This is a genomic window from Saccharopolyspora galaxeae (genome assembly GCF_016526145.1).
Classification (GTDB): Bacteria; Actinomycetota; Actinomycetes; order Mycobacteriales; family Pseudonocardiaceae; genus Saccharopolyspora_C; species Saccharopolyspora_C galaxeae.
Genome location: NZ_JADDUE010000004.1, coordinates 114,967 through 172,637, shown reverse-complemented (window position 1 = coordinate 172,637; position 57,671 = coordinate 114,967). Strand labels below are relative to the sequence as shown.

At 71.2% G+C, this 57,671-nt stretch carries 51 protein-coding genes (2 of these 51 only partly in view); 37 read left to right on the top strand and 14 right to left on the bottom strand.

Annotated elements, in window-relative coordinates:
• The 11 genes from INP57_RS11165 to INP57_RS11115 form a co-directional block, all read left to right on the top strand.
• On the top strand, window positions 1–454 hold the 3' portion of the coding sequence (locus INP57_RS11165) for a 2'-5' RNA ligase family protein (protein ID WP_200070076.1). 215 nt of this gene lie to the left of the window's left edge; only the last 454 of its 669 coding nucleotides appear in the window; its start codon lies beyond the left edge, outside the window; the stop codon is at window positions 452–454.
• Between the two features lie 384 nt (window positions 455–838).
• The gene (gene rpsO / locus INP57_RS11160; protein WP_200070075.1) at window positions 839–1,108 is read left to right on the top strand and encodes a 30S ribosomal protein S15; all 270 of its coding nucleotides are present in this window, start codon (window positions 839–841) and stop codon (window positions 1,106–1,108) included.
• A 173-nt stretch (window positions 1,109–1,281) separates the two neighbouring features.
• A complete protein-coding gene (locus tag INP57_RS11155) occupies window positions 1,282–3,645 on the top strand; it encodes a polyribonucleotide nucleotidyltransferase (protein WP_200070074.1) in 2,364 nt (787 codons plus the stop codon).
• A gap of 118 nt (window positions 3,646–3,763) precedes the next feature.
• On the top strand, window positions 3,764–5,110 hold the full coding sequence (locus tag INP57_RS11150; protein ID WP_200070073.1) for a M16 family metallopeptidase: 1,347 nt from the start codon (window positions 3,764–3,766) through the stop codon (window positions 5,108–5,110).
• A 254-nt stretch (window positions 5,111–5,364) separates the two neighbouring features.
• Window positions 5,365–6,129 (top strand): 4-hydroxy-tetrahydrodipicolinate reductase, encoded by a 765-nt coding sequence (gene dapB / locus INP57_RS11145; protein ID WP_200070072.1) that lies wholly within the window; start codon window positions 5,365–5,367, stop codon window positions 6,127–6,129.
• On the top strand, window positions 6,130–6,615 hold the full coding sequence (locus tag INP57_RS11140; protein ID WP_200070071.1) for a hypothetical protein: 486 nt from the start codon (window positions 6,130–6,132) through the stop codon (window positions 6,613–6,615).
• A gap of 612 nt (window positions 6,616–7,227) precedes the next feature.
• Window positions 7,228–9,054 carry a selenium-binding family protein gene (locus INP57_RS11135; protein ID WP_233627341.1) on the top strand — a complete coding sequence of 609 codons (1,827 nt, stop codon included), beginning with the start codon at window positions 7,228–7,230 and terminating at the stop codon, window positions 9,052–9,054.
• 71 nt (window positions 9,055–9,125) lie between these two features.
• Window positions 9,126–10,880: a hypothetical protein gene (locus INP57_RS11130; protein ID WP_200070070.1), complete on the top strand. Its 1,755-nt coding sequence runs from the start codon at window positions 9,126–9,128 to the stop codon at window positions 10,878–10,880.
• A gap of 184 nt (window positions 10,881–11,064) precedes the next feature.
• A complete protein-coding gene (locus tag INP57_RS11125) occupies window positions 11,065–12,312 on the top strand; it encodes a YeeE/YedE family protein (protein WP_200070069.1) in 1,248 nt (415 codons plus the stop codon).
• A gap of 131 nt (window positions 12,313–12,443) precedes the next feature.
• Window positions 12,444–12,647, top strand: coding sequence for a hypothetical protein (locus INP57_RS11120; protein WP_200070068.1), 204 nt, complete (start codon window positions 12,444–12,446; stop codon window positions 12,645–12,647).
• Between the two features lie 16 nt (window positions 12,648–12,663).
• Window positions 12,664–12,909: a hypothetical protein gene (locus INP57_RS11115; protein WP_200070067.1), complete on the top strand. Its 246-nt coding sequence runs from the start codon at window positions 12,664–12,666 to the stop codon at window positions 12,907–12,909.
• A 57-nt stretch (window positions 12,910–12,966) separates the two neighbouring features.
• Here the strand turns inward: INP57_RS11115 and INP57_RS11110 are convergent, their stop codons facing one another.
• Entirely contained in the window at window positions 12,967–13,458 is a 492-nt protein-coding gene (locus INP57_RS11110) for a YqaA family protein (RefSeq protein WP_295142058.1), read from the bottom strand.
• A 122-nt stretch (window positions 13,459–13,580) separates the two neighbouring features.
• Entirely contained in the window at window positions 13,581–14,147 is a 567-nt protein-coding gene (locus tag INP57_RS11105) for a GNAT family N-acetyltransferase (RefSeq protein ID WP_200070066.1), read from the bottom strand.
• Window positions 14,148–14,331: 184 nt separating this feature from the next.
• Here INP57_RS11105 and INP57_RS11100 point away from each other — a divergent pair, with 184 nt between their 5' ends.
• The gene (locus INP57_RS11100) at window positions 14,332–15,570 is read left to right on the top strand and encodes a winged helix-turn-helix domain-containing protein (RefSeq protein WP_200070065.1); all 1,239 of its coding nucleotides are present in this window, start codon (window positions 14,332–14,334) and stop codon (window positions 15,568–15,570) included.
• Window positions 15,571–15,579: 9 nt separating this feature from the next.
• On the opposite strand, the gene INP57_RS11095 is transcribed toward INP57_RS11100, so the two are convergent.
• Both INP57_RS11095 and INP57_RS11090 read right to left on the bottom strand, forming a co-directional pair.
• Window positions 15,580–16,623 (bottom strand): DUF4097 family beta strand repeat-containing protein, encoded by a 1,044-nt coding sequence (locus INP57_RS11095; RefSeq protein ID WP_445326511.1) that lies wholly within the window; start codon window positions 16,621–16,623, stop codon window positions 15,580–15,582.
• A 6-nt stretch (window positions 16,624–16,629) separates the two neighbouring features.
• On the bottom strand, window positions 16,630–17,187 hold the full coding sequence (locus INP57_RS11090; protein ID WP_200070063.1) for a toxin-antitoxin system HicB family antitoxin: 558 nt from the start codon (window positions 17,185–17,187) through the stop codon (window positions 16,630–16,632).
• A 194-nt stretch (window positions 17,188–17,381) separates the two neighbouring features.
• On the opposite strand from INP57_RS11090, the gene thyX reads away from it, so the two are divergent.
• The 6 genes from thyX to INP57_RS11060 all read left to right on the top strand — a co-directional run bounded on the left by thyX (window position 17,382) and on the right by INP57_RS11060 (window position 24,174).
• Window positions 17,382–18,134: an FAD-dependent thymidylate synthase gene (thyX, locus tag INP57_RS11085; RefSeq protein ID WP_200070062.1), complete on the top strand. Its 753-nt coding sequence runs from the start codon at window positions 17,382–17,384 to the stop codon at window positions 18,132–18,134.
• Between the two features lie 58 nt (window positions 18,135–18,192).
• A complete protein-coding gene (locus tag INP57_RS11080; RefSeq protein WP_200070061.1) occupies window positions 18,193–18,819 on the top strand; it encodes a TIGR03085 family metal-binding protein in 627 nt (208 codons plus the stop codon).
• A 234-nt stretch (window positions 18,820–19,053) separates the two neighbouring features.
• On the top strand, window positions 19,054–19,998 hold the full coding sequence (gene dapA / locus INP57_RS11075) for a 4-hydroxy-tetrahydrodipicolinate synthase (RefSeq protein ID WP_200070060.1): 945 nt from the start codon (window positions 19,054–19,056) through the stop codon (window positions 19,996–19,998).
• 26 nt (window positions 19,999–20,024) lie between these two features.
• On the top strand, window positions 20,025–21,713 hold the full coding sequence (locus INP57_RS11070) for a ribonuclease J (RefSeq protein WP_200070375.1): 1,689 nt from the start codon (window positions 20,025–20,027) through the stop codon (window positions 21,711–21,713).
• A 103-nt stretch (window positions 21,714–21,816) separates the two neighbouring features.
• A complete protein-coding gene (locus INP57_RS11065; RefSeq protein WP_295145377.1) occupies window positions 21,817–22,170 on the top strand; it encodes a nucleotide pyrophosphohydrolase in 354 nt (117 codons plus the stop codon).
• A gap of 111 nt (window positions 22,171–22,281) precedes the next feature.
• Window positions 22,282–24,174, top strand: coding sequence for a DUF2075 domain-containing protein (locus tag INP57_RS11060; RefSeq protein ID WP_200070058.1), 1,893 nt, complete (start codon window positions 22,282–22,284; stop codon window positions 24,172–24,174).
• Window positions 24,175–24,239: 65 nt separating this feature from the next.
• Here the strand turns inward: INP57_RS11060 and INP57_RS11055 are convergent, their stop codons facing one another.
• Together INP57_RS11055 and INP57_RS11050 are read right to left on the bottom strand one after the other, a co-directional pair.
• Window positions 24,240–25,865, bottom strand: coding sequence for an alpha/beta hydrolase (locus INP57_RS11055; protein ID WP_307850016.1), 1,626 nt, complete (start codon window positions 25,863–25,865; stop codon window positions 24,240–24,242).
• Window positions 25,866–26,136: 271 nt separating this feature from the next.
• The gene (locus INP57_RS11050; RefSeq protein ID WP_233627400.1) at window positions 26,137–26,880 is read right to left on the bottom strand and encodes a lysophospholipid acyltransferase family protein; all 744 of its coding nucleotides are present in this window, start codon (window positions 26,878–26,880) and stop codon (window positions 26,137–26,139) included.
• 206 nt (window positions 26,881–27,086) lie between these two features.
• Here INP57_RS11050 and INP57_RS11045 point away from each other — a divergent pair, with 206 nt between their 5' ends.
• Together INP57_RS11045 and INP57_RS11040 are read left to right on the top strand one after the other, a co-directional pair.
• A complete protein-coding gene (locus tag INP57_RS11045) occupies window positions 27,087–29,651 on the top strand; it encodes a DNA translocase FtsK (protein WP_200070055.1) in 2,565 nt (854 codons plus the stop codon).
• Between the two features lie 403 nt (window positions 29,652–30,054).
• Window positions 30,055–31,143 carry a sialidase family protein gene (locus tag INP57_RS11040; RefSeq protein ID WP_233627340.1) on the top strand — a complete coding sequence of 363 codons (1,089 nt, stop codon included), beginning with the start codon at window positions 30,055–30,057 and terminating at the stop codon, window positions 31,141–31,143.
• 57 nt (window positions 31,144–31,200) lie between these two features.
• Here INP57_RS11040 and INP57_RS11035 read toward each other — a convergent pair whose 3' ends face one another.
• The 3 genes from INP57_RS11035 to INP57_RS11025 form a co-directional block, all read right to left on the bottom strand.
• Window positions 31,201–32,415, bottom strand: a complete 1,215-nt coding sequence (locus INP57_RS11035; RefSeq protein ID WP_200070053.1) for an alpha-hydroxy acid oxidase — start codon at window positions 32,413–32,415, stop codon at window positions 31,201–31,203.
• A gap of 117 nt (window positions 32,416–32,532) precedes the next feature.
• Window positions 32,533–33,093: a phospholipase gene (locus tag INP57_RS11030; protein ID WP_200070052.1), complete on the bottom strand. Its 561-nt coding sequence runs from the start codon at window positions 33,091–33,093 to the stop codon at window positions 32,533–32,535.
• A gap of 368 nt (window positions 33,094–33,461) precedes the next feature.
• Window positions 33,462–34,028 carry an amino-acid N-acetyltransferase gene (locus INP57_RS11025; RefSeq protein ID WP_200070051.1) on the bottom strand — a complete coding sequence of 189 codons (567 nt, stop codon included), beginning with the start codon at window positions 34,026–34,028 and terminating at the stop codon, window positions 33,462–33,464.
• A gap of 136 nt (window positions 34,029–34,164) precedes the next feature.
• Here INP57_RS11025 and INP57_RS11020 point away from each other — a divergent pair, with 136 nt between their 5' ends.
• From INP57_RS11020 to INP57_RS10985, 8 genes are all read left to right on the top strand, one after another.
• On the top strand, window positions 34,165–34,806 hold the full coding sequence (locus INP57_RS11020) for a Uma2 family endonuclease (protein ID WP_200070050.1): 642 nt from the start codon (window positions 34,165–34,167) through the stop codon (window positions 34,804–34,806).
• Window positions 34,807–35,183: 377 nt separating this feature from the next.
• Window positions 35,184–35,813: a CDP-diacylglycerol--glycerol-3-phosphate 3-phosphatidyltransferase gene (gene pgsA, locus INP57_RS11015; RefSeq protein WP_200070049.1), complete on the top strand. Its 630-nt coding sequence runs from the start codon at window positions 35,184–35,186 to the stop codon at window positions 35,811–35,813.
• The gene (locus tag INP57_RS11010; protein ID WP_307850014.1) at window positions 35,810–36,289 is read left to right on the top strand and encodes a CinA family protein; all 480 of its coding nucleotides are present in this window, start codon (window positions 35,810–35,812) and stop codon (window positions 36,287–36,289) included. Before pgsA ends, INP57_RS11010 begins: the two co-directional genes overlap by 4 nt.
• Window positions 36,290–36,512: 223 nt before the next feature.
• Window positions 36,513–37,001 (top strand): helix-turn-helix domain-containing protein, encoded by a 489-nt coding sequence (locus INP57_RS11005; protein WP_200070048.1) that lies wholly within the window; start codon window positions 36,513–36,515, stop codon window positions 36,999–37,001.
• A gap of 52 nt (window positions 37,002–37,053) precedes the next feature.
• Window positions 37,054–37,245 carry a hypothetical protein gene (locus tag INP57_RS11000; RefSeq protein WP_200070047.1) on the top strand — a complete coding sequence of 64 codons (192 nt, stop codon included), beginning with the start codon at window positions 37,054–37,056 and terminating at the stop codon, window positions 37,243–37,245.
• Between the two features lie 97 nt (window positions 37,246–37,342).
• Window positions 37,343–38,179, top strand: a complete 837-nt coding sequence (locus INP57_RS10995; protein ID WP_200070046.1) for a PspA/IM30 family protein — start codon at window positions 37,343–37,345, stop codon at window positions 38,177–38,179.
• A 12-nt stretch (window positions 38,180–38,191) separates the two neighbouring features.
• Window positions 38,192–39,022: a phage shock envelope stress response protein PspM gene (gene pspM, locus INP57_RS10990; RefSeq protein WP_200070045.1), complete on the top strand. Its 831-nt coding sequence runs from the start codon at window positions 38,192–38,194 to the stop codon at window positions 39,020–39,022.
• A 190-nt stretch (window positions 39,023–39,212) separates the two neighbouring features.
• Window positions 39,213–40,502 (top strand): uracil-xanthine permease family protein, encoded by a 1,290-nt coding sequence (locus INP57_RS10985; RefSeq protein WP_200070044.1) that lies wholly within the window; start codon window positions 39,213–39,215, stop codon window positions 40,500–40,502.
• 1 nt (window position 40,503) lies between these two features.
• Here INP57_RS10985 and INP57_RS10980 read toward each other — a convergent pair whose 3' ends face one another.
• Both INP57_RS10980 and INP57_RS10975 read right to left on the bottom strand, forming a co-directional pair.
• The gene (locus INP57_RS10980; protein WP_200070373.1) at window positions 40,504–41,283 is read right to left on the bottom strand and encodes a DNA-formamidopyrimidine glycosylase family protein; all 780 of its coding nucleotides are present in this window, start codon (window positions 41,281–41,283) and stop codon (window positions 40,504–40,506) included.
• Window position 41,284: 1 nt separating this feature from the next.
• Complete coding sequence (locus INP57_RS10975; protein ID WP_200070043.1) at window positions 41,285–42,166, bottom strand: ParA family protein; 882 nt, start codon at window positions 42,164–42,166, stop codon at window positions 41,285–41,287.
• A 104-nt stretch (window positions 42,167–42,270) separates the two neighbouring features.
• Here INP57_RS10975 and INP57_RS10970 point away from each other — a divergent pair, with 104 nt between their 5' ends.
• A complete protein-coding gene (locus INP57_RS10970; RefSeq protein ID WP_200070042.1) occupies window positions 42,271–43,044 on the top strand; it encodes a class I SAM-dependent methyltransferase in 774 nt (257 codons plus the stop codon).
• 183 nt (window positions 43,045–43,227) lie between these two features.
• Window positions 43,228–43,650, top strand: a complete 423-nt coding sequence (locus tag INP57_RS10965; protein ID WP_200070041.1) for an SCO2097 family morphological protein — start codon at window positions 43,228–43,230, stop codon at window positions 43,648–43,650.
• Between the two features lie 168 nt (window positions 43,651–43,818).
• Here the strand turns inward: INP57_RS10965 and INP57_RS10960 are convergent, their stop codons facing one another.
• The 3 genes from INP57_RS10960 to INP57_RS10950 are packed head-to-tail and all read right to left on the bottom strand — an operon-like array spanning window position 43,819 to window position 48,299.
• The gene (locus INP57_RS10960) at window positions 43,819–46,014 is read right to left on the bottom strand and encodes a transglutaminase TgpA family protein (protein WP_200070040.1); all 2,196 of its coding nucleotides are present in this window, start codon (window positions 46,012–46,014) and stop codon (window positions 43,819–43,821) included.
• A complete protein-coding gene (locus tag INP57_RS10955; protein ID WP_200070039.1) occupies window positions 46,011–47,252 on the bottom strand; it encodes a DUF58 domain-containing protein in 1,242 nt (413 codons plus the stop codon). Before INP57_RS10955 ends, INP57_RS10960 begins: the two co-directional genes overlap by 4 nt.
• Before the next feature lie 3 nt (window positions 47,253–47,255).
• Complete coding sequence (locus INP57_RS10950) at window positions 47,256–48,299, bottom strand: AAA family ATPase (RefSeq protein WP_200070372.1); 1,044 nt, start codon at window positions 48,297–48,299, stop codon at window positions 47,256–47,258.
• Between the two features lie 587 nt (window positions 48,300–48,886).
• Between INP57_RS10950 and mraZ the strand changes: the two genes are divergently transcribed.
• The 7 genes from mraZ to mraY all read left to right on the top strand — a co-directional run.
• Window positions 48,887–49,318, top strand: coding sequence for a division/cell wall cluster transcriptional repressor MraZ (gene mraZ, locus INP57_RS10945; RefSeq protein ID WP_200070038.1), 432 nt, complete (start codon window positions 48,887–48,889; stop codon window positions 49,316–49,318).
• Between the two features lie 206 nt (window positions 49,319–49,524).
• Window positions 49,525–50,526, top strand: a complete 1,002-nt coding sequence (rsmH, locus tag INP57_RS10940; protein WP_200070037.1) for a 16S rRNA (cytosine(1402)-N(4))-methyltransferase RsmH — start codon at window positions 49,525–49,527, stop codon at window positions 50,524–50,526.
• Window positions 50,523–51,380, top strand: coding sequence for a cell division protein FtsL (gene ftsL, locus INP57_RS10935; protein WP_200070036.1), 858 nt, complete (start codon window positions 50,523–50,525; stop codon window positions 51,378–51,380). The genes rsmH and ftsL overlap by 4 nt, the downstream gene beginning before the upstream one ends.
• Complete coding sequence (locus INP57_RS10930; RefSeq protein WP_200070035.1) at window positions 51,380–53,236, top strand: peptidoglycan D,D-transpeptidase FtsI family protein; 1,857 nt, start codon at window positions 51,380–51,382, stop codon at window positions 53,234–53,236. The genes ftsL and INP57_RS10930 overlap by 1 nt, the downstream gene beginning before the upstream one ends.
• 843 nt (window positions 53,237–54,079) lie before the next feature.
• On the top strand, window positions 54,080–55,666 hold the full coding sequence (locus INP57_RS10925; RefSeq protein ID WP_307850011.1) for a UDP-N-acetylmuramoyl-L-alanyl-D-glutamate--2,6-diaminopimelate ligase: 1,587 nt from the start codon (window positions 54,080–54,082) through the stop codon (window positions 55,664–55,666).
• On the top strand, window positions 55,663–57,141 hold the full coding sequence (locus INP57_RS10920) for a UDP-N-acetylmuramoyl-tripeptide--D-alanyl-D-alanine ligase (protein ID WP_200070033.1): 1,479 nt from the start codon (window positions 55,663–55,665) through the stop codon (window positions 57,139–57,141). The genes INP57_RS10925 and INP57_RS10920 overlap by 4 nt, the downstream gene beginning before the upstream one ends.
• Window positions 57,138–57,671: the 5' portion of a phospho-N-acetylmuramoyl-pentapeptide-transferase gene (gene mraY / locus INP57_RS10915; protein ID WP_200070032.1), read on the top strand. The gene runs 549 nt beyond the window's last position; only the first 534 of its 1,083 coding nucleotides appear in the window; its start codon is at window positions 57,138–57,140; its stop codon lies off the right edge, out of view. The genes INP57_RS10920 and mraY overlap by 4 nt, the downstream gene beginning before the upstream one ends.

The window sequence follows — 57,671 nt, the reverse complement described above, 5'->3', positions numbered from 1 at the left end:
GAGCGAACGGCTGGACCGGCGCGTCGCCGGACTCACCGGGCGACCGCACCTGCGGCTGACCGGAGCGGGCGCGTTCCGCAGCGTGCTGTGGGTCGGCGCGGAACCCGCCTCGGGCCGGGACGCGGAGCTGCTGCGGGAGTTGGTGCGGGCAGCAGGCGGCGATCCGGAGGAGTTCCGCGCGCACCTCACCGTGGCCCGCTGGAACGCGGGGCGGCCGAGCGGAGGCCGGCTCACCGGTCTGCTGCGGGCCTACTCCGGCCCGTGGTGGGAGGTCGGCGAGGTCGCGCTGGTGCGCTCCGACCAGGAAGCCGAGGGGTCCGCTTACCGGACGGTGCACCGGGTGCGGCTCGGTGGTCCGGATGCGGAGGGCCGGGATGCCGCAAGTTCGGATGCAGGGCCCTCGGATGCAGGGACCCCGCATGCACCGCGTTCGGATGCCGGGGACCAGGGCTGATGCGCAGGCCCTGATATCCTGCTCGGCGGATTCGGCTGTAGTCCGTGGCGGCCGTATCCGTGGGGACTCTGGGCGCTCGAGAAGTCGGGCAGCCGAGAAGCTGGGCAGCCGAGCTGTTTGGCAGTCGGGAGATGGGCAGCCGGAAGATCACCGAATCGGCGCGGTCCGACATCGTCGGCCGCAATCCGCCGGACGGGATCGGCGGTGCGAAGGCAGTCGCGGAGCAGGCACCGATGCGGGGCACCTGCGACGCCGCGCTCCTTCCGGCCGCTGCCGCCGGGCTCGACCCGGGGATTCCCACCGGTGCCCGCCGCGGTGCCGCACTCCGGTGCCGCCCGGCGACGCACTCCCTGACACGGCACGCGAAACAAGGAGAGTCAACTCGTGGCGCTGTCCACTACCGAGAAGAAGCAGATCCTGAGCGACTACGGCCTGCACGAATCCGACACGGGTTCGGCCGAGGCCCAGGTGGCCCTGCTGACCAACCGGATCTCGGGCCTGACCGAGCACCTCAAGCAGCACAAGCACGACCACCACTCGCGTCGCGGCCTGCTGCTGATGGTCGGTCGTCGCCGCCGGCTGCTGAACTACCTGACCAAGGTGGACATCGGACGGTACCGTTCGTTGATCCAGCGGCTCGGCCTGCGTCGTTGACCCGCCCCGGGGGAGCGTTCCATTGTGGATGCTCCCCCGGTCGCACAACCCAATGAGAGAACGCGGGCACGCGGTTGCCCGCAAATACCCGGGTCCACGCCCACGGCGGGTCAGCTCCGCCGGTCCTCGGTAGTGGCTTCCGCGGGCGGTTTCCGCCCCGGGCGCTTCGATCGATGACCGGCCTCGCCGGAAGACTCACCCGCGCAGTCGTGGACACTTGCGGAAACGAGGAGTTCCACTTGACACAAGCGTCCAACGTCGACGAAGGCGTCTACGAGACGACGGCCGTACTGGACAACGGCGCCTTCGGCACCCGCGAGGTCCGGTTCGAGACGGGCAGGCTGGCCAAGCAGGCCGCGGGCAGCGTCGTGGCCTACCTGGACGACGAGACCATGCTGCTGTCGGCCACCACGGCCTCCAAGCAGCCCAAGGAGAATCTCGACTTCTTCCCGCTGACGGTGGATGTCGAGGAGCGGATGTACGCGGCGGGCCGCATTCCCGGCTCGTTCTTCCGCCGGGAGGGCCGCCCGTCCACCGACGCGATCCTGACCTGCCGGCTGATCGACCGGCCGCTGCGCCCGACCTTCGTGGACAACCTGCGCAACGAGGTGCAGGTCGTGGTCACGGTGATGAGCCTGGACCCGAAGGACCCCTACGACGTGCTCGCGATCAACGGCGCGTCGGCCTCCACCCAGCTTTCCGGCCTGCCGTTCTCCGGCCCGGTCGGCGGCACCCGGATGGCGCTGGTCGACGGGCAGTGGGTCGCGTTCCCGACCTACGAGCAGCTGCAGCGGGCCGTGTTCAACATGGTCGTCGCCGGGCGCATCGTGGGTGACGACGTCGCGATCATGATGGTCGAGGCCGAGTCCACCGAGCACACCGTCGAGCTGGTCGGCAACGGCGCGCAGGCGCCCACCGAGGAGGTCGTGGCCGAGGGGCTGGAGGCGGCGAAGCCGTTCATCCGCACCCTGTGCCAGGCCCAGCAGCAGCTCGCGCAGGCCGCGGGCAAGAGCACCGGGGACTACCCGGTGTTCCCGGCCTACGAGGACGACGTCTACAGCGCCGTCGAGGACGCGATCTCCGGCGACCTGTCGCAGGCGCTGGCCATCGCGGGCAAGCAGGAGCGCGAGAACCGCATCGACGAGGTCAAGCAGGCCGCGCTGGACAAGGTCGGCGTCGCCGAGGAGCAGCCGTTCGCCGGCCGCGAGAAGGAGGTCGGTGCCGCGTTCAAGGCGCTGACCAAGAAGCTGGTGCGGCAGCGCATCATCACCGAGCAGGTCCGCATCGACGGCCGCGGCCTGACCGACATCCGCAGCCTCTCCGCCGAGGTCGGCGTGATCCCGCGGACGCACGGTTCGGCGCTGTTCGAGCGCGGCGAGACCCAGATCCTGGGCGTGTCCACGCTGAACATGCTGCGCATGGAGCAGACCATCGACAGCCTCGGCCCGGACACGGCCAAGCGCTACATGCACCACTACAACTTCCCGCCCTACTCGACCGGGGAGACCGGCCGGGTCGGCAGCCCGAAGCGCCGCGAGATCGGCCACGGTGCGCTGGCCGAGCGGGCGCTGCTGCCGGTGCTGCCCTCCCGCGAGGAGTTCCCGTACGCGCTGCGGCAGGTCTCCGAGGCGCTGGGCTCGAACGGGTCGACCTCGATGGGCTCGGTGTGCGCCTCCACGCTGTCGCTGCTCAACGCCGGTGTGCCGCTGAAGGCGCCGGTCGCGGGCATCGCGATGGGCCTGGTCTCGGACGTGGTGGACGGCAAGACGCACTACGTCGCGCTGACCGACATCCTCGGCGCCGAGGACGCCTTCGGCGACATGGACTTCAAGGTCGCGGGCACCAAGGACTTCGTGACCGCGCTGCAGCTGGACACCAAGCTGGACGGCATCCCGTCCGAGGTGCTGGCGCAGGCCCTGGGCCAGGCTCGGGACGCGCGCTTCACCATCCTCGGCGTGATGGCCGAGGCGATCGGCACGCCGGACGAGATGAGCCCGCACGCGCCGCGGGTCACCTCGATCTCCATCCCGGTGGACAAGATCGGTGAGGTGATCGGGCCGAAGGGCAAGATGATCAACACGATCACCGAGGAGACCGGCGCCGAGATCACCATCGAGGACGACGGCACGATCTACGTGGGCGCCGCCGACGGCCCGTCCGCGGAGGCCGCCATCGACAAGATCAACGGCATCGCGAACCCGCAGCTGCCGAAGGTGGGCGAGCGGTTCCTGGGCACCGTGGTCAAGACCGCGGCCTTCGGCGCGTTCGTCTCGCTGCTGCCCGGCAAGGACGGGCTGGTGCACATCTCCAAGCTGGGCAACGGCAAGCGCATCGGCAAGGTCGAGGACGTGGTCAACGTCGGCGACAAGCTGCGCGTGGAGATCGCCGACATCGACAACCGCGGCAAGATCAGCCTGATCGTCGTGGACGAGGACGGCGAGTCCGGCGAGGCCGGCGGATCGGACGAGGGATCGGGCGAGTCGGCTGAGTCCGGCGAGCAGGCCCCGGCCGAGGAAGCCGGAGCCACCGCCGAATGATCCGTCGCGGACGCCGCACCGCCGGCGTCCGCGAGCAGCACGGCGTACGGCCCGTCCCGGACTTCCGGGGCGGGCCGTATCGTGTCCGGGGGTTACGGCGAAGAGATCTTGAAGGACGATGAAGCAGAACCAGACACGTGCCGGGCACCTGCAACGGCCGGGCACCACCCGCGTGCTGGGACGCAGCGGCGCGGAATCGGTGCGGCGCACGGTGCTGCCGGGCGGGCTGCGGGTGGTGACCGAGCAGGTGCCGGGAGTGCGCTCGGCCTCGGTCGGCGTCTGGGTCGGTGTCGGTTCGCGCGACGAGACGCGCCCGCAGGCCGGCGCCGCGCACTACCTGGAACACCTGCTGTTCAAGGGCACCGGGCGGCGCAGCGCGGTGGACATCGCCGAGGAGGTCGACGCCGTCGGCGGCGAGCTCAACGCGTTCACCTCCAAGGAGCACACCTGCTACTACGCGCACGTGCTCGACGAGGACCTGCCGCTGGCGGTGGACCTGCTCTGCGACGTCGTGTTCGACGCGGTGAACGCCTCCAGCGACGTGGACGTCGAACGCAGCGTGGTGCTCGAAGAGATCGCGATGCGCGACGACGACCCGGAGGACCTGCTGCACGAGGTGTTCGCCGAGACGGTCCTCGGCGATCACCCGCTGGGCCGGTCGGTGCTCGGCACCGAGGAGTCCATCACCGCGATGAGCCGCAACCGGGTGCACGGCTTCTACCGCCGCGGTTACGCGCTGCCGAAGATGGTGATCGCGGTGGCGGGCAACGTCGAGCACGCCCGCGTGCTGCGGCTGCTGCGCAAGGCGCTCGGTTCGCGGCTCGACGGGCCGCAGACGCCGCACCCGCCGCGTTCCGGGCGTGCCCGGCTGCCCAAGCAGCGCCCGCTGGTGCTGCGCCACGACGACACCGAGCAGGCGCACCTGCTGCTGGGCTGCCGCGCGCTGAACCGGCACGACGAGCGGCGGTTCACGCTCGGAGTGCTCAACGCGGCGCTCGGCGGCGGCATGAGTTCCCGGCTGTTCCAGGAGATCCGCGAGCGGCGCGGGCTGGCGTACTCGGTGTACTCGTCGGCAACCGCCTACTCGGACGCCGGTTCGTTCGCCGTCTACGCGGGCTGCCAGCGGGACCGGCTGGGCGAGGTGGCCGCGGTGATCCGCGAAACGCTGGCCGCGGTGGCCGCCGACGGGCTCGGCGAGGACGAGGTCGCCCGCGGGCGCGGGCAGCTGCGCGGCGGGCTGGTGCTGGGCCTGGAGGACACCGCTTCGCGGATGAGCCGGGTGGGCAAGAGCGAACTCAACTACGGCAGCCACCTCAGCGTGGAAGAGACGCTGGACCGCATCGACGCGGTCACCGCGCAGGACGTGGCCGCGCTGGCGCGGGACCTGCTGCGCAGACCGCTGACCACGGCCGTCGTCGGACCGTACGAAGACGAGCAAGATTTGCCGGAACCCCTCCGGCGGTAGGGAGAGTGTGAAGATGATTTGCGTAGTGGGTCGGGTGGCGGAACCTCAGACGCCTGCTCGCTGCGGGATCTCCTCCTGAAGTAGCGCCCTACTAGGCGTCGGAGCTTTCCTCGCGAGCAGACGCCTGAGAACCCGCGGCGGTGCCGGTTGCTCAGGCGGCCGCCGCAAGCGGCTTCGCCGCTTCTCAAACAAACCTAGGAATTTCGCCGGCATCACCGGCTCGGCCACGCAGAACGCAGAAAGGCGGCACGTTCGTGACTTCCCCAGCTTCCACTCCGGTCCGGGTCGGCGTTCTCGGCGCGCGCGGGCGGATGGGTTCCGAGGCGGTGCGCGCCGTGCAGGAGGACCCCGGTGCGGAACTCGTCGCGTCGGTCAACCGCGAGGACTCGCTGGAGGTGCTGGTCAGTTCCGGCGCGCAGGTCGCGGTGGACCTGACGCACCCCGATTCGGTGCTGGAGAACGTGCGCTTCTGCGTCGAGCGCGGCATCCACGTCGTCGTCGGCACCAGCGGGCTCGGCCCGGACGAGCTGGAGCAGGTGCGCAGCTTGCTGGCCGAGCGGCCCGCGACCGGGGTGCTGGTGGTGCCGAACTTCGCGCTCGGCGCGGTGCTGTCGATGAAGTTCGCCGAGATCGCTGCCCGGTTCTTCGAGTCGGCGGAGATCGTCGAGCTGCACCACCCGAAGAAGGCGGACGCCCCCTCGGGCACCGCGGCTCGGACCGCGGAGGTCATCGCGCAGACCCGCGAGTCCGCAGGGCTCGAGGCCGCGCCGGACGCCACCAGCAGAGGGCTCGACGGCGCGCGCGGCGCCAAGGTGAACGAGGTGCCGGTGCACTCGATCCGGATGGCCGGACTGGTGGCGCACCAGGAGGTGCTGTTCGGCACCGAAGGGGAGACGTTGACCATCCGGCACGACTCCTACGACCGGCGTTCGTTCATGCCGGGCGTGCTGCTGGCCATCCGCGAAGTCGGCGGCAGGCCGGGGCTGACCGTCGGGCTCGACACCGTGCTGGGGCTGTGAATGTCCACCAACGAGCGGCAATCCTGGTTCGGTCCGCGCGCCGCGGCGTTCGTGCTCGCCGCGGTGCTGCTGGTCTACCTGGTGCTGATGGGGCAGCGCGCGGTCACGATGATCGTGACCGCGCAGCCGGTGTTCGTCGTGCTCGGGCTGGCGATCCTGGTGCTGCCGGTGCTGGGTGCGCTGCTGGTGGCCGACCAGCTCCGGTTCGGCGCGCAGACCGAGCGGCTGGCGCGGTTGCTGGAGTCCGAGGGGAACCTGCCGGACACCTCGCACCTGCCGTTGCGCCCCTCCGGGCGGGTGCAGCGGGAAGCCGCCGACGCCTGGTTCGAGCAGAAGCAGGCCGAACTCGAAGCCGCGCCGCACGAGTGGCGGGCGTGGTTCGCCCTCGCCCAGGCGTACGACTTGGCCGGGGACCGCAACCGCGGACGCAAGGCGATGCGCCGGGCGATCGAACTCCAGCGCGGCGACGCGGAGGGCGAAAAGTAGTTCATCCGGCGCCGCGGCGGTACCTACGAACGGCGGGGAACGTTCGGCGGCCCGGAAAAGTTCCCGTGCCTATCTCACGGATTGGTCGATTGGTTGACACCGGGTAGATCGCCCACGCATGATCTACCGCATGTCGAGGTTCACCACTCTGGTGGCTCGCCTGCACGTCGATTTGCAGCAGCAGGCCAGCGCCCTGTGTAGCATTCGCTGACGATCCTTTCGCCGACTTCCGCGCAGGCCATTCAGCGGAGTTCGCCCGTGGAAAATCCGCGGGCGGCACCGCGCGGCGCGCAGCGCCGCACCTGAATCGCGGATTCCCTCTTCCTTTCGGCGCGGGCCGGCCGTTTGCGGCGGTTCGCGCAATTCCGTGTCCCCAACGGAACCAGACCCACCGGCCCGGAAACGCATTTCCGGGGCGGCGGGCAGGTGCGCCCGGGGGCGGGCCGGAGGCACGTCCGGAATCGACGCCTCCCGTGCGGATCGATGCTGCGCGGGAATCGCTGGACCGGCGCCACCGGAAACCTTTCCCGAGAACACCTGTGCCCGAATGCAGGTAATCGAGTTCGAAGGTGCCCAGACGTTGGTGGAATTTCGCAGCAGACCGGAGAGAACATGAGAATCAAGGCGCGAGTGCTGCGCAGAGGAATGATCGGGGCGGCCGCCGCGCTGCTCGCGGTCGGCACCGTCACGTTGCCCGTGCAGGACGCCGACGCGGACGTGCAGGTCACGACGCAGCAGGTGCCGGGGGCCGACGGCAAGAACTACTCGGTCACCAACCACACCGTCCGCAACGTGGCGACCAAGGCCGCGGACGGAAAGCGCAAGGAATGGCTGCTGGTGTGGGCCGGTGACGAGAACATCGCCGACACCGCGGTCAAGGACGTCAAGGGCCTGCCCGGGTCGTTGAAGGATCCGGTGAACAAGGCGAAGAACGCGCTTCCCGGACCGGACTTCCTCGCGGTCATCGACGCGACGAAGGGTTCGGAGACCTACGGGAAGGTGGTCAACACCGCCACCGTGGGGCCGCTGGTGGAGAACGAGCCGCACCACATGCAATACGTGTGGCACAAGGGCGACACCATTTTCGCGGGCGCGTTGTTCCTCGGCGCGACCTACGCGTTCGACGTGACCAAGCTGCCGAACCTGGAGCTCAAGGGCGTCAGCTTGCCGACGCAGACGCTCGGCGGTTCGGTTCCGGACGCTTATTGGACGCTGAAGGACGGCACGTCCTACGGCACCTACATGGGCGGTCCGGTCGCTCCCGGTCCTTATCGCTACGACGACGGATCGGTGCACAGCGGAAACGGTTTCGCGGGTAGCCCGGGCGAAGTCGTGCGATTCGACCGGGACGGGAAAGTGCTTTCCCAATCCCCGGCCGCGACTCCGCAGGGCGACAACCCGAAGTTGTGCGACAACCTGCCGCGGCTGGGCAAACCCACCTGCGCCAACCCGCACGGCATCCAGGCCCGCGAGGACCTGAACACGCTGGTCACCAGCGACTACGCGGAACCGCGCAACATCATCCTGGACCCGGTCAAGCAACCGTCGCCGTACCTGCGGCGGCCGACCGTGCGCACCTGGGACATCTCCGACCGCAACCAGCCGAAGCTCAAGTCGGTGTCGTACCTGCCGGACGGGCCGCGCGCCGATCCGGAGGACCCGCTGCATTCGGAAAGCCGCGCGGTCATGGAAACCACCGTCACCAACCAGCCCGGCCACAAGGGCGCGTTCGCCGAAACCATGCAGGGCGGCGCGGTCTTCTACACCCCGGACATCACCGCCCCGGCCCCGCGCTGGACGCAGGTGTTCGACGACGGGCAGGCGTTGAAGGCGATCGACCCGGCGAATAACGACGCCAAGGGCAGCGGCTCGAACGGCGGCTGGATCCAGACCAGCCCGGACGACCGGTTCCTGTACCGCGCGGTGCAGGGCAGGCAGAAGGGCACGCTCGGCCCGGACGACCCGGGTGCCACCGGCGGCGTGTACACGCTGGACATCTCCAAGCTGACCAGCAAGGGCACCGACTTCCAGTGCTCCATCGACAGCGTCGAGAAGGCGGAGAACGGCGGCGGGCAGGACTGCCCGACGCTGGCCGGTGCGGCTCCGATCAACCCGGGACAGCCCGGGGCGGGTCCGCACTGGGGCGCCTACGACAACTTCAAGCCGGGCGCCGACGGCAAGTACGAGGAGACCAAGCAGCCCGGCCGGTTGGCGGTGTCGAACTACTTCGTCGCACGCACCGGCAACGACGGGGATCACAAGGTCAACATGATCGACCTCGCCGAGGACGGCCAGGTCAACGTGGACGAGTCGTTCAAGGACGAGGTCACCGGTGAGACGGGCATCAACTTCAACCGCAAGTCGTGGCCGCACGGGCCGTTCGGGAACGCGAAGCCGCACTCCGAGCTGTTCGTGGTCGCCGACGAGGACCTGAAGTAGCTCACCCGCCCGGGCATCGCCGCGCGCGGTGCCCGGGCCCCGGTTTTCCCTGCGTGAAGCGAGGTTTCGCGATGGACATGAGCGGTATGCACCCGGCAGCGACCGGTGTGGACGCCGCCGCGCTGGTGCTGCGCATCCTGCTGCTGTCGGGCACGGCCGTGGTCGCCGGGCTGGGGCTGCTGCGCGGGTCGGTGCGCACTACCGGGCGGGCGACGGTGGTGGTGGCCGCGGCCGCGGCCGTGATCGCCGCCGCGGCGAGCTTGCTGTCGATTCCGGTGCAGCACGTCAGCGTGCCGGTCGCGGTGGTGCACGCGGTGCTGGTGCTGGCGCTTCCGATCCTGCTGCGCCTGCCGTCGCCGGCTTCCTACCTCGGCTTCGCGCTGACCGTGCTGCTGATCGTGGAAAGCGGGCTCGGGCATTCGCCGGTGGAATTCTTCGCCGCGGCGGTGGCGAGCGCGGCCGTGGTCGGCTGGCTCGGGCTGGCCGGATACGGCTTGCTGCTGCCCGCCGAGCAGCGCCCGGACGGTGCGCCGCGGTTGCGGTACCTGGCATGGGCGCTGGCCGCGGCACTGGTGGTGGCGGTGGCGGTGCAGTTGTTCAGCACCGGCATCGCGGATCGCAGGCTGCTGAGCCCGCTGGGTGCGGCGCTGCTCGTGCTCACACTGTCCACAGTGGCCGTTGTTGGGGCGGTTCTGCTGCTGCGCCAGGAGAATCCTTGGCGGATCTACCGCTTCGGTGCAGGCGCGGTCGCCGTGGCCTTCGTCGCGTTCACGGTGCTGCCCGCGATTCCGCGTCCCGGTGAGCTCCCGCAGCCGGGAGTCGCCCGGCTCGCGCACACCACCGTCGGCGAGCAGGACGTGCCGGTGCTGGTGACACCGCACCGCCCAGGACCCAACCTGGTGCACCTGCCGGAAAGCGCAGGTGACGAGCTGACCATCGACTCCGGTGGGCGGCCCGTCCGGGCGGTTTCGCGGCCGGGCACCAGCGGTTACTGGGCGCAGGTGGACCTGCCAGCCGGGCGCAGCGATCTGGTGCTGCGCCGCGGCGTCGCGGCAGGAAGCGTCGAAGTCGACACCGGCGACGCACCCGGGCCCGCCGACGCGGCGGGCTCCGACGGGCCGGAATGCGCCAGCGCCGCGCTCGCCGGAATCGTTGCGGGACAACGGGATTCGCTCACCGGTTGCCCCGCCGACTCGCTCCAGCAGCAGGACGCCGCGGCGCTGCGCGCCCTCGTCGGATACGTGCACCGCAACGGCGCACCCGGAATCACCGTGATCGGCGACGACTCGCCGCGCTCCCGGCAAGCCACCGGCGTCGTGCGAACGGCGGCGGACGCGGCGCGCCTGCCGGTCAGCGGCGCACCGCGATCCGAGAACGCGCTGATCCTGGTGTCCGGCTGGACCAACGCGGCCGAACACCTCGAATCGGTGCGGCAACGGCCCGGCGGGCCACCGAACTACACCTACGGCGCCCACCTCGCGCCGTGGCTGCTGCACAGCCCCGTGACCACCGCGGCGGCCAGCTCGGCCGCTCCGCTGCGGTTCGACCCGCGCGACTACCGGTCGCTCGAATACGGCATGGCCATCAACGAGGGATTCGGCGGCGAACCGCCATCGGTGGCCGGGCTGGAGACCTGGCTCGCCGCGCGCGGGCAGCGGATCGAAGACCCCATCTCGGTGTACGCGGCCGCGCAGGTCGACGTGATGCAGATGGACATGCCCGGAATGGGCGGGATGAAGATGCCGATGCACGGCTCCGACCCCGCCGGCCAGTGGCTCCCGCGCGGCACCGTCGTCCCCGTCTCCGGCCCGTTGACCCCGGATTGATCGTTCTGGGCCCATTTTGCGTAGCGGTGCCGGTTGCGAACGCCGTGAGAGCGGCTAGCGCCGCTTGAAACGCAACAAGCACAACAGCCGCCTTCCGTGGCGAACGCCGCTACGCAACCGGGAAAGATCGAGCCGAACGGGTTTGTTGGACCACAACGGCAAGCTTTCGAGACGAGGAGAATCCATGTCCGCAGTCGGCGTCGACAGCGCCCCCAGAACCCCGCCGCCTCCCGCGGCCCAAGCACCACCGGCCCGGCCCGGCGTCGTGACCGCCGGCATCCTGCTCGCCGTCGTCGTCGGCCTCGCCGTCGCGGCCGAAGCCGGGTGGAAACTGACCGTCCTCTACGCCGTCGGGCTCGCGCTCGGCACCGTGCTGTTCCACTCGCGGTTCGGTTTCACCTCGGCGTGGCGGCAGCTCGTTTCGGTCGGTCAGGGGCGCGCGCTGCGGGCGCACATGGTCATGCTGGCCGCGGCCTGCCTGCTGTTCTCCGCGATCCTCGGCGGCGGGCTCGGGCTCTCGGGCGCGCCGGAAGGGACCGTCGCGCCCGCCGGGCTCGGCGTGATCCTCGGAGCGTTCCTGTTCGGGGTGGGGATGCAGGTCGGCGGCTCGTGCGCGTCCGGCACGCTGTTCGCGGTGGGCAGCGGGCAAACCGCGATCCTCTACACCCTCGGCGGCTTCATCGCGGGTTCAGTGCTCAGCGCGTTCATCTCGCCCTGGATCAAGACGCTGCAGAACACCGGCCCCACGGTGTCGTTCGCGGACACCCCGCTGGGCTATCCCGGCGCGCTGCTCATCTCGCTGGTGATCATCGCGGCGGTCGTGGGTGTGTCGCTGCTGGTCGAACGTCGCCGCACGCCGCCGCCGATCGAGCAGCCACCCACGGCGCGCGGATTCCTGCGAGTGCTGCGCGGCTCGTGGCCGCTGTGGGCCGGGGCGCTGCTGCTGGCCGGGTTCAACGCGCTGACGCTGTTCATCTCCGGAGGGCCGTGGGGCATCACCTCGGCGTTCGGGCTGTGGGGCGCGAAGTTCCTCGGCTGGATCGGGGTGGACATCTCCGGTTCGCCCTTCTGGAGCGACCCGGAGAACACCGCGAAGCTGCAAGCGTCGGTGCTCGCCGACAAGACCTCGGTGATGGACTTCGGCATCATGATCGGCGCGCTGATCGCTTCCGCGCTGGCCGGAGCGTTCGTGCTGCACCGGCGGATCCCGCTGCGGCTCGCGCTCGGCGCGGTGCTCGGCGGCATCGCCATGGGCCTCGGCGCGCGGCTGGCCGGTGGCTGCAACATCGGCGCCTACTTCTCCGGCATCGCCTCGTTCAGCCTGCACGGCTGGCTGTGGGGAGTGCTGGCCATCGCAGGCACCTACGCAGGCCTGCTGCTGCGGCCCCTGTTCGGGCTGGGCAATCCGAAACCCGGCGACGCGGTGTGCTGAGCCCGCGCCGGTGAACCGCGCGCGGCGCGCCGGGTCCCGGCTGGCTCCGCCGTGGCAGAGACCTTCCGCCATCGGGCGGGAGAGCGACCTCCCCGCCGACCGGCGGGAGAGCACGGAAGGAAGAGATCACCATGCCGAAAACCCTCGCCAGGGTGGCCACCACGGCCGCGGCCACCCTCGCCCTCGCCGGGTTCGGCGCGGGCGTCGCGCACGCCGACCCGCCGTCGATCTGGCTCGTGCCCGGCGTGGACGCCGGTGGACTGCTCAGCCCCACCGTCGGCCTGCCGACCGCCGCTCTCAACCCCGTCGTCGGACTGCTCGACGCGCTCGACTGACCAGGAGGAAACCGTCATGAACGCTGAACTGCGCCGCGGACTCGCGGTGTCCGCGCTGGTCGGAACCGCCCTGCTGGGCGGGGCTGGCGCCGCGGTGGCCGCACCGCAGCCCGCGCCGGAGCAGGACGGTGTCGTCGTGGTCGACGAACCGGACACCGGCGACCTGCACAACAAGTGGACCTTCGCGCCGCTCGGGGTCCCGGTGTTCGGGCTGGTCGACTCGGTGCTGGACGTGCCGGGCAAGCTCTTGCCGGGGGCGTGAGCGCCGCTTCGGGTGACGGCGGCCCCGGTCGGGCACCGGGGCCGTCCACGCGGCGGCTCAGATCCAGGCGATCATCAAGCCGGGGGCGACCGCCAGCGCCGCGAAGCGGGCGAAGCGGCCCACCAGGCCCGTGATCAAGAACGTGCTCAGCGGCACCCGCGCCCAGCCCGCGACCACGCAGGTCGCCAGGAACGGTGGCAGGCTCGCCGCCGCGCTCAGCAGCAGCACTCCACCGGTCCACATCGGACGGTGCAGGCACCAGGCGCGGAACCGGTCCAGCCATTCCTTCCAGCGGCCGGTGTGGTGCTCCGGATCGCTGCGGCGCTGCAGGAAACCGGGAAGTTTGATGATGCCGCGCGCGGCGTAGTAGTAGAGCAGCTTGCCGCCGATCTGCCCGAGGGTCACCACCAGCGCCAGCAGCCACCAGGGCACCTCCGGGCCCTTGACGACCATGCCGACGACGAAGATCTCCACGCTGATGATCGGGAACAGCGCGGAAACCACCGACATCCCGAAGGCGGTGGAGATCAAACCGATGGAGGTCAGCACGGGTCCTCCGGAGGTCGGTGCGTGGTCAGCGCCAGGCTAGCAACATCCCGCGAACGGCATCGTGTGGCCGGGCGGCTGCGGAGCGTTTCCGGCCGGGCCGCGACCCGCCCGGTGCAGGCGGCTCACTCCGGCCGGGAGAGTTCCAGGTCGAGCGGGCCGGACAGGCGCAGCTCCCGCAGCGGGCGACCAGCGGCGTCGAGCGTGCGGACCGTGCCGTCCGGACCCCAACCGGCGTGCTCGAAGAACGCGAGCGAGGCCGAATCCTCCTCCGGAACCCAGGTGATGCCGCGCGTGGCGCCGCCCTCGGCGAGCTGTTGCGCCATGGTCGCCAGCAGCCGGCCGCCGTGCCCGCGGCGACCCCAACGCGGCTCGACGAGCAGCGTGCTCACCAGCGCCACGGTCGCCGCATCCGGCGGTGGGGTGCCGTTCGCGGCGGCGGCTTCCTGCTCGGGAGCACGACCTGCGGCGCAGAACCCGACCGTCCATTCGCCCTCGGTGGCCACCAGCAACGTCACCTGGCCGCCGTGCAGTGCCTCTTCCCAGCTGCGTCGCGCCGCGTTCTCGTCCACGCTCGCCAGCGCTTCCGGCGGCAGCAGCTCGGCGTAGGCGCTGCGCCAGGTGGTGAGCTGGATCCGTGCGATCTCGGGGACGTCGGAAGGCGCGGCGAGGCGCACATCGGCATCGGCCATGCGCGCCAAACTAGCTGGGAGGTCAGTCCGGATGCGTGCGGGCGGGGGAGACGCGGTGCCGCGCGGGTTGCGTGACCGGTTCGTCCGGCGCGCGCAACAGCTCGCCGAACCGGTTCGTCGAGCCATGTGCTGCGGTTCGGTGCGCCGGGCGGGGTTGTCGGTGCGGCCTGGCACCATCCGGGTGATGGAGACGATGAGTGCTGCGGCAGCGCGGCGGACGGCGCTGGCCGCCCAAGGGTTCGCCGCGCAGGGATCCACTGCCGCACGGCCGACCGGGGAGGCGAACAGGCAGCACCTGAACCGGGCGCTGGGTCGGACGAAGCTGCTGCAGATGGACTCGGTGAACGTCGCGGTGCGGGCGCACTACATGCCGCTCTACAGCCGCCTCGGCGCTTACCCCGCGGAGCTCGTCGACAACGCCGCTTGGACGCACAGCGCTAAAAAGCCGCGGCTGCTCGTCGAGTACTGGGCGCACGAAGCCTCCCTCATACCGGTGCGGGACTGGCCGCTGCTGCGCTGGCGGATGCGCGAACACGGCAGCTCGTGGCGGCGGGGCCTGCGCGAACTGCTGGACGATTCACCCGGCCTCATCGACGACGTGCTCGCCGCGGTCAAAGACCTCGGTCCGGTCGGCGCAGGCACCCTCGAACGCGAACTCGGCGGTGGCACCCGCCAGGGGCGCGGACCGTGGTGGAACCGCACCGACACCAAACGGGTCTGCGAGTTGCTCTTCGCCATGGGCGAGCTGACCACCGGCACCCGCCGCGGTTTCGAACGGCTCTACGACCTGCCGGAACGGGTGCTGCCGCCGGACGTGCTCAGCCAAGACCCGGACGAGCACGACGCGGTGCGCGAACTCGTGCGGCGCTCCGCGGACGCGCTCGGCGTCGCGACCGAAGCCGAGCTGCGCGACTACTACCGGCTCAGCCCGCAGCGCGGCCGCCGCGCCGTCGACGAGCTCGTGGAAAACGGCGACCTCGAACCGGTCGCGGTGCACGGCTGGCGCAACCAGGCGTACCGGCACGTCGACGCACGCACGCCGAGGCGGGTGCGCGGCAGCGCGCTGCTCTGCCCGTTCGACCCGTTGATCTGGGAGCGCTCGCGGGCCGAGCGGCTGTTCGGCTTCCGCTACCGCATCGAGATCTACGTGCCGCAGCCGCAACGCGAGTACGGTTACTACGTCTTCCCCTTCCTGCTCGACGGTGAACTGGTGGCCCGGGTCGACTTGAAAGCCGACCGGACCGCGAAGGTGCTGCGCGTGCCCGGCGCGTTCGGCGAACCCGACCGCGATCTCGGCAAGATCGCCCCGGAGCTCGCCGCCGCGCTGCACGACATGGCCGCCTGGTTGGGCCTGGACGGCGTTGCCGTCGGAACCCGGGGCGACCTCGCCGACCCGCTGCGCGCGCTCACCGCAGCGTCCTGATCAGCTCGCTCACCCGGCCGAGGTGAGCAGCGCGTCGCCGCTACCGGTGCGGCCGAAGATCCGCAGCGGGGGCTCGTCCTCGGCAGGCTCCGCCGAAACCTCCAGGTCGCTGTGCGCCGACCCGGTCGTGGAGGTCAGGTCCACTTCCGCGGTCACCCCGCGCCGCACCGCGACCCGCAGCTCACCGGAACCCGTGATCAGCTCGGTCTGGCCGCGGGCGGCTTCGGAGATGGTGATGTCACCGCTGCCGGACCGGACCAGCACGTCCGCGTGCACCGCGCCCAGCCACACGCTGCCGCTGCCGGTCACCACCGACGACGCCGCACCAACCGAGGCGATCTCCACGTCACCGCCGCCGCTGCGGGCCTGCACCCCGGCACCCATCTCGCCGAGCCGCAGCGCGCCCGAACCGGTGCGCGCGACCGCGTTGCCGCCGGCCCGTTCCACGGAGACCGCGCCACCACCGGACTCCACCCGCGCCCGGCTCGCCGGACCGGTCACGCGCACGTCGCCGCCGGTCGAGCGCACCGAGACCTCGGTTTCCTCCGGTGCCCGCACCGTGATCGCCAGCGGAACGGTGCGCAGCGGCACCGTGCTCGGCGCGCGCACCGACAACCTGTTGCCGCCGGTGAAGTCGATCGTGGTCTGGCGCACCGCCTCCGCGATCGGTTCCCCGGGGCCGCGGTCGCCGAAGGCGCGATCCCCGAGCCCGCCGCCGAAACCGCCGGCCCCGAGACCACCAGCCCCGAGACCACCACGCCGTCCGGCTTCGCTGATCTGCCCGCCGACCCAGTTGAGCAGGCCGGACAGGCCGGTGCGCCATTCCGGGCCACCACCCGCGGAGTCGTGCCGGACCTCCACGTGCGTGGTCACCGTCTCGGCCAGCTCGACGTTGATCGCGCCGAGGCTGTTGCCGACGTCCACGACGATCGGCCCAGGAGTGTCGAATTCCTGGGTCCGCACGAGCTCGTTCGGTTCCCGGGATTCGGCATCGCCGGGTTGGGAGTCGCCGGGTTGGGAATTCCGGCCGGTGTCGCTGTTCAAGGTCGCCACCTCCCGTCAGCCCTGTACCCAGCCGTGGACCCGGGAGCCGTAGCCTTCGTCGCCGCGAAAGCGGCCCGGCCCGCCCCAACCGGGTCCGCGACCCGGCCGGTGGTGCTCCCACGGTCCCCGCGGTCTGCTGCCGTGCAGGGCGCCTTGCACTGCCTGCGCGACCCACGTGTTCAGCGACACGCCCTGCGTGGACGCGGCGTTCTCGGCCTGCGACTTGATCTCGTCGAGCAGCCGCAGCGTGATCCTGCTGATGTCACCGCTGTCGCCGCCCGGAGGCGGTGGCGGCGGCCGGTCGTCCTCGGCGGTCGAAGCCTTCCCGCCGCCTCCGCCGCTGACCGCCACCCGGACGTCCCGCCCGTCCAGCCGGACGTCCACGACCTGGTCTTCCAGGTGCGTGGTGACCTCCGCGGCGAGGTCGGAAAGCGCGTTCATGATCGCCAGCCGTGCCGCGGGCTCGATCGCGGCCGAGAGCACGGCGGCGGTCTGCCGGGTCTGCTCGTCGCCCGCCGAGGCGGCGGACGTGAGGTCTTCGCGAAGCTGGTTGATGTAAGGGCTCAGATCCATGACACCAATATGGCGTCGGTGCTGGCGTCGCGCAATCATCCAATGGTGTCGTCCGGTGTCACCGCGCCATCGCGAGTGGTGACCGGCCGGTGCGGCAGGACTGTCGGCACGGCCGGTTACGCTCGTTCCCGCAACCGCCGCAGCAGCGGCGGAGCAGCAGAACCCCCGAGACGAGCCAGAAGGGTCCGCGCACCGTGACCGAGATCGTGCCGCCGAAGGTCCAGCTCATCGGCAAGACGGAGTTCTTCCCCCCGGCCGACGTGGACTGGTCCACCGATGCAGACGGCGGCCAGGCGCTCGCGGAGTTCGCCGGCCGGGCCTGCTACCAGTCCTGGCGCAAGCCGAACCCGGCCACGGCCACCAACGACGGCTACCTGCGGCACATCATGGAGGTCGGCCACCTGTCCGTGCTGGAGCACGGCTCGGTGACCTTCTACCTGACCGGCATGTCCCGCTCGCTGACCCACGAGCTGATCCGGCACCGGCACTTCTCCTACTCGCAGCTGTCCCAGCGCTACGTCCCGGAGCGCGACGCCGCGATGGTCGAACCCGACGTGATCGCCGAGGACCCGGCGCTGCACGAGAAGTTCGTGCAGGCCACCGAGGCGAGCGTGCACGCGTACAACGAGCTGCTGGAAGCGCTGCAGGAGAAGTTCGCCGACGAGCCGAAGGCGACGCTGCGCCGCAAGCAGGCCCGCCAGGCCGCGCGCACGGTGCTGCCGAACGCGACCGAGACCCGCATCGTCGTGACCGGGAACTACCGCGCATGGCGGCACTTCGTGGCGATGCGCGCCAGCGAGCACGCCGACGTGGAGATCCGCGCGCTCGCCGTGGAATGCCTGCGCCAGCTGCAGAAGGCCGCACCGAACGTGTTCGGCGACTTCGAGATCACCAGCCTCACCGACGGCACCGAGGTCGCGTCCAGCCCGTTCGTCACCGAGGGCTGACTCCCGGCCGAGCGCCCGGTGCGCGTGCCGGTTCGCTGATCACGGCTACAGTGGCCGCATGGGTGTGGCCAACGACGAGCGCCGGGAACTCTGCGACCTGTTCGAGCGGGTCGGGCCGGACGCGCCGACGCTGTGCGGTGACTGGAAGACCAAGAACCTCGCGGTGCACCTGCTGCTGCGCGAGCGTCGTCCGGACGCGCTGGCGGGCAAGTTCATCAAGGCGCTCGCCGAGCGCGGCGACAAGGTGGAGCAGGAGCTGCGGGACAAGCCGTGGCCGGACCTGATCGCCACGTTGCGCGAGGGGCCGCCGAAGTGGAACCCGATGTCGTTCGGCTCGGTGGACGAGACCGTCAACGCCGCCGAGTTCTACGTGCACCACGAGGACGTGCGCCGCGCGCAGCCGGGCTGGCAGCCGCGCCCGTCCGACCCGGAGCGGGAGGAAGCGCTGTGGAAGTCGCTGTCCCGGGTGGCGAAGGTGTTCTACGGCCGCAGCCCTGTCGGCGTGGTGCTGCGCCGCCCGGACGGCACCGAGATCGCCGCGAAGCGCGGTCCGCGCACGGTGCGCCTCAGCGGTGAGCCGAGCGAGCTGATCCTGCACGCCTTCAGTCGCCGCCAGCACCAGGTGGAAATCGAAGGCAACGAGGCGGACGTGCTCGCGGTGGAGGACTTGCGCCGTTCGTTCTGAAGCCGGTCGCGCTCGAACCGGCTGGGCCGAACGGGTGACCGGCGGCGCCGTGCGGATCGCACGCATGTGCCGCTGGAAAACCCGCGCCACCGCAGCCGCCGCGACGGAAGAAGATCGGCCCGCACGGGCGCTGACCGGTACCTTTCCGGCTGCCGCCGGTCGCGGCGGAGGTCCTGCGCACGGCCGCCGATGCGGCGCGTTGATCAATGGACTCACCAGGTAGCGTCAGGAGCTATGACCGTCTGTCCTACCGCTGCCCCTGGCCGACCGTTCGGCCGGGTCCTGACCGCCATGGTGACGCCGTTCGACGGAGACGGGAAGCTCGACCTGGCGTTGTCCCAGGAGTTGGCGACCTACCTGGTCGATCACGTCGGCAACGACGGCCTCATCGTCAACGGCACCACGGGAGAGAGCCCCACGACCAGCGACGACGAGAAGGAGCGCCTGCTGCAGGCGGTCGTCGAGGCGGTCGGCGACCGGGCGACCGTCGTCGCGGGCGCGGGCACGAACAACACCGAGCACTCGGTGGAGCTGGCCCGCAGCGCCGAGAAGGCGGGCGCGCACGGTCTGCTGGTGGTCACCCCGTACTACTCGCGGCCCCCGCAGGAGGGGCTGCTGGCGCACTTCGGCACGGTCGCGGACGCGACCGATCTGCCGGTGATGCTCTACGACATCCCGCCGCGTTCGGTGGTGCCGATCCAGACCGACACGCTCAAGCGGCTCGCCGAGCACCCGCGGATCAAGGCCGTGAAGGACTCCAAGCACGACCTGTGGGCGGGCAGCGAGGTGCTGTGCAACAGCGATCTTGCCTACTACTCCGGTGAGGACCCGCTGAACCTGCCGTGGCTGTCGGTCGGCGCGGTCGGCTTCGTCAGCGTGATCGGCCACGTGGTGGGCGACCGCCTGCGCAAGATGCTGGACGCGTTCGAGGCCGGGGACATCGAGTCGGCGCGGGACGTGCACGCCGGTCTCATGCCGGTGTACCGCTCGATGAACTTCGTCGGTGGCGTGATCTTCTCGAAGACGGCGCTGCGGCTGTGCGGCTACGAGACCGGGCATCCGCGGCTGCCGCTGCCGCAGGCCACCGACGAGCAGGTGCGGGTGATCACCAGCGATCTGTGGGACGCCGGTCTTGTCCTGGTCAACCCCGATGCCGCAGCAGAGGTGACGTCCCGGTGAGCACGCAGCCTTCCGAACACCGCCCGATGGCGCCGACGGCGTCCGCGCCGCCGCCCGCGCTGCCGGAGGGCGGCTTGCGGGTCACCGCGCTCGGCGGCATCGGCGAGGTGGGCCGCAACCTGACCGTGTTCGAGTACGCGGGCAAGCTGCTCATCGTCGACTGCGGGGTGCTGTTCCCCGAGGACGATTCGCCGGGTGTGGACCTGATCCTGCCGGACTTCGGGCCGATCGAGGACCGCCTGGACGACATCGAGGCGCTGGTGCTCACCCACGGGCACGAGGACCACATCGGCGCGGTGCCGTTCCTGCTGCGGCTGCGCCCGGACATTCCGGTGGTCGGCTCGAAGTTCACGTTGGCGCTGCTGGCGGCCAAGTGCAAGGAGCACCGGCAGACGCCGCAGCTGATCGAGGTCGCCGAGGGCCAGCACAGCGAGCACGGCGCGTTCGACCTGGAGTTCTTCGCGGTCAACCACTCGATCCCGGACGCGCTGGCGGTCGCGATCCGCACTCCCGCGGGCGTCGCGCTGCACACCGGGGACATCAAGCTGGACCAGCTGCCGCTGGACGGCAGGCTCACCGACCTGGCCGGGTTCTCCCGGCTCGGCGACGAGGGTGTGGACCTGTTCCTGGTCGACTCGACCAACGCCGAGGTGCCGGGGTTCGTCACGCCGGAACGCGAGATCGGCCCGGTGCTGGACTCGGTGATCGGCAAGGCGACCCAGCGGCTGATCGTGGCCTGCTTCGCCAGCCACGTGCACCGCGTGCAGCAGGTGCTCGACGCCGCCGAGCAGCACGGCCGCAAGGTCTGCTTCGTTGGCCGCTCGATGGTGCGCAACATGGGCATCGCAGCCGATCTCGGTGTGCTGCGGGTGCCGCCGGGCCTGCTGGTGGAGTTGGACGAGGCGCTGGCGATGCCGGAGCACCTGGTGCTGTTCGTCTCGACCGGTTCGCAGGGCGAGCCGCTTTCGGCGCTGTCCAGGATGGCCCGCGGTGAGCACAAGCAGATCCGCATCAAGGCCGGGGACACGGTGGTGCTGGCGAGCTCGCTGATCCCAGGCAACGAGACCGCGGTGTTCGGCGTGGTCAACGGCCTGGTCCGGCTGGGTGCCGAGGTGGTGCACCAGGGCGGGGCGAAGGTGCACGTCTCCGGGCACGCTTCCGCGGGTGAGCTGCTGTACCTGTACAACGCGGTGCGCCCGAGCAACGTCATGCCGCTGCACGGCGAGTGGCGGCACCTGCGCGCGAACGCCGAACTGGCCCGGCTGACCGGCGTCGCCCCGGAACGGGTGGTGATCGCCGAGGACGGTGTCGTGGTCGACCTGGTCGACGGCATCGCGAAGGTCGCGGGCCGCGTCGAAGTGGGTCACGTCTACGTCGATGGATTGTCAGTTGGCGACGTGGGCGAGTCGACGCTGTCGGACCGCCTGGTGCTCGGAGAGGGCGGCTTCATCTCGATCACCGTGGCGGTGGAGGCCGCCACGGGCCGGGCGGTGTCCAGCCCGACGATCTCCGGGCGCGGTTTCTCCGACGACCCGAAGGCGCTGGACGAAGTGGTGCCGCTGGTCGAGATGGAACTCGCCCGCACCGAATCGGAAGGCATCACCGACACCCACCGCATCGCCCAGGCCGTGCGCCGCGTGGTCGGCAAGTGGGTCGCCGACACCTACCGCCGCCGCCCGATGATCGTCCCGAACGTGCTGCCGGTGGGGTCCTGAGCGACGTCGGCGGGCCTTGCCCCGGTGACGGGCTTTCCGAGCGGTCGTGATGGCCGCTGCAGCTCGCGTCCGGAGACCCCCGCGTCTCGTAGGGTCACCGGACGTGACCATCGAGACCCTTCAGCAGCGCCTGCGCACATTCGCGGATGAACGTGATTGGCACCGGTTCCACGACCCGAAGAACCTCGCCATGGCGTTGTCCGTCGAGGCGGGCGAACTCGTCGAGCTCTTCCAGTGGCTCACCCCGGAGCAGTCCGCGCAGATCATGGACGACTCCGCAGCCGGCGAGCGAGTGCGCCACGAAATGGCCGACGTGCTCGCGTACCTGCTGCGCCTCGCCGACGTGCTCGACATCGACATCCTGGCCGCACTGGACGTGAAGATGGGCTTGAACGCGGCCAAGTACCCGGTCGAAACGGCCAAGGGCAACGCTCGAAAGTACGACCGGCTCGAATGAGCGGACTGCTAACCTGGCCCGGCAAGATCGCGGCCCGACGGGCACCGAAGTAGCCACTTCGTCGCTGCCCCCACCCGCGCGTGGATCACGCGTGCCCAGTGGGGGTTGTCAGTGGCACTGGTTCGCCGGAGCGCGGCCGAACTGCTCGAAGACGCGAAAGCCGACCGGTTGCACTTGCTGCTCAACGAGCAGGCCGAGTTCCAGCTCGAGTCCCGGGTCGGAACCTCCGAGGTGCGGTCCTGGCAGCGCAGCCTCCCGGTGCTGCTCGCCGATCTGGCAGATGCCGGGCTCGGGCACGTCGAGGTGCTGCTGGAACACAAACTCCCGCACAGCCCTCGGCGCGTCGACGCCGTCCTGTGCGGAACGCACCCCACGACCGGCGAATCCAGCTACGTGCTCGTCGAGTTGAAGCAGTGGTCGCACGTCGAAGCGGCAGTGGGCGAGCTCGTCCGCACCGCCGGTTACGGTCCGGCCCCCGTTCTGCATCCGGTCGAGCAGGTTCGCCGCTACTGCCAGTACCTCGTCGATTCGACGCCCGCTCTGGCCGCACGTCCGGACGCCGTCCACGGCATCGCCTACCTGCACAACGCGCGGAACGCGGACGTCTCGGCGTTGCGCGACCACGCGCTGAGCGAGTACGGACGCCTGTTCACCCTCGACGATCGAGGCGCGCTCGTCGACCGCCTGCAGGCCGTGCTCGGCCGGGCCGGTGACCGCGACGCCGCGCGTAACGCCGCCGACGAGTTCCTCAACTTCCACCACGCGCCGTCCAAAGCGCTGCTCAACATCGCGGCCAAGGAAATCCGGGAGCGCGAGCAGTTCGTGCTGCTCGACGAGCAGAAGGTCGCCTACGAGACGGTCATGCACGCCGTGCGCAATGCTCGCGCCGCCAGTACTCGCACCGTCGTGATCGTCCTCGGCGGCCCTGGTTCCGGGAAGAGCGCCATCGCGCTGAGCCTGGTCGGCGAACTCGCGCGGCAAGGCCGTACCGTGCACCACGCCACCGGATCCGGCGCCTTCACCCGCACGCTCCGCAAGACCGCGGGCAGCCGCAACACCCGCGTGCAGGGGCTGTTCAAGTACTTCAACAATTACGTCAGCTCCGAACCCCGCGAACTCGACGTCCTGATCTGCGACGAAGCGCACCGCATCCGGGAAACGAGCGTGAACCGCTTCACCAAGAAGGAAGTCCGCGCACGTGCCGGGCGGCAGATCGACGAATTGATCGACGTCGCATCGGTGCCCGTGTTCCTCCTCGACGAGGACCAGATCGTGCGTCCGGGGGAAATGGGGTCGCTGGAGGAGATCACCACAGCGGCCAAGACGAAGGGCTGCGAAGTCGAGGTCGTGCGCCTGGAGGGCCAATTCCGCTGTGGCGGCTCGGCGGCGTTCGACACCTGGGTTTCCCGGCTGCTCGGACTCGAACAGGCCGGTCCGACGGAATGGACCCGCCTGGTGTCGGCGACCGATGATGATTTCGTCGTCGCCAGCGCTGCGACTCCGCAGGCGATGGAAGCATGGTTGCGGACCCGGCGGTCCGAACACGGCGGCACCGCGCGCATCGCCGCGGGCTACTGCTGGCCGTGGAGTGATCCGGCCGAGGCGGAGCAGGGCAAACACCTCGTGGACGATGTCGTCATCAACGACTGGAAGCGTCCCTGGAACGCAAAACCCGGCAACAGCGTCCCCGACGCGCCCGAGTCCTATTTCTGGGCTTCCGACGAGCGCGGATTCGGCCAGGTCGGATGCATCTACACCGCCCAGGGCTTCGAGTACGACTGGGCCGGCGTGATCATCGGCCCGGACCTCGTCCGCCGTGACGGGGAGTGGGTCGCACGCCGCGGCCACTCGCACGACCCGGGTGTCCGGAAGGCGGACGAACTCCACTTCGCCGGGCTCATCCGCAACACTTACAAGGTGCTGCTCACAAGGGGGATGAGCGGGGTCTGCGTGTATTCCCCGGACCCCGAGACGCAGGAATTCCTGGCGCACGTGACGCGATGACCCGGGTTCCTCGGCTCAAGGCGTCGGTGGGAACGCGGTGATCGATACCGCGTTCCCGCCCGATTTCAGTCCTGGTGCTCCGATCCGCCCGGCGATGTCTCGGGCCGTTGCGGTTGCGGCTTCGCGCCCTTCGGGACCGGCTGGGGGAGTGGTTCACAGGTGGTGTCGGGACCGCCGCCGGGTTTGCGGGCGGGGCGTTCGCCGGTGTTGAGGTAGTCCGCGATCTGGTCGTCCAGGCAGCGGTTCCCGGAAAGCGAGCCGGAATGCGTGGTGCCGCCGGGAAGGCTGATCAGGCTGGAGTTCGGGAAGCGCTTCCGCGTTTCCAGCGCGCCGGGGTACGGCGTGGCCGCGTCCAGTTCCTCGTTGATCAGCAGCGCGCTTTGCACGCCGCCGCCGTCGACGTCGACCGGCTCGCCCGGTTCGACCGGCCAGCTCTGGCAAGAGGCGTTGTACCAAGCGTTCGCCCAGGTCTCGAACGGCGCCTTCGCGTGCGTGATCCAGTTGTCCACCCGCCAGCGGTTCCACTGCCGCGGCCACTGCAGGTCGCTGCACTGGACCGCGTTGTAGACGGCGAAGTTGTTGTCGTCGCCCGGTGAGTTGTCCGAGTCGTAGATCTTCTTCAGCGGTTGCCAATCGCCGCGCTGCACCCATCCGGAGAACGCCTCCGCGCGCTGTTCCCAAGCTTTGTGCTCGTACCCGGCCTGCAGGAACAGGTCGACCCACTCGTCGGAGCCGATCACCCCGCCCGCCGGCTGCGCGTCGAGCTTGGCCTTCTGCTCGTAGAACCGCCGCTCCACCTGATCACCGGTGGTGCCGAGGTGGTAGACGGAGTCGTAGCGGGCGACCCAATCGAAGAAGATCTTGATGTTGCGGTCGAACGCCACGTCCTGGTTGAGGTTGTTCTCGTACCAGACGTCCTCCGGGTTGACCACGCCGTCCAGCACCACCCGCCGCATCCGGTCCGGGTGCAGCGTGCCGTAGACCTGGCCGAGGTAGGTGCCGTAGGAGAACCCGTAATAATTGATCCGCTGCTGCCCGAGCGCCTTGCGGATGCTTTCCATGTCCGCGACGGAATCCGTCGTCTTCATGTGCTTCAGCAGTGCGCCGCCGGACTTCCCGCACGCCTGCGCGTAACGGGCCGAGCGGTCCCGCAGCTCCCGCTCCTTCTGCGGGGTGTCCGGCGTGTAGTCCGGCCGGTCGTAGCCGAAGTAGTCGCGATCGCAGGACAACGCCGGTTTGCTGGCGCCGACGCCGCGCGGGTCGAAGCCGATCCAGTCGTAGGCGGCGCCCGCGTTCTTCGGCACCGAGGACCCCAGCTTCGCCAGTGCCAGCCCGGAACCACCGGGCCCGCCGGGATTGAGCAGCATCGCGCCCTGGTACTGGTCTTCCGGCACCGTGTGCTTCACCCGCGAGACGGCCAGCGAGATCTTTTCCCCGCCCGGATCCGCGTAATCCAGCGGCACTTCGAGCATTCCGCACTCGGCGTGCGCCTTCCGTAACGAATCGTCTTCGCACGGGCCCCATTTGATCGGTGCCGGGTTGAACGAGTCCGGTTCCGGAGAAACCGTTTCCCGAGCCGGGTCCTGGGGTGCCGGGACGTGGCCCGGTTGAGCGGCGGAACCAGCCGGCGCGAACAGTAGGCTCGCTGCCAGCAGGCCGGTCGCCGCCGTGGCGATCGCTGATTTCTGCACTTCGTTCCTCGATGTCCGTTCCAGCGCCCGGGCGGGCACCGATCGCGGCCAATCCCTGATCGGCGCCCAGTCCCTGATCGGCCCAGTCTCTCCCAACAGATCCGCGGCCCACCAGGAAGCCGCGAAGATCCAGCCGCGACGAACTTCCCCGCTCGAACGCCGACCAACGCGCGAGGAGACAGTCCGGCAGCTGAACGAAAACCGCGATTGCGTGGTCGATCAGCAGTCGGCCGACCGCTCGCCGCAAGGCTCGCAGCACGGCGACGCGCGCTCAAGGGCGCCAAGGACTCCTTTTGTCCCCAGCCGGGCGCGTCGCGTCGGCGTGCCGAGGTGCGTTCGGTTCGTCCGCACGCAGCGGAGTCAGCCCCGCCGTGATCCCGCGCATGATGCGGTCGCGCGCGCGGGCCGCATCGCCGGGCTTGTCCGCGGACAGGTCGCTCAAGTCGACCGGCTCGCCGAAGTGCACCCGCAGCACCGGCCGCCGCCGGATCGCACCGAGCCACGAACGCAGCAGGACACCGGCGTCGCGCGGGCTCTCCACCCGCGGCATCCCGTAGCGGACTACCTCGTGCGCACCCCACTGGCTGATCGGGACGACCGGCGCCCCCGAAGCCAGCGCCATCCGCGCCACACCGGTCTTGCCGCGCTCCGGCCACAGATCGGGTTCCAGGCTGATCCGCCCCTCCGGATACACCAGCACCGGCCGGTGGTCCTGCTCCAACGCATCGACGACGCGGTGCAGCGCCTCGCTCGCGGTGGCCCTACCGCGGTCCGCGCGCACGTGCCGCGACTTGCGCAGCAGCGAGCCCAGCACCGGAGCGTCGAACAACCCGCCGGTGGCCAAGAACCGCACCGCCAACCGGTTTCGCCCGCACGCCGCCATCACGACCAGGGCATCGACGTTGCCGATGTGGTTCGCCGCCAGCAGCAGCGGCTTGCCGCGCAGTTCGTCCGGCACATCACCGGTGACCTGCAGCCGTCCGGTGAGCCGCACCAGCGCGCGGTCGACCCGCAGCAGCACCCGCCACAGCAGCGGCGCCTCGCGGTACAGCTGCTCGCGTGCTGCCGGAGGCGGTTGCGCGGATTCGGGCTCGACGTGCTGGGCGACCATGACGGGTGAGCATCGCACAACGCTCGGCGTCACATGTCCCGGACCGGATAGCCGTGTGTTTCCTGCGCCTCCTGTGACGCAAAGCGGCCGCGCAAGATAACGTAAGGGCCATGGCGGGCCGGACCACGAGCGGCGCCCAGAGCGGGAAATCGTCACCGAAGAATGCGGCGAAATCCCCGGCGCGGAACTCGACGCACAGTCCAGGCGGCACCAAGAGCGGCGGTGCCGCGAAGGGGCGCAACACCAGTTCTTCCTCCGGTGGTGGGAAACCGCGCCCCGGATCGACGCACGCGCCGCGCAGCTCACCCGCCAAGCGCGGCTCCTCGAACAGCGGCTCCTCGAAGAGCAGCGCCAAACGCGGCGCCAAGTCCGGCGCGCAACCGAGCCTCGGCGTCGGGCGCGTGCTGCGCCGCGCCAAGGACATCGACCCGGCGCACGGCCGCACCGGCATGGCGCTGATCGCGCTGGCCGCCGCCGTGATCACCGCCGCGGGCGTGTGGGGGCACGCGGGCGGGCCGGTCGGGCAGTGGCTGGACTGGGGCCTGCGGTTCGTCGTCGGCTCCGCGGTCATGGCGCTGCCGCTGGTGCTGGCCGGGATCGCGGTGTTCTTCGCGAGCACCGACACCAATCCGGAGGCGCGCCCGCGCGTGGTGCTCGGCTCGGTGCTGCTCGGGCTCAGCGTGCTCGGCGTGCTGCACATCGTGTTCGGCGCGCCCGCGAACTGGCAGGCGTGGCCGGGGGCGGGCGGAATCATCGGGTTCGTCGCGGGCGGCCCGCTCGCGCAGGGCGTGACGACGTGGGTCGCGGTGCCGGTGCTGGTGCTGGTGGCGCTGTTCGGGCTGATGCTGCTGACCGACACGACGCTGTCCACGCTGCGGGCCCGGTTCACCGCCGCGCCCGAGGAAGCGGACGAGCCGGTCACCGAAGAGGTCGAACCGGAGACGGTGCAGCTGCGCCGCCCGTCCCGGCGCAGGCAGGGCTCCAGCGCGAAGGGCTCCGACGCGAAGGAGGCCGCCGCCGACGGGCAGCTCTCCCTCGACGACGCGCCCGCCGAATCCGCGCCGAAGTCGAAGAAGCAGTCGAGTGAGCCGAAACCCGCGCCGGAAGAGGTCCCCGCAGCGGGTGAGCAGCAGGACCAGGAAGAACCCGAGGACAGCGGCAAGCTCACCATCAGCCGCACCGTCGAAGGCGACTACCGGCTCCCGCCGCTGGACGCGCTCACCGGCGGGGAAGCGCCGAAGACGCGTAGCAAGGCGAACGACTCCATGATCGAGGCGATCACCGCGGTCCTGGAGCAGTTCAAGATCGACGCGCAGGTCACCGGGTTCGTCCGCGGGCCGACGGTGACCCGCTACGAGGTGGAACTCGGCCCCGGCGTGAAGGTCGAGAAGATCACCGCGCTGACCAAGAACATCGCCTACGCCGCGGCCACCGACAACGTGCGGCTGCTCGCGCCGATCCCGGGCAAGTCCGCGGTCGGCATCGAGGTGCCCAACAGCGACCGCGAAATGGTGCTGCTCGGCGACGTGTTGCGTTCCTCCAAGGCCGCCGGCGACGCGCACCCGCTGGTGATGGGTCTGGGCAAGGACATCGAAGGCCACATGGTCACCGCGAACCTGTCCAAGATGCCGCACCTGCTGTGCGCGGGTTCCACCGGTTCCGGCAAGTCCAGCTTCGTGAACTCGATGCTGGTCTCGCTGCTGGCGCGGGCCACGCCGCAAGAGGTCCGGATGATCCTGATCGACCCGAAGATGGTCGAGCTCACCCCGTACGAGGGCATCCCGCATCTGATCACGCCGATCATCACCCAGCCGAAGAAGGCCGCGGCCGCGCTGGGCTGGCTGGTCGACGAGATGGAGCAGCGCTACCAGGACATGCAGGCCAACCGGGTGCGGCACATCGACGACTTCAACTCGAAGGTGCGCTCCGGCGAGATCACCGCCCCGCCCGGCAGCGAGCGCGAATACCGGCCGTACCCGTACATCCTGGCGATCGTGGACGAGCTCGCCGACCTGATGATGACCGCGCCCCGGGACGTCGAGGACGCGATCGTGCGGATCACGCAGAAGGCGCGGGCCGCCGGGATCCACCTGGTGCTGGCCACCCAGCGGCCCTCGGTGGACGTGGTCACCGGGCTGATCAAGACGAACGTGCCCTCGCGGCTGGCGTTCGCGACGTCCTCGCTCACCGACTCGCGGGTGATCCTGGACCAGCCGGGCGCGGAGAAGCTGATCGGCATGGGCGACGGGCTGTACTTCCCGATGGGCGCGTCCCGGCCGCAGCGGGTGCAGGGCTCGTTCGTCAGCGACGCGGAGATCACCCGGATCGTCGGCTACACCAAGGAGCAGGCCGAGCCGGACTACACCGAAGGCGTCACCGCGGCCAAGGCGGGCGAGAAGAAGGAGGTCGACTCCGACATCGGCGACGACCTCGACGTGCTGCTGCAGGCCACCGAACTGGTCGTGACCAGCCAGTTCGGTTCCACTTCGATGTTGCAGCGCAAGCTGCGCGTCGGGTTCGCGAAGGCGGGCCGGTTGATGGACCTGCTGGAATCGCGCAACGTCGTCGGTCCGTCGGAGGGCTCGAAGGCGCGCGACGTGCTGGTGAAGCCGGACGAGCTGCAGGGCGCGCTGGACTCGATCCGGGGCGGCCCGCCTCCCGACGACGAAGCCTGAACCCGGTGGCCCCGCCGAATTCCGACGGGGTCTTTTTGCTCTGATTCGCCTCCCGGACACCTCCGGGATTCACGTTTTTCACGGTCCCGGTACCAGCCCTGCGAGTTTGCGGAAAAACTCGCCAACCGAGTTCACCGGCTGATCTTCAAGCTATATATTCTGCGCCGCTGATCGAGCTGAAGGGTTCGCGATGAACGGCAGGAGAATCCGAGCCGGTGCCGCCACCGCGCTAGCCGCGTTGCTGGTCACTGGCTTATGTTACGGAATGGCGCAGGCCGATGAGCCTGCTGCCGCGCCCATGGACGTGAACCAGGGCGAGATGTTCCGGCAGGGCGGAAGCAGCTATCCGAGATTGGTCAGACTGCAGCACAGTGGTCCCGCGAACGGGCGCGTACTGGCCAGCATGACGACCTATGTGGACAATGCCGGAAGAGCGGTGATCTACGAGAGCAGCGATGACGGGAAGTCCTTCGAGCAGGTCGGCGAGATCCGCGACCCCGAGGGCGAGAACACCAAGGGCATGTGCTGCTCCACGCTCTACGAACTGCCCCGCGCCGTAGGCGACATGCCCGCGGGCACGCTGCTGTGGGCAGGCACCGCCGGAGTCGGCGCGGACGCGGACACCCGCACCAGCAGCATCCGGCTCTGGCGCAGCGACGATCACGGACGCACCTGGAACTACCTGTCCAATGTGGTCACGATGCCGCCCGGGCCGGGCGTGTGGGAACCGGAATTCACCGTCACCGCCGACGGGCAGCTGGCCGCGTTCTACTCCGACGACATGGACCCGAACCACGACCAGAAGATGGTCCAGGTCCGGTCCGCGGACGGCGTGCACTGGACCGACCAGCGCGACGCCATCAAGGACGACCGGTTCCGCGTCCGGCCCGGCATGGCCGGAGTGCGGCAGCTGCCGGACGGCAGCTACGTGATGGTCTACGAGTTGTGCAACTACGACCCGGTGCACATCTGCACCGTGTTCATGCGGACATCGCGGGACGGCTGGGACTGGGGCGATCCCCGCGACCCCGGGACCGAGATCGTCTCGGACACCGGTGGGCAGCCGCTCGGCACGCCGACGATCTCGTGGGCGCCGGGCACGGATCCGAACGGGCGGCTGATCCTCGCCTACCAGATGCTCGGCGGCGACAACGGCGGTTTGGCTCCGGGCAACGGGCGCACGCTGATGGTCAACGACCACCCGTCCGACCTGGCGCACGGCTGGCGGGAAGTCCCGGCGCCGGTGCAGATCGAGCACAACCAGGGCAGCGACTGCCGCAACTTCAGCCCGACGACGCTGCCCACCTCGGACGGGCGGTCGGTGATCCACTTGGCCACCGACTACGAGAAGTACATCGGCGGCCCGTGCGAGGCGTACTTCGGCACCGGACCGATCGACGGGGACGCGGGGCAGGCAGGCGAAACGGGGCAGCCCGGGGAAACGGCGGGCGCGCCGGACCGGACTCCGCTGGACGCGCGGCCGAACCGGTGATCTCGAACCGGTGACCGCTGGTGCCGGGCCGTCCGAACGGCGGCCCGGCACCCGGTCTCAGCGCCGCAGCGTCGCGTACGAGCTGTCCAGCTGATCCAGCGAGGAAACGCCGAGCAGCCGCATCGTGCGCTCCACCTCGACGCGCAGGATGTCCACCGCCTTCTGCACCCCGCGCTGCCCACCGGCTATCAACCCGTACAGGTAGGCGCGCCCGACCAGGCAGGAATCCGCGCCGCGCGCGATGGCGGCGACGATGTCGGCGCCGCTGAGGATGCCGGTGTCCAGCATGATCTCCGCGCGGTCGCCGATCCGCTCGCGCACCTTCGGCAGCAGCTCCAGCATCGTCGGCGCCCGGTCCAGCTGGCGGCCGCCGTGGTTGGACAGGATCACCGCGTCCGCGCCGAGCTCGACGACCTTCGCCGCGTCCGGAGCGTTCTGCAGGCCCTTGATGATCAGCGGTCCGTCCCAGATCTCGCGCAGCCACTCCACGTCGGCGAAGCTCAGCGACGGGTCGAACATCTCGTTCATCAGTTCCGCGACGGTGCCTTCCCAGCGCTTGAACGACGCGAACTGCAGCGGCTCGGTGGTCAGCAGGTTGAACCACCACGCGGGGTGCAGCGCCCCGTCGGCGATCGTCTTCAGCGTCAGCGACGGCGGGATGGTCAGCCCGTTGCGCACGTCCCGCATCCGCGCGCCCGCGACCGCGGTGTCGACCGTGAGCATCAGCGCTTCGTAGCCGGCTTCCTTGGCCCGCTGCACCAGCTCGCGGCTGGCTTCGCGGTCGCGCCACACGTAGAGCTGGAACCACTTGCGGGCCTCCGGCGCGGCCGCTGCGGTGTCCTCCACCGACGTGGTGCCCATTGTGGACAGTCCATACGGGATGCCCGCGCGCTCGGCGACCCGCGCCACGGCGGGCTCGCCCTCGTGGTTCATCATCCGCGTGAACCCGGTGGGCGCCAAGGAGAACGGCAATGCCGACGGCCTGCCAAGGATCTCGCGGCCAGTATCCACATCGGACACATCGCGCAGCACCGAAGGGTGGAACTCGAGGTCGCGGAACGCCTGCCGCGCGCGGCGCAGGCTCGTCTCGCCTTCCGCCGCGCCGTCGGTGTAGTCGAACACCGCGCGCGGCGTCCGCCGGTAGGCGATCCTGCGCAGGTCGGGAATGGTGTGCGCGTGCGAAAGGCGCCGCTCGAGCGGGTTGAGCTCCGGCGGCGCCACCCGCAGCAACGGGCGCAGCTCGGACCACCGTGGAATCTGGCGCCGTACCATTCGTTTCCCTTCACCTCGTCGTCCAGGGCCCGGCGCACACTACCCAGCGGATGCCCGCCGACCACAGCAAAAGCGGGCACGGCCACACCCGGTGACCGTGCCCGCGGGCAACCCGGCTCAGGGGTTGAACTGCACCGGCTTCCCGGCCGCGTCGCGGGCCTGGTAGCCGACGATCGCACCGGACTTCGAGCGCTTCGGCGTGACCTGCGCCTGCTGCATGGCCTCGGCGACGCTGACGTCGCCGAACTGGCGCACCGCCCAGTAGTAGACCTCGGCCGCGGACTTGCACACCGGGTCCGCACCGCAGCCGGAACGCATGTCGGCCTTGAAGTTGTCGTCGATGCGCAACCGGTTTTCGTCGGTGAACCGGGACTGCTTCTCGTAGTTCCGGTAGCCGAAGTCGTGCCGGTCGCAGCTGGTGCCGAAGTCGTAGCCCAGCGGCTCGTTCGGCGAGTACGAGCAGCTGTCCGACGACCAGTCGAGCTGATCGCCGTAGGGCTTGTCGGCGCGGATGCCGGTGAAGTCGTGCAGCGTCGTCTGGAACAGGTATCTGTCGGTGATCTGCTGGAGCTCCGGTTGGGGTATCTCGGCTTGCGCGTTTCCCGCGGTCAGCAGCAGCACCGCACCGGCGGAGGCGGCGGCTGCGAGCGCGCGAGGGCGCGCGGCGTGACGGGGCACTGGCTCTCCTGGAAGGTCGGGACCTGCAACGAGCGACACCGGAGTTATAGCTGTTGCCGATCTGCCGCGGCGACCCCCGGTCGTCCCGGCGTGCACCACTCGATGTGGTGGAGGCGTTCGCGCCGTGGACGGCGGTCACCGGAACCGCCTGCCCGGACTTGTCGTAGCCGGGCATGAGCAGCAGCTCCCCGGCGGCAAGTCGTGGAGTTCTCCAAGCGGCCGACCTCGGAATCGAGGTCGTGCAGGTCGAGCAACGCGAGAACCGGACCAGGCAGCGCCGCTACGAGGACCGGGCGAATCGCGCAGAGGCGGTCGGTGAGCTGGACGGCGCTAGTGCGCTGCGGGCGAGGATCGCCGGACCGGTGGTCTCAGCCGAGCAGGCCGTCGGCGGTCGTGCCGTCGGTGGTGCCACCGAGTTCCAGCAGCATCCGCGTGTTGCCGAGGGTGTTGGGCTTGACGAAGGGGAGGTCGAGGAATTCGGCGACGCCTTCGTCGGCGGAGCGGCGCATTTCGGCGTAGACGTCCGGGCTCACCGGAGTGCCGTCGATGCGGTGGAATCCGTGCCTGCCGAAGAATTCGGTTTCGAAGGTCAGCACGAACACCCGCGCCAACCCCAGTTCGCGGGCGAGCTGCACCAGGCGGCCGACCACGCGGTGGCCGACGCCGTGGCCCCTGGCGGCCGGGTCGACCGCGACGGTGCGGATCTCGGCCAAGTCCTCCCACAGCACGTGCAGTGCGCCGCAGCCGACCACGCGGATGCCGTCGCCGTCGGAGAGCTCGGCGACCCAGAACTCCTGCACGTGCTCGTAGAGCGTCACGAGTTCCTTGGCCAGCAGCACCTTTCCGGCGTAGGAGTCGACGAGCGCCTTGATGCCGCGGACGTCGGCGACCCGAGCCCGGCGAATCGATATTTCGCCTGGCGCATAGCTATGCATGGTGCGAATGCTACCTTCCGTGCACGATGAAGTCGATGTGCGCCCGGTAGCGCTCAGTGACGACCTGGTTTCGGACAGTGATAAGATCGCTACTTTCCGTGGTGATGTGCGCTAGTCTGGAGCCAGGAGGTGGGAGATGACCGCCACGATGGAACGCGGCACGCACGAGCATCGCCCGGAAGCTCCGGAGCAGTCGGGAGCCCCGGAACAGTCCGGCGGCAGGCCGACCGCGCGGGAGACCGCCGAGCGGTTGTGGCAGGACCCCGCGCTGGACGGCTTCCGCATCGAGGCGATGAGCGGAAGGGTTGTCGTGACTCCACCTCCTGACGGCGGCCACGGGGTGGCCCTCACCAGGCTGATGCGCATCCTCGACCGGCAGGTCGTCGAGGAGAACCAGCTGGAAGTGATCCAGAACCTGGGCCTTGCGCTGCCCGAAGGGCCGGGCGACTTCGCGCTTCCCGACCTCGCGGTGGTCGACGAGGACTTCCGCGAACACCGCCTGCCCGGTTCGCAGTACCCGCCCGAGGTCTTCCACCTCGTCGTCGAGATCACTTCTTCGAACTGGCAGGACGACCTGCGCATCAAACCGGAGGCGTACGCGCGCGCCGGTGTCCCGGTGTACCTGATCGGCGACCGCGAACACGGCGAGGCCAAGGTGCTGTGGCGGCCGGAGAACGGCGAATACCGCAGCATCGCGGCTTATTCGCGGGGTGACACGTTGAAGTTGCCCGGCGATGTCGCGGTGGAGATCCCGGTGGACGTGCTGCTGCAAAGCTGATCTTCGGCTGTTCCCGTTCCGGGCTCGATCGCAGGGCAGTGGTGCTGTCCCGCTAACCTCGACGCCATGCCAGCAGGCACCGCTGCCCGCCGGGGCGCCACGATCGCGCCGGCGCGCGTTCGCAACGTTGTCCCTCCCGGTCGGTTCGCGCGTGCCGCACGGTCCCCGGACACCGGACGGATCGCGGATGCCGGGCGCATCCGGGAGGTCCCGCCCACAGGTCAGCGGCCGGAGGTGGACGGTGCGTGCTGCTTCGCTGATCCTGGACGGGTCGGCGCGGGCGATGTGCCGCTTCGCCGGATGACCGGCACCGAGTACCTGGACTCGGCGCCGCGCCCGGGCGGCACGTCCGAACAGCAACTTCGCGGGGAGCAGGCATGACGGCCGAGAGCGCGGCATCGAGCTCGCCCACTCCCGGTGGGCCGGTCGAACGACCGGTGCCGCTGGTGAACATCGCCAACGTGCTGACCGTGTCCAGGCTGGCGATGGTGCCGGTTTTCCTGGTGACCCTGCTGTGGGGCGACGGGCACGAGCTGCTGTGGCGGTGGCTGGCGACCGCGGTGTTCCTGATCGCCTCGATCACCGACCGCGTGGACGGCGACCTGGCGCGCAAGCGCGGGCTGGTCACCGACTTCGGCAAGATCGCCGATCCGATCGCGGACAAGGCGTTGACCGGCTCGGCGCTGATCGGACTGAGCCTGCTCGGCGACCTGTCCTGGTGGGCCACCTCGATCATCATCGCGCGTGAGTTGTTCGTCACAATCCTGCGGTTCTGGGTGATCCGGCACGGCGTGATCCCCGCCAGCCGCGGCGGGAAGCTGAAGACGCTGCTGCAAGCGATCGCGATCGGGCTGTACCTGATGCCGCTCGGCGCGCTGGGGGCTCCGGTCGCCTGGACGGTGATGGCCGCTGCGGTGCTGGTCACGGTGCTGACCGGGCTGGACTACGTGGTCCGCGCGGTGCGGCTGCGAGCGGCGGGCGAGCAAGCCGCGGAGCAGCGGCCGTGACCGCCGCCGAGCACGATCTCGTCGCAGGCGTGCTGGCTCGCCTGCGCTCCCGCGGCGAGACCGTCGCCACCGCCGAGTCGCTGACGGCCGGTCTGCTCTCGGCGGCGTTGACGGAGGTCGCCGGGGCCAGCGCGGTCGTGCGGGGCGGGCTGGTCGTCTACGCCACCGAGCTCAAGGCCGAGCTGGCGGGCGTGGATCCCGCGCTGCTGGCCACGGGTGGTGCGGTGCAGCCGAAGGTCGCCGAGCAGCTCGCCGCGGGCGCGCGGGATCGCTGCCGAGCGTCGTGGGGTGTGGGGCTGACCGGGGCCGCCGGGCCGGATCCGCAAGACGGCGCCGCGCCGGGGACCGTGCACATCGGCTTCGCCGGGCCGTCGGTTGCGACCGTGTTCTCCACGCGTCTCGACGGTGATCGTCCTGCCGTCCGGGCGGCGGCCATTCGGGTGGCGTTGGAACAGTTCGGCGCCCTGCTGGGTTGAACTTCCGCGGCACGTGTGCAGCGCGATGTCGCTGGGCACGGCAGCTGCGCCGGGCGGTGGACGCGGGTGGATCACCGCTTGATCGACTGCGGCCGCGGGTGCAGGATGCGTTCGCCCTCGGCGGACTTGCCGGTGATCGCTCTCGTGCGGCCGTCGCGATGAGTAACGTAGAGGGCGTTGACGCGTAGCGCACGATGTAGGCGACGAAGGAGGGAGGCGCGCGATGACCGTGTTGTTGCGGGAAGCGGTCGGAGAACGGCTGCGCCGCGCCCGGACCGCTCAGTCTCGTACGCTGCGGGACGTCTCGCGCGCCGCCCGGGTGAGCCTCGGCTACCTCTCGGAGGTGGAACGGGGCCGCAAGGAGGCGTCGAGCGAACTGCTGGCCTCGATCTGCGGCGCGCTGGACGTACCGCTGCCGGAACTGCTGGTGACCGTGGCCGGCGATCTGGACGGGGCGGGCTCGATGCTGACCCCGGCGATGGTCGAGCAGGCCGACTCCGGTTTCGACGGCGGGACGCTGGTGCCGAGCCTGGCGGGCACCGACCTCGCCGAGACCGGCCTGGCGGGCGCGGAATTCGCCGAGGTGGGTGCCGAGGCGCAGGCGAGCGCCGCGGCGGACGAATCCGCCGAGGACCGCAAGCTGCAGCCGGTGCTCAGCCAGCGGATCAGCGCTCCGGTGCGCAACTCCGGCGGCGTCGTGGTGGCCGCTTAGGGAATGTTCCGCCGAGCTCAGGAACCTGCCGGGTGGCCGGTGCGTTGATCGAATGACCCGCGCGCGCCGCGGTCGCCTGCCGGGCACGAGCCCGGGCGGCGGCGTCGGCTCGATCAGCGTCGGCGCCGTCGCGGGATACCCCGGGAAAATCCCGGAGATCTTCGGCGTCCTGGTGGAAGCGGACATCGCGGACTGCCACGATGGGGCCAGGACCCGTTGGGGACCAGGCGCGATGGCAAGATGATCGCGAAACGCCGCGGCCCGTCGGCTCGCCGAAAGGGGAGTTGTGCGGCCCGGCCGCGCACGGGCAGCACCGGCAGCAGAGAAGGCAGGCGGAGGAGATGGCCAATCCGTTCGTGAAGTTCTGGAAGTACCTGATGGCGTCGTTCTCGTCGAAGGTCGACGAGAACGCCGATCCGAAGGTGCAGATCCAGCAGGCCATCGAGGATGCGCAGCGTCAGCACCAGAGCCTGTCGCAGCAGGCCGCATCGGTGATCGGCAACCAGCGGCAGCTGGAGATGAAGCTGAACCGCCAGCTCGGCGAGGTCGAGAAGCTGCAGTCCTCGGCGCGGCAGGCGTTGACGATGGCCGACCAGGCGCGTTCCGAAGGCGACACGGCCAAGGCGGAGAAGTACGAGGAGACCGCCACCCAGCTGGCCAGCCAGCTGGTGACCGCCGAGCAGGGGGTCGAGGACCTCAAGACGCTGCACGACCAGTCGCTGCAGGCCGCCGAGCAGGCCAAGCAGGCGGTGGAGCGCAACTCGCAGATGCTGCAGCAGAAGATCGCCGAGCGCACGAAGCTGCTCAGCCAGCTCGAGCAGGCGAAGATGCAGGAGCAGGCGTCGAACTCGCTCAAGCAGATGTCCGACATGGCCGCGCCCGGCAACACGCCCTCGCTGGACGAGGTGCGGGACAAGATCGAGCGCCGCTACAGCACCGCCCTCGGTGAGGCGGAGCTGGCGCAGAACAGCGTGCAGGGCCGGATGATGGAGGTCCAGCAGGCTTCCATCGACGCCGCGGGCTCGAACCGGCTGGAGCAGCTGCGCGCCTCGATGGGCAGCAACGATCAGCAGCAGGTCACCGGCGGGCAACAGCAGCAGGTCACCGGCGGGCAGGCGGCCGAGCCGTCCACCCAGCCGCAACAGCAGCAGCAGAACCCGCAGACCGGCCAGGTCTGAGCGAGTTCGCCGATGCCGCCGCAGAAGAAGGAGCTGGCGGAATGGGGCGAGGCCGCGCTGCGCGAGCTGCGCGGCCCGATCGCCGGTGAGTTCCGCCGCAAGCTCGCGCGGTGGCGTGATCCGCGCGCCAGGTTGCTGCGCAAGCGCAAGCGCAGCAGGCAGACCGCCATCACGGGAACCGTGGGCACCGGGGTGTTCGCGGCCGGCTCGTACGGGGCGTTCGCGCCGCACGTGTTCGGCATGCCCGCGGCTCAGCCGCTGGAGACGATGCTGGACGTGGCCGCGTTCGGCATCGGCGGTGCCGCGGTCGCGACCGCTGTCGGCGCGGTCGCCTCGTGGCGGCAGTACCGCAAGCTGTGCAAGGTGCCGCTGCCGGAGGCCGCGCCGGAACCGGTGGAGTTGCCGCCGAACGGCTCGCAGGCGCGGGAGCCGATGCGCAGTCTCCGCGACGCGGAGCAGAGCATGCACCAGGCGCTGCAGCAGCTGAGCACGGCCGGTTTCGGCGAAGCCGCGGACGCCCGGGACACCGCGAACCGAGCTGCGGCCGCGCTGCGCGAGGTTTCGGCGCGGCTGCAGGCGGTGGAGGCGGCGCTGCCGCACGTGCCCGCCTCCGAGCAGGAACCGCTGCGCGCGGATGTGCAGCGGTTGCGCGGTGAACTCGACGAGGGCGTGGAGGGCTACCGCCACTTGGTCGCCGCAGCGGGACGCGCCGTCGCTGCCAGCGGAGGGCCGGAGCAGCGGCACGCCGTGCAGGACGCTTCGGACCGCTTGGCCGGGCTGGCGACCGCGCTGCTCGAGCTCGGGCGGGGCAGTGGCGATACCGGGCAGCCGCGGAATTCTTGAGCGCCCGCCGACCGGGTCCGCGCGGGCGCGGTGCCGCGGTCATGACTGCACGTCAGCACATGTGCATCACTTTTCACACTAATGACCCCGTGGCGGGTTGATTATGTGATGCCGAATAGTAATCTCCCCAGCGTCGCTACGTTACGTGGCAGCGCGTCCCCCGCGCCGGGGGACAGTCGGGGAGGAAGTTGTGGCGTTGTGGACCGTGCACGGCAACGGTCGTCACTTGGTGGACGAAGCGGTCGTGGGGTCCGAAGAACGCCTCAGCTGGCCGTTGACCATCGGATTCGGGCTCCAGCACCTGCTGGCCATGTTCGGCACCACCGCCCTGGTGCCCGCGCTGACCGGTTTTCCCGCCGCCACGACGTTCTTGTTCTCCGGCATCGGCACCCTGCTGTTCCTGGTGATCACCCGCAACCGGGTGCCCGGCTACCTCGGTGCCTCGTTCGCCTTCGTCGTGCCGATGGGCGCGGCCGTCGATCACGGCGGTGCCGGTCCGGGCGCGCTGCTCGGCGCGATCATGATCGTGGGGCTGGTGCTGGTCGCGTTCGGGATCGCGGTCAAAGCGCTCGGCGCGCGGCTGCTGGAATCGGCGATGCCCCCGGTGGTGACCGGGGGCATCGTGCTGATGCTGGGGTTGAGCCTGGCCGGGCAGACGGTGACGTCGTTCCGCGCGCAGCCGGTGCCCGCGGTGGTGACGCTGGTCGTCGTGGTGCTGGCGACGGTGCTCAGCCGCGGCATGTTGCGGCGGCTGGCGGTCCTGCTCGGAGTGCTCGCCGGATGGGGCTGCGCCGGGCTCGCCGGCCAGGTGGACGCGGCACGGCTGCACGCGGTGGCCGATGCCGACTGGTTCGGGGTTCCGCAGGTGCTGAGCCCGCAGCTGCACCTGTCCGCGGTGCCGTTCGTGGCTCCGATGGTGCTGGTGCTGGCCGCCGAACTCGTCGGCAACGGCAAAGCGGTCGCGGCGATGAGCGGGCGCAACCTGGACGGGCACGTCGGCGACGCGCTGATCGGCGGCGGGCTGGCGAACTCGCTGGCCGGTTCCGGCGGCGGTTCGGCGTTGAGCAGTTACGCGCCGAACGTCGGCGTGATGGCCGCGGCGCGGGTGTACTCGACGGCGGCGTGCATGGTCGCGGCGGTGGGCGCGGTGCTGCTGGCGTTCTGCCCGAAGCTGCACGCGCTGATCGGCACGATTCCGCCGGGCGTGCTCGGCGGCGCGATGTTCGTGGTGGTCGGCGTGCTCGCGCTGGTCGGGGTGCGGATCTGGAGCGAAGCCGGAGTGGACTTCGCCGACCCGGTCAACCTGGCCGTGCTGGGCACCGCGCTGGTGGCCGGGGTGGGCGACCTGACGTTGTCGCTGGGCGCGCTGCGGATCACCGGGCTGGTGTGGGGTTCGATCGGGATCGTGCTGGTGTACCCGGTGCTGCGGAGCCTGGCCGATGCGGTGTCCGCGCACCGGGCGGAGATGCCCGGCGGCTGACTCACGGCTGGCAGCGCGGGCAGTGGTAGGCGACGCGTTCCTCGGTGCCCGCGCCCTGCTCGTCGCGCAGCACCGCGCTTGCGCAGCGCAGGCAGGTGCGGCGGCCGTAAACCCAGTGCTTCGCCTCGCGGCGCGGATCGCCGGTGGTGGCTTGTTCCGGGCGCCACGCGTTGCGCAGCAGCAGTTCGCGGCCCAGTTGCACCGCGCGGTCCGCATCCACCTCGCCTGCCGGGGTCCACGGCGATCGGCGCAGCAGGAAGCACACCTCGGTCTTGTAGATGTTGCCGAGCCCGGCCAGCACGGATTGGTCCAGCAGCGCGAGACCGATCTCGCGCTCGGGGTCGGACCGCAGCCTGCGGACCGCTTCGGTGCGCATCGCCTCGTCCCAGTCCGGGGACAGCAGGTCCGGGCCGAGGTGGCCCACCAGCTCGTCCTCTTCGCCGGTGCGCAGCCATCGCAGATCGTGCAGGTTGAACCCGACCGCGGTCCGCTCCGGAACCGCGAGCAGCGCCCGCACCTGGTGCGCAGGCCGCCGCCAGCGGGCGCGCGGCGAGTACAGGTGCCAGGCGCCGTCCATCCGCAGGTGGCTGTGCAGCGTCCAGCCGCACTCGAACCGGGTGAGCAGGTGTTTGCCGATCGGGCGCACCTCGCGCACCACCCGGCCCGTGAGATCCAAAGTGGACAGACGAGGGTGCCGGAGTTCGCCGCGCACCAGCGCCCGGCCGGCCAGCGCCTCGTGCAGGCGGTGGCAGGTCAGGAACACCGTGTCGCCTTCCGGCAGGTCAGTCCTCCTGGAGCTCGTCGGCGTCGAGTTCCGCGTCGCCCGGATCGTCGGCCGCCGTCGCCTCGTCGATCGGTGGCTCGGCACCACGCCGCTGCCGCCCGGCGCGCAGCGTGCGCGCCAGCAGCAGGTTGAACCCGAGCGCGACCTCGCGCGCCCCCGGCGTGCCCCACTGGTGGATCGGCAGGCAAGCGCCCTGCGCCTGCTGCACCGCGAGCCGGTCCGGCAGCGCCACCGGCATCACCAGCGGCCCGAAGATCTCCCGGAGCTCGTCGATCCGGAACTGGTGCTCGTGCGACCGCGGCCGCACCCGGTTCACCACCACACCCAGCGGTTGCAACCGCGGGTTGTTCTCCCGCTCGGCCTGCACCGCCTCGAACGCCCGCTGCACCCCGGAAACCGCGAAGATCGTGGGCTCGGTCACCAGCAGCGCCCGGTCCGCCGCGATCAGCGCCGAGCGCGTCAACCGCCCCAGCGAAGGCGGGCAGTCCAGCAGCACCAGCTGGTACGGCAGGTCCCCGTCCGCGATCAGGGTCTCCAACGCGGATAACGCCTCGGTGAGCTTCGCCAGGTCGCTGCGGCTCCCGTCGGTACCGCCGTTGTGCAGCTCGGCGTCTTCCGAGCCCACCAGCACATCGACCTGTTCGCCCCACCCGCTGGGCCCCACCGCCGACCGCAGCACCTCCGGGCGCGGGTCGGCCAGCACATCGCTGAGGCCCAGCTCGGTCTCGTCCGGTTCCAGGGCGGCGGTCGCGTTGCACTGCGGGTCCAGGTCGACCACCAAGGTCCGCGCACCGCGGCGCATGGCTGCCGAAGCGAGCCCGAGCACCACGGTCGTCTTGCCGACTCCGCCCTTGAGGCTGAGCACTGCCACGGTTTGCACGCCCGTAGCCTACGGAACCGCACGTCGATCTCGTGTGCTGCTGCGCCAGTGCAGCCGCCCCGCCGGTGCGCCGCCCGGTCTGACCCGCCATTACGCTGCTGGCCATGAGATCGGACGCCGTCCACCGCGTGCTGGAAGAAGAGATCGCCGAAGCCCGCAGCCGCCGGGACGGACGGCCCCCGCGGGTGCTCGACGTCGGCGGCGGCAGCGGGGTGTGGGCGGTACCGCTGGCCTCCACCGGCTGCGAGGTCACGGTGGTCGACCCGAGCCCGAACGCGCTGGCCACGCTGCAGCGCCGCGCCGCCGACGCGGGTGTCGCCGAACTGATCACCGCGTTGCAGGGCGACACCGAGGCGCTGCACAACTACACCCCGCCCGGTGGGGCCGACCTGGTGCTCGGGCACGGCTTGCTGGAGTACGTCGACGACGTGGCCACCTCGCTGTCGTCGCTGGTCGCGGCCAGCGCTCCCGGCGGGGCGGTGTCGGTGCTGGTGGCGAACCGGTACGCGGCGGTGCTGGGCCGCGCGCTGGCCGGGCGGCTGCCCGAGGCGCTGCGGGTGTTCCACGATCCGGACGGCAGGCTCGACGGGACGACCGACACGGTGCTGCGGCGGTTCGACACCGAGGAGCTGAAACGCCGGATGCAGGACGCCGGGCTGGCGGTAGAGCTGGTGCAGGGCCAGGACGTGTTCGGGTACCTGGTGCCCGGCACCGTTTCCGAAGGCGTGCCCGGCACGACCTCGGATGCCGCGGCAGGCGCGGGTTCCGAGAGCAGCGCCGCCGATGCGCTGGCAGAGCTGGAACGCGGCGCCGCCGCCCGCCCGCCGCTGCGCGACATCGCGACCCGGCTGCACGCCGTCGGCCGGGTGGTCGGCTGATCGCTGGACCGAGGGGATGATGTCGACGAGCTCATGAACCCGAGCTGACCCCTGCGGGTAGTCCTGACGTCGCCGGAACCGTATCCTCGTCGGTGACGCCCCCAAGCGTTCGCCGGGTTCCAGCTCGAAGGTGTGCCCTCCGAGTCTCCGGCGCCACCAGAGACCTGTGCCGGAGGAGGAGCCATGCCACTCTCCGAGCACGAGCAGCGGATGCTCGACCAGATCGAGCGCGCGCTCTACGCCGAGGATCCGAAGTTCGCCTCCACGGTTCGCGGCGGGCGGTTGCAGCGCCCGTCGCGGCGGCGTCGCCTGCAGGGCATCGCCGTGTTCGTGCTGGGGTTGATCCTGCTGGTGGTCGGCGTGGTGATACCGGTCAAACCGGCCGGTATCCCCGTGGTGAGCGTGGTCGGCTTCCTCGTGATGTTCGGCGGAGCAGTGATCGTCCTGTCCGCGATGCGCGGTGGCGGCGGCCAGGACGCCGAGTCGGAGGCCGCGGAAGGCGGGGGCTCTTCCGGCGGCGGCCGCAAGCAGCAGCCCGAACCCCGCGCCAAGGGTTCGTTCGCACAGCGGATGGAGGATCGCTTCCGCAAGCGATTCGACCGCTAGGCCGTGCTCGCCGGCCGCGTGCCGGCGATGCGCCACCCGGCCGACTTGATGACGTGGAACCCGGTGACCCGCGCGGTCACCGGGTTTCTTCGTGCCGGTGCGGCGGTCTCGGCGCTTCGGGTCAGCCCCGGCGCAGGTCAGTCCGCCGCAGTTCAGCCCCGCCGCAGTTCAGCTCCGGCGCAGCGGAGTGTCCGACAGCAGCGAGCGGGGCAGCAGCCGATCCCGCCAGCTCATCGGATGCTGCTGCCGCAGGCCGGCCAGGACGGTGCGCAGCGCGGCATCCGGGGCGGCGGTGGCGGTGGCGACCCGGCCCGCCGGGGCGTACCACTCCCGCTCGACCGCTTCGACCAGCTCGTGCAGTGCGCGGGAGCTTTCCGGACCGAGCTCGTGGCGGTCGGCGAGCTCGGTGGCCGTGGTGCGCACGGTGCGGCTGCGGTCCGGGTGCTCGCCGCGGTCGGCGAGTTCGTTCAGCAACTCCCGCCAGGCGGCGGCCGCCGACCCGCCCGCGGCGGCCCGCAAGTGCTGCCTGCGGCGGAGTTCGCGGACCGCGGCCGGTGCCCCGGCCAGCAGGACGACCAGCAGCAGGACTCCCGCCGTCGCCGCGGTCACCCCGAACCAGGAGCCGCTTTGCGGCTGAGCGGGCGGCTCGGCCTGCGGCGGCGTGCCCGGCTCGGACGGAGCGGGCGGCGGTGCCGGCTCCTGGCCCGTCTCCGGAGCCGGCGACGGAGCGGGCGGGGGCGGCGGCTGCGCGTACGCGGGCAGTGCGGCGCGCCCGTCGCCGAGCGGGGTCGGGTCGAACGTGATCCACCCGTAGTGCGGGAAGTACGCCTCCACCCACGCGTGGGCGTCGTTGGTCGTGATCACCCGCTGGTCGCCGTCCTGGTAGCCGGGCGTGAAGCCGACCGCCACGCGGGAGGGGATGCCTTCGGAACGCAGCAGCACGGCCATCGACGAGGCGAACTGCTCGCAGAACCCGCGCTTGCCGCCGAACAGGAAGTCCTCCAGCGCGGAGCCGCCTGCGGGCGGGGCGGTGCTGAGGTCGTAGCGGAAGCCGTTGGCCGGGTCGGTGAAGAACCGCTGCAGCGCCATCGCCTTGTCGAACCGGGTCGGCGCGCCAGCGGTGACCTGATCGGCCAGCTCGGAGATCCGCGGCGTCACTCCGGCCTTGTCCAGGTAGGTCCGGTCGACCGGCTCCGGTCCGGTCGCGTTGCGCAGCGCCTCCGGGCTGGGGGACGGCAGCCGGAGCTGCTCGGTGTAGGGGCGGCTCTGCTGGCGGGTCTGGGTGAACACGATTCCGCTGGCCGGGTCGTAGCGCCAGCCCGCGCCCATCCCGGACACCCCGGTCGGCATCCCGAAGATCGGCAGCCACGGGTCGCGGTAGCCGACCGGGTCGATGCCGACCGTCGCGGTCGGACCCGGCGCGACGGTGTCGGTGCCCTCCGGCGGCGGCAGCGGCTGCTGGGCGTCCACGCCGCGGGTCAGCGGGCCGAGGCTCCAGCCCTGTTGCGGGTCGAACCTGCTCAGCGTCATCGCCCGCAGGTACGTCTGCTCCGGCAGGCCGCGGACCCGGAACAGGTCCGCCTCGTCATCCCGGTTGAGCTGGCCGCGCAGCGAGGTGAACGGGCGCAGCCCGACGCCGCCGCTGCCCGGCCCGTACCCGGCCGAGTTCGAACCGGGCAGCCGCCCCTCGGTGCCCACTCCGGTGAACACGACCCCGGTGAGCAGCCCGATCACGGCGGCCGCTGCACCCAGCGCGGCACCGCGGGAACCGAGCGACCAGCTGTCCGGCCGCCCCTGCACATGCCTGCCCGCCGATGCCAGCAGCAGCGCGAACCCGGCGGCGCTGATCGCGAACGTCCACCACGGCAGCATGCTCTGGGCCAGCGAAGCGGGGATGGCGACCACGCACAGCAGCACCAGACCGGCCACCGCTGGCGTGCCCGCGGTCACCGCGATCACGTCGATCAGCGCGGCGACGAATCCCAGCCCGAGGCACACCAGGCACTGCAACGCCGGGTCGGCGGCCACCGGCGGAACACCTCCGCGCACCGCCCCCAGCGCCTCGGAGAGCACTTCGGACAGCTGCCCGACGGCGGCCGGACCCGGCAGCACGCCCAGCACCGCTTGCTGGGTGAACAGCGCCGAAAGCAGCGCGAGCAGCACGACGAGCTGGGCGATCGCGACCAGCGGCGGCCACCAGCGCAGCGTGCGGCCGAGCAGCCCGGTCCCGCTGACCACCGCGACCGTCAACGCCGCCGGAACCATCCAGCGCGCGTCGGCGAAGATCCCGGTGAACGAGGTCGCCGCGCACAGCACGGCCACCGCGGCCGCCAGCGTCGCGCGAATCGCCTGGCCGTCGATCACGAAGCCACCTCCGCCGCACCGGCCTGGCACAACCGGCCCCAAGCCCCGGCCATCGACGTCTTCGGCCCGCGCACCACGACCACGCTCCAGCCGGCCGTGCGCAGCCGTTCGGCGGTGCGCTGCGCGTCGAAGGACCCGTCCGAGTCGCCCGTCCATGCGGGCACGTCCAGCAGCAGCGCCAAGCTGCGGGCGCGCTCCGGGCGCAACCGCGTCAGCTCACCGACACCGGCCGTGCTGGTGGCACCGAGGACGGCGATCAGCTCCTGGCCGTTGCCGGGATCCTGCGGGCACACCAGGTCCCGCTGCGCCGACGGCCGCACCGCCGCGAGCGCCTCCAGCATCGCCGAATCGTCCTGGCCGCCGTCGAACGGGCCCGGACCGCCCGCCAGCGCGGCACCGTCCTCTGTGATCAGCCGAACCTGCTGGTCGTGCGCGTGCAGGTGCGCGCAGATGCTCGCCGCGGCCGAGACCGCCCACTCCAGGCTGGAGGCCGCGCCGCTGCCGCGGTGCGCAGCCGTTCGCCGGTCCAGCAGCACCGTCACGCCGCCGTGCCAAGGCCGCTCCTCGACCCGCACCATCAGCTCGTCGCGCTTGGCGGTGCTCTTCCAATGCACCCGCCGGATGTCGTCGCCGTGCCGGTACTCCCGCACCATCGTGTCGTCGTCGCCGTGCCCGGCGCGCAGCCGCGTGGTGCCGTCCTCGCCGGTGCCCAGCCCCGAACCGGCGGGCAGACCGCCGAGCGGGACCACCCGCGGCACCGCCACCAGCCTGCTGCGGCCGCCGAGCTCGTGGCCGAACTCGGCCAGCCCGAACGGATCGCCGACCCGGGTGCGCAGCGGCCCGATCTGGTGGATGCCGCGCAGCTGCGGCGTGACCTGGTAGTCCAGCACCGCGCCCGCGCGGCGGACGTGCTCGACGCGGAAGTACGGGTGGGAACTGAGCGCGTGCGGCACCTCGTCCTCCAGCTGCAGCCCGCCCAGCGGCACCGCACCCGAGCCGGTGACGTGCAGCCGGACTTCCGCCTGCGCACCGACCTGGACCCGGCCGGGCAGCACCTCCCGCCGCACCCGCAGCCCGTGCCGGACGCGGGCGGCGACGACCATCGCCAGCAGCGGCAGCACTACGACGAAAGCGGCGATCCGCAGCAGGTCCCGCTCGTCGAGCGCCACCGAGCACACTGCGGCGGCCACGCCCGCCGCCAGCAGGCAGCGGCCGCGCACGGTCAGGCCGGACAGCAACGGCTACCGCCCGGCGTCGCCGCGCGGCACCTCGACGCGGCGCAGCAGCGAGCGCACCAGGTCCGAAGCGGAACGCCTGGTGGCGCGGGCCTCGCTGGTCAGCACCAGGCGGTGCGCCAGCACCGGCACGGCGACCTCCTGCACGTCGTCCGGGACCACGTAGTCCCGGCCGGACAGCGCGGCCTGCGCCCGCGCGGCGCGGATCAGCTGCAGCGTCGAGCGCGGCGAGGCGCCCAGTCGCAGTTCCGGCAGCGACCGGGTGGCGCTGACGATCTCGATCACGTAGCGGCGCAGCTCGGTGCTCACGTGCACCTCGCGCACCGCCTGCAGCAGCGCGCGGATCCGGCCGCCGTCGGCGACCGGGCGCAGCTGGTCCATCGGCTCGTGCCCGGTGTGCTCGTCGACCATGGCCAGTTCGGCCTGCGGATCCGGGTAGCCGACCGACACGCGGGCGGTGAAGCGGTCCCGCTGCGCCTCCGGCAACGCGTAGGTGCCCTCCATCTCCACCGGGTTCTGGGTGGCGATGACCATGAACGGCGCTTCCAGCGGGTAGGTCTCGCCGTCGACGGTGACCTGGTTCTCCTCCATGCACTCCAGCAGCGCCGACTGGGTCTTCGGGGATGCGCGGTTGATCTCGTCGCCGACCACGATGTTGGCGAACACCGGGCCGGGCCGGAACTCGAAGGACTCCGCCTGCCGGTTGTACATCGCCACGCCGGTGATGTCGCTGGGCAGCAGGTCCGGGGTGAACTGGATGCGGTTCACGGTGCAGTCGATGGACCGGGCCAGCGCCTTGGCCAGCGAGGTCTTGCCGACGCCCGGCACGTCCTCGACCAGCAGGTGGCCTTCGGCGAGCAGGGTGACCAGTGCCACCCGCACGACCTCGGGCTTGCCGACCAGCACCTGTTCCACGTTCGCCGCGATCCGCTGCAGCGTCGAGTGCAGGCCGGCGATGGTGCCGGGTTCGGCCGGCTGTTGCGTGCCGCCGTCGCCGGAGCCGGGTTCGGCTTGCCCGCCACCGGCGTAAGCGGTGCCGGATGTGGGCATGTTGGGCGTCACGCAACCTCCAAGGTGCTGCTCCGGGCGCCGCGGCGAGTCACCTTCCGCGTGGGCCCTTCCGCGCGGGCGCTGTTCCGGCGCCGCAGGCGGGCGATCACGGCGATCGTCGGCTGATCGCGCGCTGAGCGTGCCTCCGCAGTGTGCCAAACCGGCGTCGGAGTCCGTACCGGTGCCGGTGGCCTGGCCGTTCCCCACCTTCCCCCACGCCCGACCCCCGGCATCCGCACGGGCGGGCGGGCCGGGTTGCCGGGGGAGATCCCGATCGGGTGTTTCGGCGCAGTCCGGTGCCGAGTGCCGCACCACGTCCCCCACCCCGCACCACTTGCGTTAAGAGGCCGTTTAGCTGGGCAAACGCCCGACTCGCCGCGGCGTGTCGGGCTCCGGTCCCGGTTGACGGTGGAGGGAAGTGGGGTACTGTGGCGCCCGGTGGGGCAAACGGGGGCTCCGCCCGGCTCCGGGGAGCGCCGAGGTGGCCCGGTGCGACCGCCGCTGGTGGCGCAGCGGCAGGCACCGCCGATCGCCCGTCGTTGCCGGAGTCGTCGGACCGTCGGGTCCGCGGGGGAGGTGGTCCCGGGATGTTCCTCGGTACCTACAGCCCCAAGCTCGACGACAAGGGGCGTCTGACGCTGCCTGCGAAGTACCGGGACGCACTGGCAGGGGGGCTGATGGTCACCAAAGGGCAGGACCACTGCCTCTACGTCTTCCCGCGTGCCGAGTTCGAGCAGCTGGCCCGCAAGGTCGCCGAGGCCCCGCTCACCAACGAATCCGTCCGCGCCTACCAGCGGTACCTGTTCGCGGGCACCGACGAGCAGCGCCCGGACGGGCAGGGCCGGATCCCGATCGCACCGGAACTGCGCCGCTACGCGGGACTGGACAAGGACTGCGTGGTGATCGGCGCGATCAACCGGCTGGAGATCTGGAACGCCGAACGGTGGCAGTCCTACCTCGACGAGCACGAGGAGAGCTACGCCCAAGCCAGGGAGGAGGTCCTGCCCGGGTTGTTCTAGCGGGACCGGTGGCGTCCGGCCTCGGTCCGCCTCGGCGTCCTGGTGCACCTTCCCCGGCACCAGGAGGCACGGGCGGGCTGGGACCAGGCGTGATCGGTGCCGCCGGGCGGGAACTTCCGCGAGGCCGCTGCGGCGCCGCGTTGGTGAGACAGCTGTGCAGGTGGACGAGCCTGCCGCCGCCGCAGGGGCGGTGGCGCGGACCAGGTATGCGGGAGGGAGGGACCGCAGTGACCGACGCATCGGAAGCCGGCGGCTCCGCCCGCGACCGGCACGTTCCGGTGGCGCTGGCGCGCACGCTGGAACTGCTGGCGCCCGCGCTCGCCGACCGCCCCGCGGTCGCGGTGGACGCGACGCTGGGCATGGGCGGGCACGCGGAAGCGCTGCTGCGCGCGCACCCGCAGCTCACGCTGATCGGCCTGGACCGCGATCCGGAAGCGCTGCGGCTCGCGGGCCTGCGGCTGGCGGAGTTCGCCGACCGGCTGCACCTGGTGCACGCGGTCTACGACGAGTGGGCCGAAGTGCTCGACCGCCTCCAACTGCCCACTGTGGACGCGGTGCTGTTCGACCTCGGGGTCTCGTCGCTGCAGCTGGACGAAGCCGAGCGCGGATTCGCCTACGCCCGGGACGCGCCGCTGGACATGCGGATGGACCCGGGCGCCGGGCAGAGCGCGGCCGACGTGCTCAACACCTACTCGACCGGCGAACTGGTCCGGATCCTGCGCGACTACGGCGAGGAGCGGTTCGCCTCCAAGATCGCCGGCGCGATCGTGCGGGAGCGCGGCAAGGAACCGTTCGACCGCAGCGATCGGCTGGTGCGACTGGTCTACGACGCGGTGCCCGCGGCGAGCAGGCGCACCGGCGGGCACCCGGCGAAACGCACCTTCCAGGCATTGCGCATCGAGGTCAACGCCGAGCTCGACGTGCTCGGGCGGGCGCTGCCCGCGGCGCTGGACTCGCTGGCCGGGGGCGGGCGGATCGTCGTGCTGTCCTACCACTCGCTGGAGGACCGCCTGGTCAAGCGGGCGATGGCCGAACTCGCCCGGTCCCGCACTCCGATCGACCTGCCCGTGGAACTTCCCGGGCACGGTCCGCAGCTGCGGCTGCTGACCCGGGGCGCCGAGCTCGCGGGCGAACAGGAAGCGGCGGAGAACCCGCGGGCCGCGTCGGTGCGGCTGCGCGCCGCCGAACGGATCAAGGAGGCGGCATGACGGCACCGACTCGCGCCAAGACGGCTGCTTCGCGCACCGGCACCGCGGGCAAGAAGAACACCACCGAGAAGGGCAAGTCGCAGCAGTCCGGGGCGGACAAGACTGCGACCCAGAAGACGGCGACGCAGAAGACCGCGACCCAGAAGACGGCGACCCGCCGGAACTCGGCGACGAAGTCCAAACAGGACACCAAGGCCCGCGGCCGGTCCGCGGCCGCCGAACGCGCCTACAACCGCCGGGAGGAACGCCGGGAACGCTCCGCCCGGGAAGCGCCGGAACGCCGCCCGCGCGGGCAGCGCCCGGCGGTCGAGCAGCGCCAGCCGCGGCTGCTGCGGCTCAGCGCGGTGCGCCCGGCGGCCCGCCAGTTGCAGGCCAAGGTGGCGACCTCGCGGGCGCCGCTGGTCGTCGTGGTGATGGGCGTGCTGGGGGTGGGCCTGGTGACCTCGCTGTCGCTGTCCATCGCCACCGTCGGTGGTTCCTACCGGTTGCAGCGCTCTGGTGCGGAACTGACCGCGCTCAACGAGCAGCGCGAGCTGCTGCTGCGGGAGGTCAGCAACATGGACTCCACCCCCGCCTTGCAGCGCAAAGCCGCCGAGCTGGGCATGGTGCCGCCGGACTCGCCGCCGGCGCACCTGCTGGTGCAGCCGGACGGCGGTGTCCGCACGATCGGTGATCCGCAGGCGGCGACCGCGCCCGAACCCGCGACGCCGCCGCCCCCGCCGCCGGTTTCCCCGCCGTCGATCCCGCAGCCGCCGGCTCCGCAGTCACCGGCGCCGCAGCCGCCGCCGGACGGGCAGCAGGTGCCTGATCCGCAGCGGCAGGCCGTGCCGATCCCGGCGGTGGAGGGGCGCTGATGGTCCGCAGGGGGACGCGGCCCGCCGGGGGGAGCCGGCGGACCGCGCGCACCGACGTGGCCGGCAGCGCGCGGCGGTTGAAGATCGGCCGCCTGCTGCTGGTGCTGGCGCTGGTGCTCACCGGGGGGAAGCTGGTCCAGGTCCAGGGCTTGCAGGCGCAGCAGCTGTCCGCGGACGCCGCCAAGCAGCGCCACACCGTCTCGGCGATCCCCGCCGAACGCGGTTCGATCACCGACCGCAGCGGCAACGTGCTGGCGTTCAGCAGCGAAGCCAGGCAGCTGTACGCGACGCCGAACAAGCTCACCGAGGACCAGAACGAGGAACACGCGAAGAACCCGGCGGAACCGACCGCCGAGCAGTACAAGCACGAGGTCGCCCGCTACATCCACCAGGTGCTCGGCGACCGGGTCGACGAGCGGCAGATCACCGAGGCGCTGTTCAGCGACTCCAGCTACGTCAAGATCGGGCCGGTGATCGACCCCGGCGCCGCGCGCCTGATCACCGAGAAGTACTCGCAGATCGGCGCCGAGTACCGCGCCACCCGCGAATACCCGGCGGGCGACACCGGTTCGGCGGTGCTCGGCGGTGCGCGGTGGAGCGAGGACGCGGGCAAGGTGCTGGGCAGGATCGGGCTGGAGGGCTCGCTGGACAAGCTGCTCGCGGGCACCGACGGCAAGAAGGTCTCGGACACCGCGATGGGCAGCGACCTGGTCATCCCCGGCACCGAGCGGCAGGTCCAATCGGCCGTGCCCGGCTCCGACGTCGGGCTGACGCTGGACTCCGACGTGCAGTACATGGTCCAGGACAAGCTGACCAAGTACGCGCGCAAGACCCAGGCGCGCAGCGCCAGCGCGGTGGTGCTCGACGCGCACACCGGTGAGGTGTACGCGCTGGCCAACGACAAGTCGTTCGACCCGAACTCGCCGAAGTGGGGCCCGGACGGGCTCGGCAACCCGGCCGTGACCACGCCCTTCGAACCGGGTTCGGTGAACAAGGTGATCACCGCGGCCGGGGCGATCGAGCACGGGATCAAGCGCCCGGAGACGGTCATGCAGGTGCCGGGTTCGATCAAGGTCGCGGACCGCACCGTCGGGGACGCCTGGTCGCACGGCACGATCCCGCTGACCTTCACCGGCGTGCTCGGCAAGTCGTCCAACGTGGGCACGCTGATGACCGCGCAGGAACTCGGGCCGGACCGGTTCAACGAGCTGGTGCGCAAGTTCGGCCTTGGCCAGCCCACCGGCATCGGCCTGCCCGGCGAGAGCGGGGGCACGGTGCCGCCGCGGGAGGAATGGTCCGGCAGCACGTTCGCGAACCTGCCGATCGGGCAGGGCCTTTCGATGACGGTGCTGCAGATGGCCGGGATGTACCAGACCATCGCCAACGACGGGGTGCGGGTGCCGCCGCGGATCATCTCCTCGGAGGTGCGCCCGGACGGCACGCGGGTGGAAAAGCCGCCCCCGGACGGGGTGCGGGTGGTCAGCCCGCAGACCGCGCACACGGTGAAGGACATGTTGCGCGGCGTGGTGCAGGGCGCGCCGAAGCAGCAGGGCACCGGCAAGGACGCGGCGCTGGAGGGGTTCCAGATCTCCGGCAAGACCGGTACCGCGCAGCAGGTCAACCCGGCGTGCAACTGCTACAGCCAGTCCTCGAACTGGATCACCTTCGCGGGGATCATGCCCGCGGACGATCCGCGGTTCGTGGTCGGGCTGATGCTGGACGCGCCGAAGAAGGGCCTGCCGGACTCGGATTCGGCTGCTCCGTTGTTCCACGACATCGCCGCGTACCTCGCGCAGCGCTACCAGATCCCGCTCTCCCCGGAACCCGCGCCGGTGCAGACCTTGCAGGTCCACTAACGGCGTGCTCGCGGTTCCAGCGCGTGCACGGGCCGTTCGCGCCACGGCCCGTGCACGGCTCACGTCAGGCGGGGCAGGACGGTCCCGCCGGTGCGGGCGGTGCAGCGCGGCGCACCTCGCGGGTCGTGCTCCCACGAGCCCTCCCCGAAAACCAGCGGAACCGTCGACCTGACGGGATGCAACGCTAAGCGAATGGGCACCCGCGGCACCACAAAATTGCACGAGACGGACCAACAACTTCGCACGGACGGCCCCGGCCGTACGTCGGGTCCTCGCCTGGCCGGCCACGGGGTGGCATCGGCTTTCTGCCGAACGTGTGTGACCCCTTCAGAGCACTTGCCGCCGACATTGGGCGCGGCGCCGGATATTCGGGCGGTTGAGCGGCGGATTACCGCAGTTCTCCGATGTTTTTGGATCATGGCGATGAGCTGGTGAAACTTGCTCGGCGCCGGTCCGCGGGCGGTGGTGTGAGCGACGGTTCGCGACCCGCTCCAGAACGCAGTTATCGAATATCACCGAATCGGCGGTGTCGCCGATCGTTCAGGAATGCGGGAGGTCGGAATCGTTGTTCGCGGTTTCTGCCCGAGTTCGGACAACGGCCGCGATGCGGCGATTCGCGGAGCGGGATTCCGCCGCGTTTTCGGCGAATTGCGGGCGGCGCTTCCGGCGGCCCCTGCGCGGCGCCGCGCGAAAACGACCGAGTGGTCCCGGTCGCGTCAGCGGGCGAGTACCCGGCGCGCACAGCCGACCATGAGCATGACCCGTCAAGTGGTACCGGTAGCCTTGCGCGACGTGCCTTCCGCGGTCGCGACAGCCCCGCCTCGACCCGCTCACGTCGAGCCGGTGCGGATCCAGCAGCTCGCCGAGAACATCGGTGCGCGGGTCATCGACGTTCCTGGTCATTCCCCCGGCGCGGGGGTCGTGACCGGTGCGACGCTGCGGGCGCAGCACGTGCTCGACGGCGATCTGTTCGCCGCGCTCCCGGGCACCCGGGTGCACGGCGCCGACTTCGCGGGCGAAGCGCTGAGCGCGGGTGCCGCCGCGGTGCTCACCGACCAGGCCGGGATCGACCGGGTCGCGCTGCTCGACGACCCGCGGGTGCGTTCCGGCGAGGTCGCGCTGCTGGTGCACGACGATCCGCGCGACGTGCTCGGTGCCGCTGCCGCCCGCATCTACGGCGACCCGTCCGGCAAGCTCGCCGTCCTCGGCGTCACCGGCACTTCCGGCAAGACCACCACCTGCTACCTGCTGGAGTCCGCGCTGCGCGCGGCCGGGCACACCACCGGCCTGGTCGGCACGGTGGAAACCCGCATCGCGGGGGAGCGCCTGGAAAGCGCGTTCACCACTCCGGAGGCCCCGGACCTGCAGGCGCTGCTGGCGGTGATGGTCGAGCACGGCGTGACGCACGTGCCGATGGAGGTTTCCAGCCACGCGCTCGCGCTCGGCCGCGTCGGCGGCACCCGGTTCGCGGTCGGCGCGTTCACCAACCTGTCCCAGGACCACCTGGACTTCCACCGCGACCTGGAGGACTACTTCCAGGCCAAGGCGCTGCTGTTCGACGGCCGCTCGGAACGCGAAGTGGTGTGCGTGGACACCGAGTGGGGGCGCCGGCTGGTCACCGCGGACACCACGACCGTCTCCACCGCGGGCGACGCCTCCTGGACGCCCGGCCCGGTGCAGGCGTTTCCGACCGGTGAGCAGCGCTTCACCGCGCACGGCCCGGACGGCGACCTGGCGGTGCGGCTGCGGCTGCCCGGCCCGTTCAACGTGGCCAACGCGCTGCTGGCCGCCGGAGTGCTGCGCGCCGCCGGGGTCCCGGCGGCGGCCGTCGAGCGCGGACTGGCCGAAGTGGACGTTCCCGGCCGGATGGAGCGCGTCGCGCTCGGCCAGGACTTCACCGCCGTCGTGGACTACTCGCACAAACCGGGCGCGGTCGCCGCGGTGCTCGACGCCGCCCGCGCGCAGGCCGGCGAGTCCCGCGTGCTGGTCGTGCTCGGCTGCGGCGGCGACCGGGACATCGCCAAACGGCCGCTGATGGGCGAGGCCGCCGCGCGCCGCAGCGACCTGCTGATCGTCACCGACGACAACCCGCGCAGCGAAGACCCCGCCGACATCCGCGCCGCCATGTTCGCCGGTGCGCTGGAAGTGCCCGCGGGCGAACGCGGCGAGGTCCGCGAGGTCGGCGATCGCCGCGAAGCCATCGGCGAGGCGGTGTCGCGGGCGCGCACCGGGGACGTGGTCGTGATCGCGGGCAAGGGCCACGAGACGGGGCAGGAGATCGCGGGGGTGGTGCACCCGTTCTCCGACCGCGACGAGGTCGCCGCGGCGCTGCGGCGCAGGCCGGCGCACGAACTTCAAGCCGCGCAAGGAAATCTGGGGGAGCCCACGTCCCCGGCCGGAGGCCGGGGCAGCAACGAGGAGGCAAGGTGATCCCGCTCAGCCTCGCTGACATCGCGCGAGCGGTCGGCGGCAGGCTCCACCACGCGGACGGCACCGAAACCGTCACCGGCCCCGTCGAGTTCGACTCCCGGCAGATCGGCCCCGGCGGGTTGTTCGTGGCGATGCCCGGTGAACGCGTCGACGGGCACGACTACGCCGCCGGAGCCGTCGCGGACGGCGCCGCCGGGGTGCTCGCCGCCCGCGAAGTGTCCACAGCGGACGCGCCGATCCCGTCGGTGATCGTTCCTGAGCTGCCCGCGCACCACCCGTCCCGCGCGATGGCGCTGGCGGGCGACGCCGACGGCAGCGGTGCCGCGGTGCTGGCCGGGCTGGCGCGGCTGGCCCGGCACGTGGTGGACCGGCTGCCGGAGCTGGCCGTGGTGGGGGTGACCGGATCGTCCGGCAAGACCTCCACGAAGGACCTCATCGCGCAGGTGCTGGAACCGGCCGGGCCGACCGTGGCGCCGCCCGGCTCGTTCAACAACGAACTCGGCCACCCGTGGACGGTGCTGCGCGCCGACGAGCACACCAGGCACCTCGTGCTGGAGCTGTCCGCGCGCGGCGTCGGCCACATCGCCGCGCTGTGCGAGGTGGCGCCGCCGCGGATCGGTGCGGTGCTCAACGTCGGCAGCGCGCACCTCGGCGAATTCGGCTCGCCGGAAGCCATCGCGCAGGCCAAGGGCGAACTCGTCGCGGCGCTGCCCGCGGCTGCCGACGGCGGAGTCGCGGTGCTCAACGCCGACGACCCGCTGGTGGCCGCGATGGCCGAGCGGACCGCGGCTCGCGTGGTCTTCGTCGGCGAGAGCCCGAAGGCGCAAGTCCGCGCCGAGGACGTCGAGCTCGACGAGCGGGCGCGGCCCACGTTCACGCTGGTCACCGCCGAAGGCTCGGCGCGGGTGAGTCTGCCGCTGCACGGCGAGCACCACGTCGGCAACGCGCTGACCGCCGCCGCGATCTCGCTGGAACTCGGCGCGACGCTCGCCGAGACCGCCGAACGGCTCGGTTCGGTGCGGCGCGTGTCCGCGCGGCGGATGGAGGTCGCCGAGACCTCCGGCGGCGTCACCGTCGTCAACGACGCCTACAACGCCAACCCGGAGTCGGTGCGCGCGGCGCTGAAAACGCTCGCGTCGATGACCAGGGGAAAACCCGGCCGCGCCTGGGCGGTGCTCGGGGTGATGGGCGAACTCGGCGAGTCCGGGGTCGCCGCGCACGACGAGATCGGGCGGCTGGCCGTCCGGCTCAACATCGACCGCCTCGTGGTCGTCGGTGACCAGGCGCGCGCGATGCACCAGGGTGCGTCGCTGGAAGGGTCGTGGGGAGAGGAGTCGGTTCTGGTGCCGGACGTCGATGCCGCCGTCGCGCTGCTGCGCGACGAGCTGCGTCCCGGTGACGTCGTGCTGGCCAAGGCGTCCAAAGTGGCCGCGCTGTGGCAGGTCGCCGAGGCGCTGACCGGGGGTGCCGCGTGAAGAGCATCCTCGTCGCCGCCGCGGTGGCGCTGGTCGTGTCCATCCTGTTCACCCCGTACCTGATCCGGATCTTCTCGAAGCAGGGCTTCGGCCAGGAGATCCGCGAAGAGGTGCAGAAGTCGCACTCGGCCAAGCGGGGAACGCCCACCATGGGCGGGATGGCGATCCTCGTCGCGATGTGGGCGGGGTACCTGGCCACCCACCTCACGGTGGCCGACCAGGCGCCGTCGGCGTCCGGGCTGCTGGTGCTCGGGCTGACCACCGCGCTGGGCATCGTGGGGTTCCTGGACGACTTCATCAAGATCCGCAAGCAGCGCAACCTGGGGCTGAACAAGACCGCGAAGCTGGTGGGCCAGCTGGTCGCCTCGGTGCTGTTCGCGATCCTGGCGATGCAGTTCCAGGACGAGGCGGGCATCACGCCCGCCTCCGAGCACCTGTCGTTCATCCGGGACATCACGGTCGTCTCGTTCGGCGTGGTCGGGTTCGTGATCTTCGCCTACATCGCGATCAGCGGCTGGTCCAACGCGGTC

Bases quoted from the DNA above. Each gene is read 5' to 3' on its own strand.
- rsmH (WP_200070037.1), top strand. From the start codon at position 49,525: ATGCGGGAGGGAGGGACCGCAGTGACCGACGCATCGGAAGCCGGCGGC.
- INP57_RS11080 (WP_200070061.1), top strand. From the start codon at position 18,193: ATGGGTGTGGCCAACGACGAGCGCCGGGAACTCTGCGACCTGTTCGAG.
- INP57_RS11150 (WP_200070073.1), top strand. From the start codon at position 3,764: ATGAAGCAGAACCAGACACGTGCCGGGCACCTGCAACGGCCGGGCACC.
- INP57_RS10995 (WP_200070046.1), top strand. From the start codon at position 37,343: ATGGCCAATCCGTTCGTGAAGTTCTGGAAGTACCTGATGGCGTCGTTC.
- INP57_RS11090 (WP_200070063.1), bottom strand. From the start codon at position 17,187: ATGGATCTGAGCCCTTACATCAACCAGCTTCGCGAAGACCTCACGTCC.
- INP57_RS11120 (WP_200070068.1), top strand. From the start codon at position 12,444: ATGCCGAAAACCCTCGCCAGGGTGGCCACCACGGCCGCGGCCACCCTC.
- INP57_RS11005 (WP_200070048.1), top strand. From the start codon at position 36,513: ATGACCGTGTTGTTGCGGGAAGCGGTCGGAGAACGGCTGCGCCGCGCC.
- INP57_RS11045 (WP_200070055.1), top strand. From the start codon at position 27,087: ATGGCGGGCCGGACCACGAGCGGCGCCCAGAGCGGGAAATCGTCACCG.
- INP57_RS10950 (WP_200070372.1), bottom strand. From the start codon at position 48,299: ATGCCCACATCCGGCACCGCTTACGCCGGTGGCGGGCAAGCCGAACCC.
- INP57_RS11130 (WP_200070070.1), top strand. From the start codon at position 9,126: ATGGACATGAGCGGTATGCACCCGGCAGCGACCGGTGTGGACGCCGCC.
- INP57_RS11040 (WP_233627340.1), top strand. From the start codon at position 30,055: ATGACGACCTATGTGGACAATGCCGGAAGAGCGGTGATCTACGAGAGC.
- INP57_RS11020 (WP_200070050.1), top strand. From the start codon at position 34,165: ATGACCGCCACGATGGAACGCGGCACGCACGAGCATCGCCCGGAAGCT.
- dapA (WP_200070060.1), top strand. From the start codon at position 19,054: ATGACCGTCTGTCCTACCGCTGCCCCTGGCCGACCGTTCGGCCGGGTC.
- INP57_RS11000 (WP_200070047.1), top strand. From the start codon at position 37,054: ATGACCCGCGCGCGCCGCGGTCGCCTGCCGGGCACGAGCCCGGGCGGC.
- INP57_RS11140 (WP_200070071.1), top strand. From the start codon at position 6,130: ATGTCCACCAACGAGCGGCAATCCTGGTTCGGTCCGCGCGCCGCGGCG.
- INP57_RS11125 (WP_200070069.1), top strand. From the start codon at position 11,065: ATGTCCGCAGTCGGCGTCGACAGCGCCCCCAGAACCCCGCCGCCTCCC.
- INP57_RS10965 (WP_200070041.1), top strand. From the start codon at position 43,228: ATGCCACTCTCCGAGCACGAGCAGCGGATGCTCGACCAGATCGAGCGC.
- mraZ (WP_200070038.1), top strand. From the start codon at position 48,887: ATGTTCCTCGGTACCTACAGCCCCAAGCTCGACGACAAGGGGCGTCTG.
- INP57_RS11155 (WP_200070074.1), top strand. From the start codon at position 1,282: ATGACCGGCCTCGCCGGAAGACTCACCCGCGCAGTCGTGGACACTTGC.
- INP57_RS11100 (WP_200070065.1), top strand. From the start codon at position 14,332: ATGGAGACGATGAGTGCTGCGGCAGCGCGGCGGACGGCGCTGGCCGCC.
- INP57_RS11025 (WP_200070051.1), bottom strand. From the start codon at position 34,028: ATGCATAGCTATGCGCCAGGCGAAATATCGATTCGCCGGGCTCGGGTC.
- ftsL (WP_200070036.1), top strand. From the start codon at position 50,523: ATGACGGCACCGACTCGCGCCAAGACGGCTGCTTCGCGCACCGGCACC.
- INP57_RS10930 (WP_200070035.1), top strand. From the start codon at position 51,380: ATGGTCCGCAGGGGGACGCGGCCCGCCGGGGGGAGCCGGCGGACCGCG.
- INP57_RS11135 (WP_233627341.1), top strand. From the start codon at position 7,228: ATGAGAATCAAGGCGCGAGTGCTGCGCAGAGGAATGATCGGGGCGGCC.
- INP57_RS11070 (WP_200070375.1), top strand. From the start codon at position 20,025: ATGGCGCCGACGGCGTCCGCGCCGCCGCCCGCGCTGCCGGAGGGCGGC.
- INP57_RS10970 (WP_200070042.1), top strand. From the start codon at position 42,271: ATGAGATCGGACGCCGTCCACCGCGTGCTGGAAGAAGAGATCGCCGAA.
- pspM (WP_200070045.1), top strand. From the start codon at position 38,192: ATGCCGCCGCAGAAGAAGGAGCTGGCGGAATGGGGCGAGGCCGCGCTG.
- INP57_RS11035 (WP_200070053.1), bottom strand. From the start codon at position 32,415: ATGGTACGGCGCCAGATTCCACGGTGGTCCGAGCTGCGCCCGTTGCTG.
- INP57_RS11105 (WP_200070066.1), bottom strand. From the start codon at position 14,147: ATGGCCGATGCCGATGTGCGCCTCGCCGCGCCTTCCGACGTCCCCGAG.
- INP57_RS11115 (WP_200070067.1), top strand. From the start codon at position 12,664: ATGAACGCTGAACTGCGCCGCGGACTCGCGGTGTCCGCGCTGGTCGGA.
- pgsA (WP_200070049.1), top strand. From the start codon at position 35,184: ATGACGGCCGAGAGCGCGGCATCGAGCTCGCCCACTCCCGGTGGGCCG.